Genomic DNA, 54959 nt, shown 5'->3' with positions numbered 1-54959 from the left:
AATCCTCCAATTTAAGTCGTCTTGGTAATGCTGTTACTATTCCGAACCAGCCAGCGCAACAATATTGCGCAGGCAAGTTGCCGCAGCGCTGGGGTTTTTGGTTTCGCCTCAGGGTAGTGTGAGGCCACGATCTTTACCCAATGCACGGCAATAGTCGATCCAGTCCTTATTTTCGTTCAGCAGAGCCAAATTGCCAAAGCGAACGTGCCATGTCTCGGACAATCGAACCTGCGCGGACTGGATGTGTTTGTAGGGGTTCTTAATGCCTTCCATTGCGGCCTGATCACGAGCTTCCACAACGAATAACGCCGCGCTGGCAAGCGCGGCGTCTGTGGTTGTTTGGTCCTTGTTCCGGCGTGCTCTCAGCTCGGCCAGCTCTGTAAAGATGACGCTGCACTCCGTCAGGCTGGTCGAAAGCGGTTGACGGTTCTGTGCGTCTGCGACCCCTGCAAAGCAAATCACAAGGGCCGAAATAAGAGTGGGCCGAGAAGGCATTGTTAGATCAGTCGCGCTCGACACATAGGGCAACGCCCATGCCGCCACCGATGCACAGAGTCGCCAGACCTTTTTTCGCGTCCCGCCGCTTCATTTCGAACAACAGAGTGTTCAGAACGCGGCAGCCCGAGGCGCCGATCGGGTGACCGATGGCAATGGCGCCGCCATTGACGTTCACGATGGACGGGTCCCAGCCCATGTCTTTGTTCACGGCACAGGCTTGTGCGGCAAAGGCTTCGTTGGCTTCGATCAGATCCAGATCGTCAACCGACCAGCCCGCCTTTTCCAGCGCCTTGCGCGAGGCATAGATCGGGCCGACGCCCATAATCGACGGGTCGAGACCAGCGGTAGCATAAGATGCAATCCGCGCCAGAGGCTCAATCCCGCGCTTTTCGGCATTTGCTGCCGACATCAGTAGGGTCGCAGCCGCGCCGTCATTCAGGCCCGAGGCATTGGCGGCGGTGACCGATCCGTCCTTAGCAAAAGCCGGGCGCAGTTTGGCCATGGCTTCCATGGTTGCGCCATGGCGGATGTATTCGTCTTTGTCCATCACGATGTCACCCTTGCGGGTCTTGATGGTAAAGGGGGTGATCTCATCGGCGAATTTGCCTGCCTTCTGCGCAGCTTCGGCCTTGTTCTGGCTTGCGACGGCGAATTCATCCTGCATATCGCGGCTGATCTGCCACTTTTCAGCAACGTTTTCGGCGGTTTGACCCATGTGATACCCGTTGAACGCATCCCACAGTCCATCGCGGATCATTGTGTCGATATACTTCATGTCGCCCATCTTTTGTCCGGCGCGCAGAGCGGCGGCATGGGGCGACAGGGTCATGTTCTCTTGTCCGCCAGCAGCGACGATATCAGCATCGCCCAGTTGGATATGCTGTGCGCCCAGTGCCACGGCGCGCAGGCCGGATCCGCAGACCTGGTTGATGCCCCAGGCCGCGCTTTCTTGCGGCAGACCGGCGTTGATATGTGCCTGACGCGCCGGGTTCTGACCCTGGGCTGCGGTCAGAACCTGACCCAAAATTGTCTCGCTGACTTCGCCTTTATCGATTCCGGCGCGTTCGACAACGGCTTCAAGAACGGCTGTGCCCAAATCATGGGCTGCGGTGTTCGCAAACGAACCACCAAAGCTGCCGACGCCTGTACGTGCGGCGGATGCGATAACTACATTGGTCATTATGATCAGTCCTTTACCGTCATGGTCCGGCGGAATGTCTGACGGCGCAGGTCGAGAGGTTCCCCCCGCAACAAGAGCGCCCCGTAATCCCCCGCTCAAGTATCACTGCAATAGCGCAATGCTGCATTTGCAGCAACGGGCAGCTTGTCTCAGGACCCAAGGTCCCTAGTTTTTTGGGGTTAACCCGCCGATTTCTGTTCGTTTTCCGTTTTCCAGGGCGCAGAAACCGTAGGTGCGCCGAACAGAAATCCTTGCAGACAATCGACGCCATTGGCCACCAAAAACTCAGCATCCGCCTTGGTTTCGACCGATTCGGCCGTGACCAGAATCTCAAATTCCCTTGCTACTGCGATCAGGGCACGAACCAGCGCCTGATTATCCGGGTTTTCACTGATGCCGCGGATGAACTGGCCATCAATCTTGGCGGCATCAAAAAGAAACTCGCGGAAATGGCGGAAGCAGAAATTGCTGGCCCCAAAATCATCCAGCGCAAATGCAACGCCACGTGGTTGCAACCGGTCCATGAAATCGACCACGAGTTCCGGCACGGTCATGGCCGAACTTTCGGAAATTTCAAGGATCAGCCTTTCACCGATACTGGCATCTTTTTTCATGAACCGGTCAAGAACACGCGACCAACGTCCATATCCGATCGACCGTGCGGACATATTGATCGACATGCGGATGTCCGGGGTGCGTGCCAATGTGCGCAGGCCCATTTCAAGCGCGATGCAGTCCAATTCGCGGCCAATCGGGGTGTTTTCAAGCTGAGGCATAAACTCGCGTGCCGGGATGACACGACCGGTTTCGTCCAGCACCCGGATGAAGCCCTCGTAGAAGGCGATACCATGTGGCGCGTTAGCCTGCATGACCGGTTGAAAGGCCAGTTTGCACTGTTTGTGTTTGACAGCATCCGTAGCCATCTGGATCGTTGAGTTGTCGCGCGACAGCACAGCCGCGTTTAACGGGCTGTCTGATCCTTCGGGTAAATCTGCCAGTTTCCTGTCCCGCATGATCGAAATCGCTTCCCTACCGTCGTCGGTCAGGATCCAATTTCAGGGCAAAGATGTGAATCTGCGGTTAATGGAAATGAAAATGTCAGCGGGCTGCGTCCAGAACACGTCCCAGAGATCTCGCGGCACCAATAACTGAACCCGTAAAACCCAGCACCATCATGGCCAGTCCAAACGCGATCAGCGTTGCGGTCCCGGCGGCCAGCGCTGTCAGCATTGCGAGAAGCAGGCCTATCAGACCTAAAACTGTGGAAAATGTTGTCCAACGGGTCATGATAATCTCCGGTCACTCGTAATGCACATCGTTTGGATATGTGCAGGCTGAGCCAATTTTCAAGAAAATCAGCACGTGACCGGCGGATTCAAGCTTGTTTTGCTTCGGATTTGTGCGTTTCGGTCTCAAAATGCTCAAATCCGGGCGTCCCTCGATCCCTGGGGTTGCGTGAGATATGCTTGGCTTTGATCTGCTCCGAGCTATCCCGGCTGCCGTCATGGCTGTAACCGGGTGGGGCAAAGCAATAGGCCAACCGCTGGCGCAAAGTTAGCCCCGATTGCGTGGCATCCTGCCAGATTCCGACCCATTCGTGAAAAGCGACGCGCAACGGGTTGAAGGTTCCGATATTGTGAACCAAACCATAGTCGACCTTGTCATCGACCTGCTCTGGCACAAAGGTGCCGAACATCTTGTCCCAGATGATGAACACGCCGGCATAGTTGCAATCCAGATAGCGCGCGTTGCGGCCATGATGGGCGCGGTGGTGGCTGGGGGTGTTCATAACCGCCTCGAACCAGCGGGGCATCTTGCCGATGGCCTCGGTGTGAATCCAGAACTGATAGATCAGGTTCAGACCGCCGACAAACAGAACCATTGCCGGATGAAACCCCAGCAGGATCAGCGGCGCGCGCACGACCATCATGAAGGTGAATGTATAAGTCCAGGTCTGACGCAACGCTGTGGTCAGGTTGTAATGCTGAGAGCTATGATGGTTCACATGGCTGGCCCAGACCCAACGGATGCGATGCCCGAACCGATGCACCCAATAGTAACGCAAATCGTCCAGCAAAAAGCACAGGACAATCACCGGGATCGAGGTGCCCAGGTTCAGCGGAGTAATCTGCCACAACCACATAAAGAACCCGTAGGCGATGAAACCGAGCAGAAACCCCGAGGCAATATTGCCCGCGCCCATGATCAGCGAGGTGACCGCATCCCGCGTTTCATAGCGCCCGCCCCGGCCTTTGAAAGCGATCCAGACGAACTCGGCCAGAATTGCGGCAATAAAGAACGGGACTGCCCATTGCACGGCATCGGGAAAGGAAATCTGGTCGGTCATGCGGGCTCCATCAGGTGTCGCCAGTGGGCGCGTTCGATGTCATCGAGGTGGATGCGGGTTGAGGGGGTTCCGAAATCATGAAACTGAACTTCGAATCCGTCCGGATGCTCGATCCAGTCATAATCCTGCAGGTGGCGGGCCACGGTATCCGCGCCGAACGACCACAAAAGGCCCGAACCGGTTGTGGTTCGGATCAGCGCGGAACGTTGGTCATGCGCTACGGTTACATCTGCGATCACGTCATCTGGGAAATGGCGCGACCATTGCGCGCGCGCCAGATCAAGTGTCAGGGCAAACTGCCGCGAACGGCCAGTCAGATGCAGCAGAATAGTAATTCCGCCTATCCCCCCGATGACCAGAACTAACAATATCTCCAGCGGCATGACTTCCTCCTGACCCACAAACTGCAAAGCGGAGGCTTGGCTGTCAAAGGTGGCGTCGCGTAAGCTGAAATTCGACCTGAAGCACCGGTTGGGGATCACGCTACCCGTGCAAAGAGGTCAGTTGGAAATCGTATAGGTCCCCCCGGAATCACCCTTGCCCTTGTTGCGGGTAAAGGTCACCTGGTTCCCTTCAATCGTTACTTTCTGGCAATCCTGCGGGATCTGATTTCCGCCAACAACAAGCGTTCGGCACCAAAAACGTTTGTTCCAGATCCACGCGCCCGAGAATTTGACCTTGTCGCTGGTTTGTCCGGAAATCTTCCCGTCGGGTGAAATAAGCACCCAAGTGCCTCCATCTACCAGTTTTTTACCAGCGACAGCATTCTGAAAATCTTGCTTTTTCTTGATGTCTTTGGCCTCGGCAATCAATGCCGAGCCCAAAACCAGACAGGCAGCAGTGGCCAGAGTGAATAGGTTTTTCATAAAGAAAGCCTCCTCGTTACAACAACGGGGAGGCTATCATAAATTCAGGACTTCAGGAAAACGACCTTAGCTTTCTTCCGCGACCAGTGCCGCAATGATCGCCTTGGCACTGTCTGAATTCCACTCGGCATCCCCGATCAGGCGGGCGACTTCATTGCCATCGGGGTCAAGAATGACCGTGATTGGCAGGGCAATGACACCGAACTCACGTGCCACGGCCGAGCCCGGATCTTGATGGCGCGGCAGGTTCTCGATGTTGTTTTCCTCGAAAAACTTCTTGATCCCCGCGGGTGAGTTGCGCCCGGTGGCCAATGTCAGGACTTCGAATTTTTCACCCCCGAATTCCGCCTGCAACTCGGCGATCTGAGGCATTTCCTTTCGGCACGGTGCGCACCATGTGGCCCAAAAGTTCAGCAGAACGTATTTGCCCTGATAATCCGCAAGCGTTGCGGTGCCACCATCATCTTCCAACTGAAATTCGACCAAGGTGTGCGGTTTGGGCTCTTTGTGCAGGATCAACCGCTTCAGGGTGCCTTCGCGCAGCGGACCCAGAGTTTCCGCATCTGTGGCCAAAGCCGCGTTTGCACCTAGCGCAAGGGCCATATAAAGGGGGATCAGACGAAATAGGCGCATATCAACTCCGGGTTTTCTTACATGACCGATCAATCTTCGAACCAGATGTGGGGCGGCCGCTTTGCCGCCGGTCCAGACGCGATCATGGAGGCAATCAATGCCTCGATCGGGTTCGATCAGCGGATGGCAGCCCAGGACATTGCAGGCTCGCGCGCCCATGCCGCCATGTTGGCTGCCACGGGCGTTATAACTGATAGTGATGCTGAGGCCATTCGGGAAGGGCTGCTCACCGTATTGTCAGAAATCCAGAACGGCGCGTTTCAGTTCTCGACAGCTCTGGAAGACATCCACATGAATGTCGAGGCGCGCCTGAAAGAGATCATTGGCGAACCTGCGGGCCGTTTGCACACAGGACGGTCGCGCAATGATCAGGTGGCGACCGATTTCAAATTGTGGGTGCGTGATCAGTTCGATGCCGCCGATGCCGGTCTGCTGGCCCTAATCCGCGCGCTTTTGGCGCAGGCAGAGGCCGGGGCGGACTGGGTCATGCCGGGCTTTACCCATCTGCAAACCGCCCAGCCTGTAACCTGGGGTCATCATATGATGGCTTATGTCGAAATGTTCGGGCGTGATCTGTCCCGCGTCCGCGATGCCCGCGCGCGGATGAACGAATCCCCACTGGGGGCTGCCGCGCTGGCTGGAACCTCGTTCCCTATTGATCGGGTCATGACCGCCGAGGCGCTGGGCTTTGACCGTCCCGCTGCCAATTCGCTGGACGCCGTCAGTGACCGCGATTTTGCGCTGGAATTTCTGTCAACTGCTTCGATCTGTGCAATGCACCTGTCGCGCTTTGCCGAAGAACTGGTGATCTGGTCTTCTGCCCAGTTCCGCTTTGTCACCCTGTCTGACCGTTTTTCGACTGGCTCGTCTATCATGCCGCAAAAGAAGAACCCGGATGCGGCAGAACTGATCCGTGCCAAGGTCGGGCGCATTTATGGCGCCAACACCGCGCTGATGATGGTGATGAAGGGCTTGCCGCTGGCCTATTCCAAGGACATGCAGGAAGACAAGGAACAGGTTTTTGACGCTGCCGATAACTGGATGCTGGCGCTGGCAGCGATGGAAGGCATGGTCAAGGATATGACCGCCAACCGCGAAAGCCTGGCTGCGGCTGCAGGGTCGGGTTTTTCGACCGCGACTGATCTGGCCGACTGGCTGGTGCGCGTTCTGGGCCTGCCGTTCCGCGATGCCCATCACGTCACCGGATCGCTGGTTGCGATGGCCGAGAGCAAGGGCAGCGATCTGCCGGACCTGACGCTTGCGGATATGCAAACAGTGCATGCGGAGATCACCGATGACGTCTTTTCTGTCCTTACGGTGCAAAATTCGGTAAACTCGCGCCAGTCTTACGGCGGCACGGCACCGGATCAGGTGCGGGCTCAGGTCAAGCGATGGAAGGCGTTGGTGTAATGCGAATTCTGACTGCGGCTCTGTTGATGCTGGCAGGGGTAACCCTGGCCGGATGCGGTGCGGATGGCGAACCGATCCAACCAACGATGAGCGCCAATATCGGCGTCGGCACCAGCGGCGCCTATGTCGGGGGCGGCGTTGGCCTGCAACGCGGCCCCCTGAGCGTTTTTCTCGGGCGGTAGTGTTTCCCGAGTTGCAGTTTCAGCACTCAGTTCCCATTTCAGACCGATCAATGGCGCTTGGCCGTAAACCTTGGAAAAAGAAATGAATATGAAGATTTTAGGCCTGTTCTTTGGCCTCGCCATTCTTGCGGCTTGCGACCCATCCTATAAACCGCGACCCGATCCCGAACCCCAATCCGGCGGATCTGGAATTTCGATATCCGGTTATGGGCGGGTCGGCGTTTCGCATATTGAATGACGCGACACCCCTGTTTGCGTAGAATCCATTGATCCGCCGGGGCATTCTGGTCTAAGCGCGTCTTTATGGATCACTTTCTTTACCGCGACGGCGCGCTTTACGCCGAGGATGTCCCGATCTCCGAAATCGCAGCTGCGGTTGGGACACCCTTTTACGTCTATTCGACGGCGACGCTGCTGCGTCATTTCCAGCTGTTCGATGAGGCGTTGGACGGGACCGACCACCTCGTATGTTATGCGATGAAGGCCGCCAGCAATCAGGCGATCTTGAAGACGCTGGCCGAGGCAGGCGCGGGGATGGACGTTGTTTCGGGTGGGGAATACCTGCGGGCCAAAGCTGCCGGAGTGCCCGGCGATAAGATCGTGTTTTCGGGCGTTGGCAAAACAGCCGAAGAAATTCGCACTGCTCTGACCGGTGGCATTCGTCAGTTCAACGTGGAATCCGAACCCGAGATGGAGGTGATCAACGCCGTTGCGCTTGATTTGGGCGTCGTTGCTCCGATCACCGTTAGAGTAAATCCGGATGTGGACGCCAAGACCCACGCCAAAATAGCCACCGGAAAATCCGAGAATAAATTCGGCATTCCGATCGCCCGTGCGTCAGAAGTCTATGCCCAGGCTGCCAGCCTGCCCGGGCTGGAGGTCATTGGCATCGACGTCCATATCGGCTCGCAACTGACCGAGCTGGAGCCTTTCGCATTGGCCTATCAGAAGGTTGCTGAGCTGACCGAGACGCTGCGCAATGAGGGTCACAATATTCGCCGCCTTGATCTGGGTGGGGGGCTGGGCATTCCCTATGCGCGCTCGAACGACGCGCCGCCGCTGCCTTTGGAATACGGTGCGCTGATCAAAGACACTCTGGGTCATCTGGGATGCGAAATCGAAATAGAGCCGGGCCGCCTGATTGCCGGTAATGCTGGTTTGATGGTCAGCAAAGTGATCTATGTGAAATCCGGCGAGGGCCGGGATTTCCTGATCCTCGACGGTGCCATGAACGACCTGATCCGCCCGGCCATGTACGAAGCCTATCACGATATCGTACCGGTGATCGAACCCGTGCCGGGCACGGAACAGCAACCCTATGATATCGTCGGTCCGGTTTGCGAAAGCGGCGATACATTTGCCAAGCAACGGCAGATGCCGCCATTGGGTGCTGGTGATCTGGTCGCTTTTCGCAGCGCAGGGGCCTATGGCGCGGTCATGTCCAGCGAATACAACACGCGACCCCTGATACCCGAAGTTCTGGTGCACGGAGATCAATTTGCCGTAATTCGTGAACGTCCGAGCTTTGACGAAATCATAAACCGCGATACCATACCCGAGTGGCTCTGACGCAATAGGCGCGCGGGCCGGTGAACGGAGGCCCGACTTGACCGCAAGAGAAACCTTGCCGATCCCCAGATTGTCTTTGCTGCTAACGCAGGTGGGGATGCTAAGCGAGCAGGTTTGGCGGTCTTTCTGGCCGTTTTTCTCAATTTCCATGGCGCTGTTGGCCGCGCTGATGCTCGGACTACAGGACCATGTCGGGGTGGAAACCGTTTGGGCCGCGGGGTCGGCGGCGTTGATTGGGCTGTTGGTTGCACTGATCCACGGCGCGCGGCGGTTCCGTATCCCAACACGAAACGAAGCGTTGATCCGGATGGATGAGACCCTGCCAGGGCGTCCTATCCAGGCTCTGATGGATGAACAGGCCATCGGCGCGATGGATGCTGATTCTGTGGCCTTGTGGCGGGCTCATCAGGCGCGTATGGCGGAACGTGCCGCACAGGCTGCGCCGGTAAAGCCCGATCTCCGACTGGCCGACCGCGACCCCTATGCTCTGCGGTTCATAGCTTTGCTGGCGCTGGTGATTGCGGTGCTTTTCGGCTCATTTTGGCGCATAGGATCCGTGACAGAGATGACACCGGGTGCAGCCGTTGCCGGTCAGGGACCAAGTTGGGAAGGCTGGGTCGAGCCGCCACGCTATACCGGCTTGCCAACGCTTTATCTAGCGGATCAATCCGACCCGACACTTTCGGTCCCGCAAGGCAGCCGCATCACATTGCGATTCTACGGCGAGGTCGGTGCGCACAGCTTGACCGAAACCTCGACACCGCTGGGCACGGAAGCGGTCACCGACCCTGAACAGGAATTTGTCGTCGAACGTTCGGGCCGAATGACGATAGACGGGCCTTCCGGGCGCGATTGGGCGTTGGAAGTGATCGCAGATACGTCTCCGCAGATCACCGTGTCGGACGTTGCCAGATCCGAAGCGGGCGGCCAGATGAAATTGCCCTTTGCGGCCAAAGATGATTACGGTGTGATAGCAGGCTCTGCCCTGATCGAACTGGATCTGGATGCAGTTGATCGCCGCTATGGTCTGATGGCGATTCCAGAACCGCGTGAGGTGATCGAGGTTGAGTTACCGATGCCCATTACAGGCGACCGGGCCGATTTCACCGAGAATCTGATCGAGGATTTCTCACAACATCCCTGGGCGCATCTGCCAGTAAAGATCACTTTGATGGCGCGTGATGCTGCCGATCAGCAAGGGCAGTCTGAACCCTATACAACAGCGCTTCCGGCGCGTCGGTTCTTTGATCCGCTGGCGGCTGCAATCGTTGAACAGCGGCGCGATCTGCTGTGGTCACGGGACAACGCGAAACGGGTATCTCAGATTCTGCGGGCGGTATCGTATCTGCCCGAGGACCTGTTCCGCTCGGATACGGCCTATTTACGCCTGCGGGTGACACTTCGGCGGCTTGAGACATTTACCGAATACGGGTTGAAGCCGACGCAGCAGGAAGAAATCGCGGCCTCACTATGGAAGCTGGCCGTATTGATCGAGGACGGTACGCTTGCCGACGCTCTTGAGCGGATGCGCCGGGCGCAGGAGCGCCTGACGGAGGCGATGCAGAACGGGGCAAGCGACGAAGAGATCGCTGAGCTGATGCAAGAGCTGCGCGAGGCCACCCAGGACTACCTGCAACAGTTACAGCGGTTGGCAGAGCAGAACGGTGAAGAAGGTCAGCAGGGGCAAGACGGAGAATCCTTGCAGATGACGCAGGATGATCTGCAACGGATGATGGATCGAATTCAGGATCTGATGGAGCAGGGCCGTATGGCCGAGGCGCAGCAGGCGCTGGAGGAATTCCAGCAGATGATGGAGAACATGCGCGTCACGCAAGGTCAGGGTCAAGGTCAGCAATCCGAAGGCCAACAGGCGATGGAGGGTTTGGCAGAGACATTGCGCGATCAACAGGGGCTGAGCGATCAGGCTTTCCGCGATCTGCAAGAGCAGTTCAATCCCGGTGCGCAGACTGGTGAAAACCAGGGCAATCAGGGCCGCAATGGCGGTCAGGGCCGTGGTCAGAGCCACGAAGGCCAGGGCGGACAGGGGCAGGGTGCGGACCAGGCTGATGAAGGTCAGCAGGGTCAGGGTTCGCTGGCCGATCGTCAACAGGCCCTGCGCGATGAGCTGGGCCGCCAGCAACAAAACCTGCCCGGTGCCGGTACCCCGGAAGGCGAAGCCGCCCGTGATGCGCTTGGGCGCGCTGGCCGCGCCATGAATGAGGCTGAGCAGGCTCTGCGGAATGACGAGCTGGCTGATGCTATCGACAACCAGTCCGAAGCGATGGATGCGCTGCGGGAAGGGATGCGCTCGTTAGGTGAGGCCTTGGCCCAGAACCAGCAGAATCAACCAGGTCAAGGCAGCCAGGAAGGCGATATGCAGGCCAACAACCGCGATCCACTGGGCCGCAACCCTGGGGCAAACGGGTCGATGTCAACCGATGAGAGCCTGCTGCAGGGTGAGGACGTCTATCGCCGTGCCCGCGAGTTGCTGGACGAAATTCGCCGCCGGACCGGTGAATCTGAACGTCCCGAGATTGAATTGGAATATCTCAAGCGCCTGCTTGAACGGTTCTGATCAGTTCTGAGAAGCGCCAGCCTGGGTATCCAGCCAAAGCCGGGCTTGATCCACCAAAGACACATAAGGTTTGAGAACTGCATCCGCCTGAGGAACAGCCTCACTGATTTGCGGAGCATTGCCGTAGATCAGGAACAGGATCACACCAAGTATCAAGATCAGAGCGAACCCACGCAGAAAGCCACCGGATTTGCGGGGCGCAGGCGCTGATACCTCGGGCGCATCTGCAGAGGCGTCGCCGCGGAATCCGGAATTGATCGTCTCGACATCGGGCAGGGTGTCACCTTGCCCGGAATCTTTAGCGGTTTCTGTAGCTGTCAGTTCCTTGACCGCCTGTTCGGGGTCTGGTTCCGGCTCGGAAGGTGGATCAAGAGCAAGATCAGGCTGGCTTTCAAGGCTGCTGCCTTCCTGGGCCCGCAATTCGGCTTCGCGTGCGGCTTCTTCCTTCAGAATATCGGCGACCGAAGGATCCACATTGCTGACCGGCGCACCATCCTTTGGTGGGGTTTCGGGCTCGGGCTCGGTCTGGTCGGCGGTTTTTGGCTCCGCCGGTGGAACAGCCTTATCCTCGGCAGTCGTTTCATCTGCAGGTTGCTCAACGGTTGGATCCGCCGGATGTTTGGCCTGGAACCACGTTTTCTCGCAATTCGAACACTGAACATCGCGGCCTTCCTCTGGAATGACCTCGTCTGGCACCTCGTATTGGGCACTGCAGTTGGGACAAGTAAGACGCATGCTGCCTCCGGGCCGGGGGTTGGCCTGATAATAGTTTTTTTAAGAATGATATTCCGTTAGAACCAAACAGCAAAGCGCGTTTTCGGTTTCGCGGGCCAAGTGTCACCATTTGGACCCGGTACGGGCATTGAAACCTGAACCGCGCTGGGGCAAGAAGAGCGGCACAAAAATTGGGGGCCCCCGTGATCGAGCTGGACCATGTCAGCTACACCTATGGTGGAGGTGAATTGCTGAGCGACGTATCGCTTAAGCTTCAACCGGGGTCGTTTCATTTCCTGACCGGGCCGTCCGGTGCTGGCAAAACAACCCTGCTAAAGCTCTGCTATGGCGCATTGCTGCCCACATCGGGAAGGCTGAGCGTGTTCGATCAGGATATCGCCCGCCTTAACCGCGATCAGATGGCCCTGATGCGCCGCCGGATAGGTGTGGTGCATCAGGATTGCCGGTTTCTGGATCACATGACTTTGGCCGAGAATGTCGCTTTGCCGTTGATGGTATCCGGTAAGGCGGAAATTGCCGAGCAAACAGATCTGTCAGATCTGTTAAACTGGGTCGGGCTGGGTGCGCGTCTTGACGCGCTGCCACCAGAGCTGTCAGGCGGTGAACGCCAGCGTGCGGCGCTGGCCCGTGCGGTGATGCTGTCGCCGGATGTCGTGCTGGCCGATGAGCCGACGGGCAATGTGGATTGGGAAATGTCTCAGCGCCTTTTGCGCCTGCTGGTCGAGTTGAACAAGATGGGCAAGACAGTCTTGATTGCGACCCATGATCTTAGCCTGATCCGTGCGGCGAAAAGCCAGGTGCAGGCGCGTGTTTTGCGCATCTCGCAGCGCCAAATTCAACTGGCGGGGGCGGATCTATGAACGTGGAAACCTTCCGCAACCTGTTGAAACGTGATGGTCGTACCGATCGGGTTGTTCCGCCCACTGGCTATACTGCACATCTCACACTGTTCGTGTCCGGTGCGATGGGCTTTCTTGCGGTGTTCGCGCTGGCTCTGTCATTGGCGTCGGGGCGAGTGGCAGACCGCTGGGCAAGCGAACTTGCCGGCGCTGCCACGGTGCGGATCAATGCCCCGGCCGACCAGATGGCCGCCCAGACTGAAACCGCGCTGACGGTGCTGTCGCAAACACCCGGTGTCGCCTCTGCCCGGGCGTTGACCATCGAGGAGCAGATTGCGCTGTTGTCGCCCTGGTTCGGCCCGGATTTGCCACTGGACACGCTGCCCGTGCCGCAGCTGATCGAAATTGTCGAAGGTGAGCCTGGTCTGGATGCAGCAGGATTGCGCCTGCGTCTTGGGGCCGAGGTGCCCGGAGCCGTACTGGACGACCACTCGCGCTGGCGCGAACCTTTGGTTGATGCGGCCCGCTCGCTCCGGAGGCTTGGCTGGGTCTCAATCCTTCTGATTGGCGGAGCGACCGCCGCCATGATCACATTGGCGGCCAATGCGTCGCTGGCAGCCAACGCGCAGATTATCGAGGTGCTGCGTCTTGTCGGGGCCCGGGATCGATTTATTGCCAATGCGTTTGTTCGCCGCTTCACCTACCGCGCATTTTTTGGCGCGATGGTTGGTGTGCTGTTCGGAATGACAGGTGTGTTGTTGCTGCCCGAGGCATCGTCGGACGAGGGCGGCTTTCTGACGGGCCTGGGCTTTCAGGGGGCAGGGTGGCTGTTGCCAGCCCTCATCCCGGTACTGGGTGCTGCGGTGGCCTTTCTAGCCACATGGACTGCGGCAAACCGCAAATTGAAGGAGCTTTCGTAATGGCCACTCCAATTCAATGGATCCGCTCACTGGTCTTCATGATCGTGATCTACATGTGGATGCTGGTCCTTGGCCTCGTGTTTGCTCCTTACGCCATGTTTGCAAAGCGCGGAGCGCTGCATGCATGCAAGACCTATGCGCGCACAACCATGTGGCTGGCGCGTTGGATGGTTGGTATTCGATGCGAAATTCGCGGGACTGTGCCAGTGGACGAGGTGGTCATCGGGGCCAAACACCAGTCTTTCCTCGATATCATCATGATCTTTAGCGCGATTCCTCATGGCAAGTTCATTATGAAGCGCGAATTGCTGTGGACGCCAGTCATTGGGCTTTACGCAAGCCGCCTAGGGTGCATCCCGGTCAATCGCGGCAAGAAGGGCGCCGCTGTGGCCAAGATGGTCCAGGATGTGGCGAAGGAATTTACAGAACCTGGCCAGTTGGTGATCTATCCGCAGGGCACCCGTGTCGCGCCAGGCGTTCACAAACCGTATAAGGTTGGAACTGCCGTCCTGTACGAAGGCTTGGGAATCCCTTGCGTACCTGTTGCAACAAATGCCGGAGTGTTCTGGCCCCGAAGCGGCGTGATGCGCAAACCCGGCCTTGCGATCGTCGACTTCCTTGATCCGATCGAACCCGGCGTCGAACGTGCGCGCTTTCTGGACCGATTGGAAGACGTGATCGAGACGCGCTCGAACGCTTTGATGACAGAAGTGGGGTTTGATCCTGATGCAGTTCATTGACGATATCGAAACGCTCGAGGGACATTACAGCGCACCGGGCGCCCCATCATTGCGTAAAGTAGCGCACCGGTTGACGCCTCTGTACCGGCAATGGGTCATGGCTTCGCGGCTATGCGTACTCAGTACGGTTGGGCCCGAAGGGGTCGATGGCAGCCCACGTGGCGATGATGGTCCGGTGATTCTGGAACTGGATCCAAAGACATTGGCGATGCCCGACTGGCGCGGGAACAACCGGCTGGACAGCTTGCGCAATATCGTGCGCGATCCGCGTGTGTCATTGATGTTCATGGTCCCCGGGTCGAACAATGTTGTGCGCGTCAACGGGTCGGCCCGACTGACAGCGGACCAAGACCTTCGTACCCGGTTCGAAAAACAAGGCAGGCTTCCGGCCACCGTGATCGTCATCGACATTGCAGAGGTCTACACTCAGTGTGCCCGTGCGCTGATGCGTGCGCGGACTTGGAGCAGCGGGGACGAAGCCGCCATATTGCCGACAATGGGTGAAATCCTGGCCGAAGCGTCAGACGGCGAGGAAGGTGGCACGCAATATGATGAGGCCTGGGGGCAACGCGCCGCAAAAACGATGTGGTAGCCTGTTTACTTATCAAGGTTTGGTCAAAGAATCGTCACACGGGTAAGTAAGTAGATAACCGTGAGGCAAATACAGAATACAGGAGCCGTCAATGGAGCAGCTTAGTTCAGTTTGGGATTCTTTCCTGAACCACGCCCGCTATGTGTTTACGTCTCCTTTGGATCCCACGAACCGGATTTTCTATGTCTATGTCGGCAGTTCTCTGCTGATTGCCTTCGCCATCTATGCCGTGAAGCGCAGAAACGCGTCACATGTAGACGGAGAGAGCAGCTTTCTGGGGTTTCTGTTTCCCCGCAAGGTCTGGGACCACCCTTCGGCATGGCTCGATATCCGCTATTTCTTTTTCCACAAACTGATCGGGCATTTCCTGATATTGGGTCTGCTGACCGGATCAGCCGCCTTGTCCTATCAATGGGCAAGCGGTGGGCTTGACCCCAATAACTCACCCCGGGCAGAGCCCTTGGTTGGCTGGTTGGGGGCTTTGGCTACCTTCACCTACATGCTCATTCTATTCCTGATTATGGATTTCATCGGCTACGCAGCCCATTACCTGCAGCATAAGGTCCCGCTGTTGTGGCAATTTCACAAAGTTCATCACAGCGCCGAGGTGATGCACCCGTTGTCGAATTTTCGCGAACATCCGATAGACAATATCCTCTACAATGTTGCGATTGGGTTTGGTGCCGGCGCAGTAACCGGGTTTGCGTTTCGACTGTTAGGGTACCAGCCGAACATGCCGGCATTGCTGGGCGTGCCGGTGCTGATGTTCTTGTTCAATGTCGGAGGCTATAATCTGCGACATTCCCATATCTGGTTGCGTTGGCCGGGTGTGTGGTCGAAAGTTTTTCCCTCGCCTGCGCATCACCACGTGCATCACAGTTGCCACCCGGACCATCTGGACAAAAACTTCGCCTTCATGTTTCCGTTCTGGGATGTGTTGTTCGGCACCTACATCATGCCCGAGGATAACAGGGACGTGAAATTCGGCGTGACCGAGAAGGACAAGGGTCACGAGATGGACACCTGCATGAAGCTCTATTTCCTGCCGTTCAGAGATGCGTGGCGTATTCTGAAAAAGAAACGGCGCCCATCGTCTTACCAAGCGCCCGATGCAGATGCCGCCAGTCGCCATTCGGTCAAATAGCGAGCATCTGAGGTGGTTGCCGGCCTGACGTGATCCGCTGATCGCCTGTGTCCGCCAACGCCTTGGCGGTGGTTTCGGCTGGGCATAGTGACGCAAACGCCCTCAAGCCGCGGCGGCTCCGATCTTGGCGATCTTGCTGACCCAGCGGTCCACGTGACCCGGTTTGGGATAACTTGCCCCGGCAAAATAGGTGAACCGGGTCGGCTTGAAGCCAACAAATCCCAATATCTGATCGCGTACCTGGCGGATCAGGGCCTGGCGATAGATCAGGCGCATGAACCAACCCGGCGTATCTGATGTCAGAATGACGCGCGCGGTGCGTCCGCTCAGCATCGGGGCGGGCAATCCAATCTTAGTGGTGTTTCGCGTGTCAAAGGTGCGTCCGGGGATGAACATCCGGTCGATCAGACCTTTGAGTTTTGCGGGCAATCCGCCCCACCACATTGGTGTGGTCAAGACCAGATGCTCGCTCCATTCGAAATCTTGCAATACCTGCTCAAGAACCGGTTCTAGCGGTTTGAAATCGTGATAATTGCCCTGGCCAAAATCAAAGTCGAACTGCATCTCACTCAGATGGACTAGACGTACGTCATGTCCCTTGCCTCGGGCGGCGTCGGCATAAGTTTCAGCAAAGGTCCGCGACAGGCTGCTATCGGCGGGGTGTCCGTCGAGGACGAGTATTTTCTTCGGTTGCATGGGGCTCTCCTAAAAATGACCATGGTCACTTATAGAATCAGAAAATGACCGCGGTCAATAAAAATTTGACCATGGTCAGAAAACATGCGAGCAAACCATATGCAAAAACCACCCCAGAAACGAACTCTCAAAACTCGGGCCCGGCTTTTGGCGGCTGCCGAGGCGCTCATTGAAAACAGCGGATACGAGGCGCTGAGGGTAGAAGAGGTCGTCCAGAGCGCTGGCGTCGCCAAAGGGACGTTCTTCGCGCATTTTCGCGACAAGGATGCCTTGATGGAGCTTCTGATCGCAGATCGGCTGAATGCCTGCCTCGATCAGGCCGAGGCTGGGACAGCGCCCAAATCGGTGAATGATATCATGACCGCCCTGCAGCCGGTTCACAGCTTCATGACATCCGAACGGTATGTCTTTGACTTGTTGATAAGATATTCGGGGGCGACGGCTATCGCCGATATCGGACCAATCGCATATTGCTTTGAGCGCTACTTTCGTGTGGTGATGATGTGGCTTGACGCTGCGGATGTCCGACAGGACATTCCGACCGAGCTGTTGGCCGAAGGTGTTCAGGCCTTTGCCATTCAGGCCATGTCCCTTAAGTTCTGCGCCTTGCACGCCTCGACCGGTTTTACCGACCGGTTGAGGGTCTATCTCGATGCATGGTTGACCCCGGCGACCTAGTCACCGGGGTCCTTTTTTTAGCTGTGAATTGGCCCGTCACCGCAGGCCAGGGCCGCCTCACGCACCGCTTCGGAATATGTCGGATGCGCGTGACAGGTCAGCGCCAGATCTTCGGCCGAGGCGCCGAATTCCATCGCCACGCAGACCTCGTGAATCAAATCACCCGCAGCCGGGCCAATGATATGCGCACCCAGAATGCGGTCGGTTTCCTTGTCTGCCAGAATCTTGACGAAACCATCCGAGGCAAAGTTCGCCTTGGCGCGGCCATTGCCCATGAACATGAACTTTCCGACCTTATAGGCACGGCCCTGTTCTTTGAGCGTCGCCTCGGTCTCTCCGACATTGGCGACCTCGGGCCAGGTGTAGATCACGCCCGGAATGACGCCATAGTTCACATGCCCATGCTTGCCCGCAACCTGTTCGGCGGCGGCCATGCCCTCGTCTTCGGCCTTATGCGCCAGCATCGGGCCTTCAGTCACGTCGCCGATGGCATAGACGCCCGGCACATTAGTCTGCCAATCGGCGCCTACCTTGATCTGACCGCGGGGTGTCATTTCAACACCCAAAGCGTCCAGCCCCAAACCATCCGAGAACGGTTTGCGCCCAGTAGCGACAAGGACGGTATCGGCGTCAATCACATGCTCGCTGTCATCCTTCAGCAGCTTATAAGTTACCTTGGCCTTGGTCTTGGTGGCTTCGGCCTTTTGCACCGCAGCACCCATGACAAAGTTCAGGCCCTGTTTCTTGAGGATGCGCTGGAAGGTTTTCTGAACCTCAGGGTCCATGCCCGGGGTGATTTCCTTGAGGAATTCGATAACTGTCACTTCGGCGCCCAGACGGCTGTAGACCGAGCCTAGTTCAAGTCCGATCACACCTGCGCCGATGACGACCATCTTTTTCGGAATCTTGCCCAGCGCCAGCGCGCCGGTTGAGGTCACGACGACATTTTCATCCACTTCGACACCAGGCAGCGCGGAAGGCTCGGACCCGGACGCGATGATGATGTTCTTGGCTTCATGCACCTCGTCACCCACCTTGACCTGCCCAGCGGCCGGGATTGAACCCCAGCCTTTCAGCCAGTCGATCTTGTTCTTCTTGAACAGGAATTCGATGCCCTTGGTGTTGCCGTCAATGACTTCGTCCTTATAGGCCTGCATCTGCTTCCAATCGACCGAAGGGCTTTTGCCCTTGAGGCCCATCTTGGCAAAGTTATGCTCGGCCTCGTGCAGCTGATGGCTGGCATGCAACAGCGCCTTGGACGGAATGCAGCCCACGTTGAGGCAAGTGCCGCCCAGCGTCTCACGCCCTTCGACCACGGCGGTTTTCAACCCCAGCTGCGCGCAGCGGATGGCGCAGACATAGCCGCCGGGGCCTGCTCCGATTACGATGACGTCATAGTTTGCCATTTGTCCGGTCCTTGTATTTGGTGGGGTCGGATACGCTTGTCTGCGCAATGCACCCCCATTGAATAATCTATGCGGCAGCTCGAATCAAAACACAGCTGCCAACAGCATTGCAGTGGTCGCCAGCAGCCCGATCATCCAGATCACCGTACGCCATGGTGTCCAGCCAAATGCATAGGCCGGAACATAGGAAGCGCGTGCGATCAGGTAGACCCAACTACAGGCGGCAGTAAAAGCGCTGGATTGCCCCGAGGTCGTAATGACCAAAGATGCGATAGCGAACAAAACCAACCCTTCGGAATGGTTGCTAAGCGCCCGGTGCAGACGTCCCATTGCAGCAGGCTTGTCAAACGGGGTATCACGTGGCCCCAACGCGTGCAGCACATCGACCTTACCGTGGCCAGAGATCAAATAGGCGACAAATTGAGCGACCCAAAGAAGGGCTGCCAGCGACAAGACGGTCAATTCCGTGGTCATTCAGCTTGTTTCCTCGGCACTAGGAACGGATGCGATAAATCGGTTTAAACTGGCGTCAGAAGCTTCACCTGAATATGCGCGATCCCGCCACGTTCGTGATGCATGGCCAATTCCTCGGAATCAAAGAAACTCAGGGCCTTTTCAAGATCAACCACCTCAAACATTGCAACCGCATGATCACGCTGATCGGGGTCTTTCCAGATGTGGAGGTCGCGGATACCCGCGGCCTCCCGCATTGGCTTGTCTTCGCGAAACACTTTCAGCCAGACATCAAAATCAGCAACGTCAGCCTGCCAGAGAACATGAGTTGCCATGGTCATAGATCCATCAGCAAGCGGCGTGGATCTTCCAGTGCCTCTTTCACGCGCACTAGGAAGGTCACAGCACCTTTGCCGTCCACGATCCGGTGGTCATAGGACAGAGCCAGATACATCATCGGGCGGATCTTGACCTCACCGTTGATGGCCATCGGACGGTCCTGAATCTTGTGCATACCAAGAATACCCGACTGCGGCGGGTTCAGGATCGGCGAGGACATCAGCGAGCCATAGACGCCGCCGTTCGAGATGGTGAAGGTGCCGCCCTGCATCTCTTCCATGCTCAGCTTGCCGTCACGGGCGCGCCTGCCCTTTTCGGCGATTGCCTTTTCGATCGCGGCAAATGACATCGAATCTGCATCACGGATGACCGGAACAACAAGACCGGTCGGCGTGCCTGCGGCGACACCCATATGCACAAAGTTCTTATAGACAATGTCGGTGCCATCAATCTCGGCATTCACTTCGGGCACTTCTTTCAGTGCATGACAGCAGGCCTTGGTGAAGAAGGACATAAAGCCCAGACGGACGCCGTGCTTCTTCTCGAACTGGTCCTTGTACTGGTTACGCAGGGCCATCACCTCTGTCATGTCCACCTCGTTATAGGTGGTCAGCATGGCGGCGGTGTTCTGGCTGTCTTTCAGGCGCTTGGCGATGGTCTGGCGCAGACGGGTCATGCGCACGCGTTCCTCGCGGCTGGCATCCTGTGCGGCAACGGGTGCGCGTGGTGCTTGGGCCGCTGGTGCAGGTGCCGCCGCTGCGGCCGCCGGGGCGGCGACTGCCTTGGCTACGTCTTCTTTCATGATACGACCGTCGCGACCGGTGCCGGTGACCTGATCAGCGGACAGGCCAGCCTCGGCCATGGCTTTTTGGGCCGAAGGCGCATTGGCGACGTCCTTGCCACCAACGGAATCCCCGCCGCTCGCCGGAGCGGCTACGACCGGAGCGGCGGCCGCCCCTGCTGCTGAACCCGAGATCACCGCCAGCTTGGCTGCGGCGTCTACAGTTGCGCCTTCAGGGGCAACGATTTCTGCCAAAACACCCGCCGCAGGGGCGGGAACCTCGACCGAGACCTTGTCGGTTTCCAGCTCACACAGCATCTCGTCCTGTGCGACGCTGTCACCGACCTGTTTGAACCAGGTCGAGACCGTCGCTTCGGTCACGGATTCGCCCAGCGTGGGCACCATCACATCAACGCTGCCGCCCGAGGCTGCCGGTGCTGCGGCAGGCGCAGGCGCGGCGGCTGGGGCGGCGCCTTCTCCGGCGACGATTGTCGCCAGCAGGGCATCAACACCAACGGTTTCGCCTTCGGCGGCGACAACCTCACCCATCACGCCAGCGGCTGGCGAGGGGACCTCGACCGTGACCTTGTCGGTCTCAAGCTCGCACAGCATTTCATCGACGGCGACCGCGTCACCGGGCTTCTTGAACCAGGTGGCGACGGTGGCTTCGGTAACGGATTCGCCCAGCGTGGGAACACGAACTTCAATGGACATCATTACTTTCCTTCAATGCTCAGCGCTTCGTTCACCAGCGCTTCTTGTTGGGCTTTATGTTGGCTGGCCAGACCTGTCGCAGGTGAGGCCGAGGTGGCGCGGCCGACATAGACCGGGCGGGTATTCTTGGCGCCAATCCGGGTCAGGACCCATTCGATATTGGGTTCGATAAAGGACCATGCACCCTGGTTCTTGGGCTCTTCCTGACACCAGATGATTTCGGCTCCCTTGAACCGTTCCAGTTCATTGATCAGCGAATGCGCGGGGAACGGATAGTACTGTTCGATCCGCATCAGATAGACATCGTCGATCCCGCGCGCGTCACGCTCTTCCAGCAGGTCGAAATAGACCTTGCCGGAACACATCACGACCCGTTTGATTTTGTCATCCTTGACCAGGGTTGTGTCCGAGTTACCCTTTTGCGCGTCATCCCACAGCACCCGGTGGAAGCTGGAGCCGGTGGTGAAATCCTCGGCCGTGCTGATCGCCAGCTTGTGGCGCAGCAGCGATTTCGGTGTCACCAGGATCAGAGGCTTGCGGAAGGTTCTGTGCAGCTGACGGCGCAGGATGTGGAAGTAGTTCGCAGGCGTCGTGCAGTTGGCCACGATCCAGTTGTCCTGACCACACATCTGCAGAAAACGTTCCAGACGCGAGGACGAGTGTTCAGGCCCTTGCCCTTCGAACCCGTGCGGCAGCAGGGTCACCAGACCGGACATGCGCAGCCATTTGCTTTCGCCCGAGCTGATGAACTGATCGAACATGATCTGCGCACCGTTGGCGAAATCGCCGAATTGCGCCTCCCACAGGGTCAGAGCGTTGGGTTCAGCCAGGGAAAAGCCGTATTCAAAGCCCAGAACCGCGTATTCCGACAGCATCGAGTCGATCACCTCATATTGTGATTGACCAGCCCGGATGTTGTTCAGTGGATAGTACCGCTCTTCAGTTTCCTGATTGATAAAGCCGGAATGGCGCTGGCTGAACGTACCGCGCGTTGCGTCCTGTCCCGACAGGCGAACTGGATAGCCTTCGGTCAGCAATGACCCAAAGGCCAGCGCCTCACCCGTGGCCCAGTCAAAGCCTTTGCCGGTTTCGAACATCTGCTTTTTGTGGTCCAGCAGGCGGCCGACAGTTTTATGGAGTGCAAATCCCTCGGGGGCCCGGGTTAGCGATGCGCCAACCTCGGCCAGGGTTTCTGGTGCAATCGCAGTATCGCCGCGAACATATTCGTCTTTGTTCTTATCCAGATGCGCCCAACGCCCGTCCAGCCAGTCGGCCTTGTTGGGCTTATAGTCTTTGCCGGCTTCGAACTCATCATTCAGATGGGCCTGGAAGGCGGCTTTCATATCTTCGATCTCGCCTTCGGGGATCAACCCGTCCTTGACCAGCCGTTCCGTGTATAGTGACAGCGTGGTCTTATGGGTCTTGATCTTCTTGTACATGATCGGGTTGGTGAACATGGGCTCGTCGCCCTCGTTATGCCCGAACCGGCGATAGCAGAATATATCCAGGACCACGTCCTTGTGGAACTTCTGGCGAAACTCGGTCGCAACCTTGGCTGCGTGTACCACCGCCTCGGGGTCGTCGCCATTCACGTGGAAGATCGGGGCTTCAACCATCAGTGCGATATCCGTGGGATAAGGGCTGGAGCGCGAGAAATGCGGTGCGGTTGTAAAGCCGATCTGGTTGTTCACCACGATATGCATGGTGCCGCCGGTCCTGTGACCGCGCAGGCCGGACAAGCCGAATCCTTCGGCAACGACACCCTGACCGGCAAAGGCCGCATCGCCATGCAGTAGAATGGCCATGACTCTGGTCCGGTCGGTGTCGTTCAACTGATCCTGCTTGGCGCGGACCTTGCCCAGAACAACAGGGTTCACCGCCTCAAGGTGGCTTGGGTTAGCGGTCAATGACAGGTGTACGCTGTTGCCGTCAAATTCGCGGTCGCTTGAGGCGCCTAGGTGGTATTTTACATCGCCCGAGCCATCCACGTCCTCAGGCTTGAAGCTGCCCCCCTGGAATTCGTTAAAGATGGCGCGGTATGGCTTGGCCATTACATTCGCTAGAATGTTCAGACGTCCGCGGTGTGGCATGCCGATGACAATATCGCTTAGGCCTAGGGCCCCGCCGCGTTTGATGATCTGTTCCATCGCGGGGATCAGTGCTTCGCCGCCGTCCAGACCAAAGCGCTTGGTGCCCATGTATTTCACGTGCAGGAACTTTTCGAACCCTTCGGCCTCGACCATCTTGTTCAGGATGGCCTTGCGGCCCTCTTTGGTGAACGCGATTTCCTTGCCATAGCCTTCGATCCGTTCCTTCAGCCAGGCAGCCTCTTCCGGGTTCGAAATATGCATGTATTGCAGCGCGAAGGTGCCGCAATAGGTGCGTTTCACGATCTCGACGATCTGGCGCATGCTGGCCATCTGCAGGCCCAGCACGTTGTCGATAAAGATCGGGCGATCCATATCGGCATCGGTAAACCCATAAGTCTTGGGGTCCAATTCCGGATGCGTGCTGGCAGCCCGCATGCCCAAAGGGTCCAGATCGGCGGCCAGATGACCCCGAATACGATAGGCTCGGATCAGCATCAGCGCCCGCAGACTGTCCAGAACTGCGCGCTTAATCTGGTCTTCGCTGACGGCAACACCTTTGTCGGCGGCTTTTTCCTTGATCTTCTTGCCCGCCGCCTTGGCGTCGATCTCGGCCCATTCGCCAGTCAACGCACCGGTCAGATCATCCGTCGGCATCGGCGGCCAGTCGGACCGCGCCCACGAAGGCCCCTCGGCCTCGCGCTGGACATCAGGCGAGGCGTCGCCCATGGCCTTGAAGAACTCGGCCCAGGCGGCATCCACCGCGCCGGGGTTCTTGGTATACTGGGCGTAGAGCTGCTCCAGATATTCGGCATTATGCCCCTGCATAAAGCTTGAGGCGTGGAAGGCAGAGTTGGGCGAATGTTCGGTCATTGTAGGACCTCAAATGCGATTTCGGATTTGGTAGGATTTAGTCTTGCGGATCTTCGGGGTAGTTTCCGGCCTCGAATACCCAGGTCATTCTTCGTCGAACGATGTCTATCGTATCTGCGTCGAAATAATCGGGCACTGGAATGCCTTTTCGTCGTTCGGCCATCGACTTTTCGTGCGGCAATTCAAAGCTGTCTTCCGGCAGCCCAAAGGAGCGATAAATCTCTTTCAGATCTGACTGCAGGTTTTCCTTGCGGACGAACTTGTCCACGATCAGCTTGTTGTTGATCGAGACTATCTCCCAGTTATTGCCCCAGGCCTTTGACCGGATGAACTCTTTGAACTGAGCAATTTCGGTCTGCGGGTCTTCCGAGGGCAATCCTTGCTGATGTTTCCGAAAGTGGTAGTCGGATACAGCACGATCGAAAGGATTCCGCACATTGGCGATCTTTGTATAGGAATCAAAGGTCTTTGCCCCAAGATTGGCTCGAACCTGTTTCGCAGGCATATGGTTGCGCCATGCGTATTTGCGCCAGAACTGCCATTTTGGCCGGACCAAACCTGCAGTTTTCCCACGAGCACCGACAATACCGTATTTCGATACGCGGATTTGCCCATTTTCAAGCCGCGGAAGACCGGGTTCTTCGCATAAAGGCTGAAGCGCTATCTCGGTAGAGGTTCCCGCGGTCTTCGTCGTCTTGAGATAGATGAATTTGTGCTCATGGCAAACCAAAACCATGTCAGATGGCCTTTCTGGCCACAGGGGCCGCTTGTATAGAGTTTACGCTCAGCAGGTTCATTGAGGGACCTCTGAAGGATTGGGACCGTATTGGTTGGTGCCTGGCTGGCTGGGGCGGGTCAGCCACCATAGGACCAGGAGGGGCGACACAAACAGAACGATAAATGTCGGAATGACGATCAACAGCGTGGCGCGGGTGAAGAGGATGTCCAGATTGCCACCATGCTGGAAATGCGAGGCGAGACCGATGCCAAAGACCAGTACAGCCCCGGCGCCAAAGAACAGCAGGATCGGCAGTAGCGCATACAGCCCGCTGCGCCCGGTATCATGCATCCGCCGCCAGGCGACGGCCAGATGCGGGAAGAACACGATTAGACCAACAATACCCTGCACAGGCTGCGAAGACGTGACGGACACGGATCTGGACGTCTCGGTTTCAGTCACAGCGACTTGCGTGAAGAACTGCGCGTCGATAATCCCGGCGATGATGCTCCAGATCATGATGAACAGGAAAAAGAACCAATATTCAGACCGCGAGGCGCGACCCGAGAAGGTGAAGAACTTGGCGAAGCAGGTGCGGATGGCGTCGGAGAAGGTCATATCTGGTCAATCACCCAACTATTCCATTACAGGAAAAAGATACGATAAGAGCGTTCCGCGTACCTCGATTGGCAGTGAAAACAGCGCTGTCGCTGCCAACCAATCCGCAAACATAACCAACGCGTTTCACGATCACATCCTTGGTGGAGTCTTTACTTGCTCGAAAGCGAAACTGGTACTTCTGGCTTCCGGACAATTTGAGTTCGGAAAACCCTCTTTCTTTGGCGATGTAGTGAGTCTCGCAAGCCTCGTCCCGGATGAATTGTCCCTCGCTTGTCCAGCCGATAAGAACGCTACAAACTTTTGCTTCGGCTTGCTCTGATGCAGAGAATGCTAAAGTTACTGCTAAAAGCAGAGACCAAAAATACGCCAAAGGCGAGAAGGGCGGGCGTTTTTCGCCCACCCTCTTTTCGGGCGTAGCCCTCAGAGCGTATGCCCGGAGAGCAATCACTTACCCGATCGCTTCCAACACAGCCTCACCCAGCTGCGCCGGGCTTTCGGCCACGACGATACCGGCTGCGCGCATGGCTTCGATTTTGTCCTCGGCACCGCCCTTGCCACCGGCGACAATCGCGCCCGCGTGGCCCATGCGGCGGCCCGGAGGGGCCGTGCGGCCTGCGATAAAGCCGGCGGTGGGTTTCGAGCGGCCCTTCTTGGCCTCATCCGCCAGGAACTGCGCGGCTTCTTCCTCGGCAGAACCACCGATCTCACCGATCATGATGATCGAGTGGGTCTCGTCATCGGCCAGGAACCATTCCAGCACGTCGATATGCTCGGTTCCTTTGATCGGGTCGCCGCCGATGCCGACACAAGTGGATTGGCCCAGACCCACATCGGTGGTCTGTTTGACGGCCTCATAGGTCAGCGTACCAGACCGCGACACAACACCGACCGAGCCGCGTTTGTGAATGTGGCCGGGCATGATGCCGATCTTGCAGGCGTCGGGCGTGATCACACCGGGGCAGTTCGGCCCGATCAGGCGCGAGCTTGAGCCTTCCAGAGCGCGCTTGACCTTCATCATGTCCAGAACCGGGATGCCTTCGGTGATGCAGACGATCACTTCCATCTCGGCATCAATCGCTTCGAGGATCGAGTCCGCCGCAAACGGCGGCGGCACATAGATCACCGATGCGTTGGCTTCGGTCACGTGCTTGGCCTCGTGGACCGAGTTGAACACGGGCAGGTCAAGGTGGGTCATCCCGCCTTTGCCGGGGGTCACGCCGCCGACCATCTTGGTGCCATAGGCGATGGCCTGTTCAGAGTGGAATGTGCCCTGCGAGCCGGTAAAGCCCTGACAGATCACTTTGGTATTTTCGTCGATGAGGACTGCCATTTGGCGTTCTCCTATTTTTACCATTGATGGGTCAGGTGACCCTTAAGGTATTGGTTGTAGGCTCACGCCCATTCAAACTTTGATCCGTGCGCTGAAGTAGTGTTCGCCGCCGATTACACCCACGTCCCGGATGCTGATCGGACCCAAGTCGCTTTGCAAAGCGTTAAAAGTCCCATTGACCGTTGATGGATTTTCGTTGGACACAAACACAATTGAGCAGGCAGTATCGGTCAGTTTGACCGAAAGATCTTGTTTCTGATGATAGTATGTCGTTGTTTTCGAGTTCTGGACAAATCCATTTGCCGCCGCTGCGTCTTCCAAAGCACTGCGTCCCAATTCTGCCTGACCACACAGCGCGCGGAAATACGCCGTAGCTTGTCCGGCCGAGACCGGATTGGCGCCTGGACCCGCGTTTGATGACCGCTTGATTTCTGGCGGGTTCGACGGCGACGTGCTCTCAGTTGTTGTTTGACAGGCGGCCAAGATAAGCAGTGCGCCTGCAAACAACAGTGGCTTACTGAAAAGACCCACGAATTTACCCCTTAACCGCCTTCACGATCTTCTCGGCACCGTCTTTCAGGTTGTCCGCCGCGATTACGTCCAGGCCAGAGGTGTTGATGATCTCTTTGCCCTTCTCAACGTTCGTGCCTTCCAGACGCACGACTAGCGGAACCTGCAGACCGACCTCTTTCACCGCGGCGACAACGCCCTCGGCGATGACGTCACAGCGCATGATACCGCCGAAGATGTTGACCAGAATGCCTTTGACTTGCGGGTCCGAGGTGATGATCTTGAACGCTTCGGTGACTTTCTCTTTGGTGGCGCCGCCGCCGACGTCGAGGAAGTTGGCAGGTTCGGCCCCATACAGCTTGATGATGTCCATCGTCGCCATGGCCAGACCGGCACCGTTGACCATGCACCCAATCTCACCATCCAGTGCGATATAGTTCAGGTCGTATTTGCTGGCTTCCAGTTCCTTGGGGTCTTCCTCGGTCGTGTCGCGCAGTTCTGAAACATCCGGGTGGCGATACATCGCGTTGCCGTCAAAACTGACCTTGGCGTCCAGCACCTTGAGGTCGCCGCTGTCGGAGACGATCAGCGGGTTGATCTCCAGCATTTCCATGTCCTTCTCGACGAAGGCGGCATAGAGCTGGCTCATCAGTTTGACGCATTGTTTGACCTGTGCGCCCTGCAGACCCAGCGAGAATGCGATGCGGCGGCCGTGATAGGCCTGATAACCGGTGGCTGGGTCAACCGAGAAGGACAAGATTTTCTCAGGCGTGGCTGCGGCCACCTCTTCGATATCCATGCCGCCTTCGGTCGAGCAGACGAATGAGATGCGGCTGGTCTGGCGGTCTACCAACAGGGCCAGGTACAGTTCGCGTTCGATGCCGGAACCGGCCTCGATATAGATGCGGTTGACCTGTTTGCCCGCAGGACCGGTCTGATGGGTGACCAGTGTGCGGCCTAGCATCTTTTTGGCTTCCTCCGCGGCCTCTTCAACCGACTTAGTCAGACGGACACCGCCTTTTTCTCCGGCATCGGATTCTTTGAAAGACCCCTTGCCGCGGCCGCCCGCGTGGATTTGCGCTTTGACGACCCAAAGAGGTCCGTCCAACTCACCGGCTGCGGTTTTAGCTTCCTCGGCGCGCAGGACCGCGCGACCGTCGGAAACCGGGGCGCCATAGCTGCGAAGAAGCGCTTTGGCCTGATATTCGTGAATGTTCATCGAAACTGTCCCGTCTGACTACGATTGACCGATATAGGCGTGTCTAAGGGGTAAGTTTAAAGGCTTTTTTGACGTAAAGGAGGTTTTTCACGAAGATTTTTATTATTTGTGATCACAGCTTTTCAGGGTGTGATCACAAAACTTGAGCTGGTATTGAGCGTTGATTCGGCAGGAAATTCACCCAATAGAATATGACGTTTTCAAGCTAGCGCTAACCTATCCGCGTCTGAGGCGGACGATACCCTTTTTCACAGACATCACCAGTTTGCGCAGTTTGCCCAACAAGCCTTTGTCGACCAGTGGTCGGACTTTTTTCGACGCGCCGGGCGTGAGCTGTGCGTCGGCTTCGATAAGGCTGTTGATATGACGTTCGAGATCGGGCCCTACCAAACCGGCGACAGTTCTAGCGCTGTCCAGCCGCTTGTCGTGACGGCTGTGGAATTTGTAGTGATGCAGCAGGCGCGGGGCGCTGTGCAGAAAACCGAACATCTCGGCCTGACGATAATCGAGGAAGTTGTACTCGGGTGGCAGAACTGCCAGTCGCAACGCGCTGGCAAACAGCTTTTCGCGGATCAGCGCCTGATCTGAGGTCAGGTTTTCCGAGATGATAGTCTCTTGTACATCTCGCAGGAAATCCAGCACTGCGTCCGAAGTGCGAATTCCAACCAGCCCGCCATTGAGATGGGGAAATGCGTTGGGCAGCGGAGTTTTCCAAACACGTTGCGCATGGGCCGAGTTGCGCAAAGGGTCATGGACCATCGCGATATCAAACTGCTCTAGGACGGTGAAGATATCCGACATATCTGCCAGACAGCGCACATCGGCATCCAAATAGACCGTCTTTTCGAACCGGGACCGCACAAGGCTTTCGAACTTGGGTCGGAACCAGCTTTTGTCCAGCATGTGGATTTGGTCAAACACTTCTGTTCCCGGGATGTTTTCGAGGTCGGTGAACAGGTCGACCGGTACATCCGGCATGGCGACCTTTAACGACCGAGCCGCTGCCACCGCTGTTTCGATGTAATCCTTACCGCTTGCGGCAATGACAAATCCCTGAGACGACATGGCAATCTTCCAAAAAATGACCCGGCCCACCATGGGTGAGCCGGGTTCTGTTTAACCGTATAAGACGGATCAGGCCAGAGAGCTGTCGATGCCTTTGCATGCTTCGATCAGGCCCTTCACGGCGTTGACCGAATTGTCGAAACCGGCCTGCTCTTCTTCGTTGAGCTTGATGTTGACGATACGCTCGATACCGCCTGCGCCGATCACGGTGGGGACGCCGACATACATGCCTTCGACACCCAGCTCTCCGTCACAATAAGCGGCGCAGGGCAGGACGCGTTTCTGGTCTTTCAGATAGGCTTCGGCCATTTCGATTGCCGATGTGGCAGGCGCATAGAAAGCCGAACCTGTTTTCAGCAGGCCAACGATTTCAGCCCCGCCGTCTCGGGTGCGCTGCACGATTGCGTCCAGTTTCTCTTGTGTGGTCCAGCCCATCTCGACCAGATCGGGAAGCGGGATGCCCGCAACGGTAGAATAACGAACCGAAGGAACCATGGTGTCGCCGTGGCCACCCAGAACAAAGGCAGTGACGTCGCGCATGGACACGTTGAATTCTTCCGACAAGAAGTGGGCAAAACGGCCTGAGTCCAGAACGCCCGCCATGCCGCAGACCTTGTTGTGCGGCATGCCCGAGAATTCACGCAGAGCCCAGACCATCGCGTCCAGCGGGTTGGTGATGCAGATGACAAAAGCATCGGGCGCGTTGGCGGCGATGCCTTCACCGACCGACTTCATGACTTTCAGGTTGATGCCCAGCAGGTCATCACGGCTCATGCCTGGCTTGCGTGGGACACCTGCGGTGACGATGCAAACGTCGGCGCCTGCGATGTCCTCATAGGACTGGGTGCCTTTCAGCTTGGCGTCGAACCCTTCGGAAGGGCCGGATTCTGCGATATCCAGCGCCTTGCCTTCCGGAGTGCCCTCGGCGATGTCGAACAGCACGACGTCACCGAGTTCCTTCATTGCTGCGAGGTGGGCGAGCGTGCCGCCGATCTGACCTGCGCCGATCAGCGCGATCTTGGGTCTGGCCATTTGGAAAATCTCCGGTCGGTATTGAAATCGCGGTTTTGCTAGTCCTAAAACCGGCGCTGCGCAAGCCTTCTGCGGCGCGGCATGCCACGGCATACCGTTTGCATGTCTCCTACCGATTGCGCTAAACCGCCTGTGAATCATGCATATTTACGGGACGCCGCATGTTCGAGATGGACCTGATGTTTTTTGCCGTGGCGATCCCTGCTGTGATCTTCGCCGGCATCTCGAAGGGTGGGTTCGGCTCGGGGGTGGCGTTTGCCGCGTCATCGATTCTGGCACTGATCCTGACACCGGGACAGGCGCTTGCACTGATGTTGCCAATTCTGATGGTAATCGACGTCGCTACGCTGGGCCCCTATTGGAAACGCTGGAGCTGGCCGGATTCACGCCTGCTGATCGTGGGGGCAGTGCCGGGTGTGGCTGTGGGCGCCTGGCTGTATCGCGCCACGAATGACGACCTTCTGCGCCTGCTGATCGGAGGGATTTCAGTGGGGTTCGTGATCTGGCATGTGGCCCAGAGAAAGGGCTGGATCCGCGGCTTTGCCAATCGCCTGCCGCCATTTGCGGGAATTCTTGCGGGGTTGGTCGCCGGATTCACCAGCTTTGTCAGTCATGCGGGCGGCCCACCCGCCGCCGTCTATCTGATATCGCAGCGTCTGTCTAAAACCGAGTTTCAGGCGAGCACTGTGCTGGTCTTCTGGGTCATCAATGTCGCTAAATTCATTCCGTATGCTTATCTGGGTCTGTTCACATGGCACACTGCGCTGGCCGACTTGTTGCTGGCTCCATTTGCCGTGCTTGGTGCATGGCTGGGTGTGCGCGCGCATTTCATGATATCTGAACGCCTGTTCTTTGGTATTGCCTACGTTTTGCTGATGCTGACCGGAACAAAACTGATCTGGGAGGCCCTGAGCTAGACATTGGGCGGCAGCGCTTCGGCCATATCGTCGTAGGACTGGCCCGAAGCCACAAGGCAGGTCATTCCATCCGGTAATGTCACCGTAATAGTCCAGCTTCCGCTTTGATCAGAGGCAAAGACTTCCATCACCGCACCTTGTCGGGCGATGCCAATGCTCTTACGCGTTTCGCCATAAGTCTCGGCCAGTCGAGTTATGACCTCGTCGCGGGGGGCGCAGCTTTGAGCCTGCACCTGCTGGGCGGCCAGAACCATGATACCCAGCCCAATTGTCATATTGAACAGCGTCTTGCTCATCGGTGAACCCTTTTGATTGCGATCTGCCAAGACGGTGACCGGTGCAGACCGAAATACGGTTAAAGGAACGCACGTTGCGTCGTTAATGCTGCGGTGCGGCAAGTTTGCGCTTGAACTTTCCTACAGAAAATGCCCCATTCTGCGCAACATTATTTCAAGAGGCCGAAGCCAATGGACCCCCGTCAGCGACCCTACCGTTCCGTATTGTACATTCCTGGTTCTAAAGACCGGGCGTTGGACAAGGCCCGCAACCTGCCTGTTGATGCGGTTATTTTTGACCTCGAAGATGCGGTCACGGCGGACGAAAAAAACAACGCGCGTGAAACGCTCGGGGCTGCCTTGGCTGCTGGCGGTTATGGGGCGCGGGTCAAGATCGTACGAATCAATGGCCTAGATACCGAATGGGGCCGGGCCGATGCCCAAGCCGTGCGGGACATGGACGTGGATGCGGTTCTGCTGCCCAAAGTGAATTCTGCCGCAGATGTGGACGCGTTGGCCGCAATAACCGGTGATCTGCCGATATGGGCCATGATGGAGACGCCTCGCGGGATGCTGAACGCCGCCGAAATTGCCGCGCATCCGCAGATGGCGGGCTTCGTCATGGGCACCAACGATCTGGCCAAGGAATTGCAGACACGGTTCCGCCGAGACCGCCTGCCGTTGCAGACGTCGCTGGGCCTGTGCCTGTTAGCCGCAAAAGCCGAGGGGCTGATCATCGTTGATGGCGTCTATAACGCCTTCAAGGACAGCGAAGGCCTGGCGGCCGAATGCGCGCAGGGCCGCGATATGGGCTTTGACGGCAAGACCCTGATCCATCCCGCACAGGTCGATGTCACCAACGACGCCTTCGCCCCATCGGATGAGGAAATCGATCTGGCCCGCCGCCAGATCACCGCGTTTGAAGAGACCGAAGCACAAGGGCATGGCGTCGCGGTCGTCGATGGCAAGATCGTGGAAAACCTGCACGTTGCAACCGCCCGTGAAACTCTGGCAAAAGCAGAGGCGATTTCAGCTTTGCAAGCGGGGTAAGCCAGCATGGGCTTTGTTCTTCTGATTCTTGGTGTGGTGCTCTGGTGGGCTGCACATCTGTTCAAACGCGTGATGCCGGACCAGCGCGCGGCGATGGGCAAAGGCGGTGCGGGCGCGGTGGCGCTGGCACTGCTGGCGTCAATCCTGTTGATGATCTTCGGTTATCGCATGACCGATTTCATCCCAATCTGGTCGCCGCCGACCTTTCTGATCCACGTCAACAACCTGCTGGTGCTGATCGCTATCTATATGATGAGCCCCGCAGGCCAAAAGGGTCGTCTGCTGAACAAGCTGCGTCACCCGATGCTGGGCGGCATGAAGCTCTGGGCCTTTGCGCATTTGCTGGTCAATGGTGATCTGGCCTCAATCGTCCTGTTCGGCGGCTTGCTGGCCTGGGCGGTGGTCGAAGTGATCGTGATCAACAAATCCGAGCCGGACTGGACACCGGGCGAGCCGGGCACTTACGGCAAGGATGCGATGTTCTTTGTCGCGTCGATCGTTCTGCTGGGCATTATCGGCTATATTCACGGGTTGGTCGGCCCGTCGCCGTTTGGTTCATAAAGGTTTGACAACATGGCAACACTCTATCGTCTGCTGACCGAGGAAGACACCGCAGCCTTCTGTCACAAAGTGTCGGACGCGCTGGCAAAAGGGTGGGAGCTGTATGGCGACCCGTCCTATGCCTTTGACACTGCAAACAACGTGATGCGTTGTGCGCAGGCCGTGACCAAAGAGGTTGCGACCGACTATTCCCCTGAAATGAAACTGGGACAGCAATAATGGCAAAAACCAATCCGGGCCGTTTCTTCGAGGATTATTCTGTAGGGCAAGTGCTGCACCACGCGGTGCCTCGCACCGTGACCGATGGCGAACGGGCGTTGTATCATGCGCTCTATCCGGCGCGTCATGCTCTGTATTCCTCGGATGAGTTCGCCCGGAATTGTGGCCTGCCGCAAAGCCCGATCGATGATCTGGCGGCGTTTCACGTGGTGTTTGGCAAGACTGTCCCTGATGTATCGCTGAATGCAGTGGCCAATCTGGGCTATGCTGAGGGGCGTTGGTTGAAGCCGGTTTATCCCGGCGATACGCTGCGGTCGGAATCCGAAGTGATTGGGGTCAAGCAGAACTCGAACGGAAAAACCGGTGTTGTGTGGGTGCGAACCCGTGGCCTGAACCAGCGCGATGAGGTGGTTATTGAGTATGTCCGCTGGGTGATGGTGCGCAAATCGAACCCTGACGCGCCCGCCCCGGACACGGTGGTGCCCGAGTTGAAACAGGCGCTGGAGCCTCAGGATCTGGTAGTGCCACAAGGGCTGAACTTTTCCTCCTATGAATTTGTTCAGGCCGGTGAGGCGCATCGGTGGGGCGATTACGCGATTGGTGAAAAGATTGATCATGTGGACGGCGTCACCGTGGAAGAAGCCGAGCATATGCTGGCCACGCGGCTTTGGCAGAACACTGCCAAGGTTCATTTCGATCTGACCTTCCGCCCCGAAGGCCGTCTTATCTATGGCGGGTACGTGATCTCGATGGCGCGGACCCTGTCGTTCAATGGATTGGCAAATGCGCAGATGATCGTCGGGTTGAACGGTGGCGCCCATGCCAACCCTTGCTTCTCAGGCGATACCATTAAGGCCTGGTCTGAGGTGCTGGACAAAGCCGAAACTGGCATCCCCGGCGTTGGGGCGGTCCGGTTGCGGCTGGTCGCCACGAAGGGTGGAGAGCCATTCGAGTTGAAAAATGACGATGGCCGATATCTGCCCAACGTTCTGTTGGACCTCGACTACTGGGCTTTGATGCCAGTCTGACCCCACATTCATTTGAACGCAGCCTGCAATATTCGTGCTAGGCTGCAACCATGTCTCTGCTTCGCTCTTTCGTCGCCTGTTTCTTTCTGGCCCCGACCGCCGAGGCGTGTGATCTTGCTTTGGCTCTGGCCGTTGATGTCTCGGGATCGGTGGATTCGAACGAATACCGCATACAAATGGACGGCCTGGCCGCTGGATTGCGTGACCCCATCGTCTCCGAGGCGCTGGTGCGCGGGAATGCGCGGTTGATGCTGGTCCAATGGACCGGAGCCTCTCGTCAGAAGGTGACGATCCCCTGGACACATATGGATAGCTTTGAAGCCATAGATAGCTTCGCCAGACAGGTGGCTGCGGATGCCAGAGTCTGGCGCAATTTTTCGACTGCAATCGGTGAGGCGCTTGAGACCACAATGTCCAGTTTCAGCGAGGTAACCGAATGCAAACGGCACCTGATTGATATTTCGGGTGATGGGGTTTCCAACGAAGGGGTTGAACCGTCCGAGATTCACGATGTGTTGCGTGGAAAAGGTGTCACGGTAAATGCCATCGCCATCGAGGAAAGCGAACCCGACTTGACGGCCTATTTCTTTGAGAACGTCATTGTAGGTGAGGGAGCGTTTGTCGTTTCGGCGGCCGGGTTCGAGGATTATCCGGCCCGCATCCGAAAGAAACTGTTGCGGGAAGTGACCCAGCAAACGGCCGGTCTGAAATAAGTGTGGCAGGGATTCGGAGCTGCAGGCGCTAACATCTGTTTCGTCTGATTTGATTTGTGATCACAAGAATATTTTGTGTGATCACTTTATCGCTTAATCTGTCATTTTGCGCGAATTCTGAGCTTTTTTGCAGCTGCAGCACGTGACAGTGTCGCAAAAACCAGTAAAACCTTCGGAAGCCAACCGAAAAGGAGCCGCCATGAGCGATGTAAATCGGGGCAACCGCCCGCTCTCACCGCATATCCGCATCTACCGCCCACAGATGACGTCTCTGTCGTCGATCATGGTTCGGATGACTGGATTGGCCGTGTTCGCAATCGCAGCACTTGTGGTGTGGTGGCTGTTGGCGGCGGCAACCTCTGAGGCGGCCTTTGCAGGCATAGACGGGTTTCTGCGCAGCTGGTTCGGTGATCTTGTCATGACCGGAGCGGCCTGGGGTTTGTGGTACCACACATTGGGCCGGTTGCGTCATGTCTTTTGGGATTTCGGCTACTGCCTGGATGTCGATCTATCTGAAAAGCTGGGATGGGGCATGTTCGTTGGTGCCACGATCCTGACCATCATCACCGTTCTTGTGGTTTAAGGAGACGTTCGATGCGATACCTGACTGACCGTAAACGCGCCGAGGGTCTGGGAGCGGGCAAATCCGGAACCCAAACACATTGGAACACAATGGTCCGGGCCATGATCCTGACCGTTCTGATTCCTCTCTTCATCTTCACATTTGGTGCCGGTCTGGGCGGAACCTACGAAGAGGTTCTGGCTTATTTCAGTCGCCCCTTCCCGGCGATCGTATGCGCGCTGACACTGATCGTTGCCCTGTTGCAGCTGATGTACGAAGCGCAGGAGGCCATCGAAGACTATATCCATGGTGTCGCCGAAAAAGTGACGCTGGTTGCGATGTGGGCGTTTGGCTACACGCTGATGGTTGCGGGGCTGTTCGCCCTGGTGAAACTCGCCCTGTGATGATGCGCGGTAAGGAATAAGAACAATGACAGCAGCATATGAATACGAAACCCACGAATACGACGTCGTTGTCGTAGGCGCAGGTGGTGCAGGTCTTCGCGCAACGCTGGGTATGGCGGAACAGGGTCTGCGTACGGCATGCGTGACCAAGGTGTTCCCGACCCGCTCGCACACGGTTGCCGCGCAGGGCGGCATCGCGGCGTCGCTGTCGAATATGGGTCCTGACCACTGGCAGTGGCATATGTACGACACGGTCAAGGGCTCGGACTGGCTGGGCGACACCGACGCGATGGAATACCTCGCACGTGAGGCACCCAAGGCGGTCTATGAGCTAGAGCATTACGGTGTGCCCTTCAGCCGGACCGAGGAAGGCAAGATTTATCAGCGTCCCTTTGGCGGCCACACCACCGAATTTGGTGAAGGCCCCGCGGTTCAGCGGACCTGTGCCGCTGCTGACCGGACCGGCCACGCAATCCTGCACACGCTCTATGGTCAGTCGTTGAAAAACAATGCTGAGTTCTACATCGAATATTTCGCCATCGACCTGATCATGTCCGACGACGGACAGTGTCAGGGTGTCGTCTGCTGGAAGCTGGACGATGGCACCATGCATGTCTTCAACGCCAAGATGGTGGTGCTGGCGACCGGCGGCTATGGCCGGGCGTATTTCAGCGCCACTTCGGCCCATACCTGCACCGGTGACGGTGGCGGTATGGTGGCCCGCGCGGGTCTGGCGCTGCAGGATATGGAGTTCGTTCAATTTCACCCGACCGGCATCTACGGCTCGGGCTGTCTGATCACCGAAGGGGCGCGGGGTGAGGGCGGGTACCTGACCAATTCCGAAGGCGAACGGTTCATGGAGCGCTATGCGCCTCAGTACAAAGACCTGGCACCGCGCGACTATGTCTCGCGCTCAATGACTATGGAAATCCGCGAAGGGCGCGGTGTGGGTGCAGAGGGCGACCACATCCACCTGAACCTTAGCCACTTGCCTGCCGAGGCTTTGGCCGAGCGTCTGCCGGGTATTTCCGAAAGCGCCAAGATCTTTGCCGGTGTGGACGTGACCAAAGAGCCGATCCCGGTTCTGCCGACCGTGCACTACAACATGGGCGGTATCCCGACCAACTATTGGGGTGAGGTTCTGAACCCCACCGCCAAGGACCCAACCGCCGTGGTCCCGGGCCTGATGGCTGTGGGTGAGGCTGGCTGCGCCTCGGTCCATGGGGCGAACCGTTTGGGCTCAAACTCGCTGATCGATCTGGTGGTCTTTGGCCGCGCGGCGGCGATCCGGGCCGGCAAGGTTGTGGATGCCGATAGCGCCAACCCGGTTCTGAACCAGGGGTCGGTCGACAAAGCCTTTGATCGCTTTGACACCGTCCGTAACGCCAGCGGAGCGATCCCGACCGCCGATCTGCGGCTTGAGATGCAAAAGACCATGCAGGCTGACGCGGCCGTATTCCGCACCGCCAAAACCATGGCCGAAGGTGTTGAAAAGATGACGGCGATTGCCGCCAAGATGGACGACCTGAAAGTCACCGACCGCTCGTTGGTCTGGAACAGCGATCTGATGGAAACGCTGGAACTGACCAACCTGATGCCAAGTGCGCTGGCCACCATCGTCGGTGCCGAAGCGCGTAAGGAAAGCCGTGGTGCCCATGCGCATGAGGATTTCAGCGAACGCGACGACAAAAACTGGCGCGTTCACACGGTGTCCCGCGTGGACGGTAATAAAGTGAACCTCAGCTATCGCCCGGTGATCGTCGATCCGCTGAGCACCGAAGCAGAAGGCGGAATCAGTCTGAAGAAAATCGCGCCCAAGGCGCGGACTTTCTGATGTGATTGGGCAGTCCGCGACCAACCACCGGACTGCTCAAATTCTATGGGTCAGTAATATCTGTACTTAGCCAATCGGCTATGGCGAGATGAATGTTTCAATGTACTGATTCACATCGGCTTCAGAGATTTCCTGACGCTGTGCCAATATGTCGAGAATTTTCAGGCTGACATCTGTGAACCCAAAAACACCTTCGGTTAGAATTGCCAGTCGCTTTAGTATCTGGCTGTTCAGCTCTGCAGGATCAGACAAGTCCCTGAGATAGATAATGTCCCCATCCAGCATTTGTGTCGATTCAAAGTCCGAAAGAACTCCCGACCATTTCGATACGACCAGCCTGTTCTCGATATGCGCAAAACTATGGGGCAAAAACCCCAATTTTCTGAGAAATGTGTCAACCTCGCCAAAACCTGGCTGATTCTCGTACAATGGAAAAAACGATACTTCGGTCTGTATAGCGGCGACATTTTTCAGCGTGTTTTCCGCCGAGGTAAACACCGAAAGTTCGGCACCCTGAATGTCAATTTTCAGAAAATCCACTGGACCCAAACCTGCGATATCATCCAGCCGCTGGGTTTGCATCTCCATACTGCCAATTTGCCTTGCAGCATTGCGTAGGCCACGTAAGTAAAAAAGTGTTTTTTCCCTTATTTTCAGCAAGGATGTCAAACCCGAGCCCTTGTAGATATTCAACAAGGCCGGTTTGCCGTCTCCGACTGCAAAGTTGAAATACTCTTCATTTGCACCTTTATTGCGGACGACCTCTTTCATCGTGTCTTCCTGAGGTTCAAAACCGACGACATTGCAGAGGTCGTTCTTTAGCAAATCACGGTAAGGGGCGTCATGGCGCATTGGATTGGCGCCAATATCGGCAATGCGTACAAAACTGGTCAAATCCAGAAGATCGTACAAAGCAGAAATGCGGGCGCTGAAAAGATTATCCATTTCTTAGAACCGTAAGCGCTTCGGCCAACTTGCGGCTGATCCGCTCTGGCGCGCGTTCCTGAGCGAATTCGAAGCACGCCCTACGTTTTTCAGCGAGTTCTGAATCGGACATTTCCATCACCTTCATCATCATGCGGATCAGGCCTCGTGGGTTTTGTGCCGGATACAGTAGATCATGACAGGATTCCGGGGTCGTCTGCCGGTGGGGTTCAATGTCCGGAGCGACAACTGGCAAGCCGAAGGTCATGGCAAGCATTGCGGTTCCAGAGGTGAAGGTTTGTGTAGATGGCAAAACATAGGCGTGAGCTTGGGAAAAAACACTCGGAATAGCCTCATCTTCTACGCGTTCGCCTATCACGGTTACGTTTGAAATGGCGTCCAGCCGTCGTACCAATCGCCGACTGGGCCGAAAGACTCGGCCTACCACTGACATATGAAAGTCGAAACCCCTGTTGGTTAGCTTCCGGATGGCGAAATGAAGCCGGTCCAACTCGCGGTTTCCGCGCATCGCGCCAAATGTCAAAAAATGGGTCTGATCGCGTGGTTGCATCAGGCGTGCAAGCGTGATTTCGGCGCTTTCATAAACGCCTAGATAGCTTGGGTGAGGGATCAAGCAAATCTTATTCGGTTCCGCGTCATATTGGGCGATCATATGTTGCCGCGCATTTGGGGTATGGACATGGATCATATCGACCAGCTCTGCCAACTTGCGTCGCGCTGCGTGAAATCCATCGTTGCCCTCACGCGCTGAATGCGCGGTGCGATTGTGAATGGTCCAGATGACGCGACCACCGTTTGATTTATACAGCTCAAGTCCCGACACGGCATCTTGAAACAGAGCGTTGTTCGCGGGATCTTCACCATCCTTGATCGGAAACAGCCTGTCATCCCATTGGATATGCAGGATTCCGTGTTCGGTCTGAAACTCTGGTTTCGCAATCTCTGCAAAGTTCAGCTGTTTCATTGCAGCTAGAGAAAACTCTGGCTCGCATGCGCTGTACATCATGTTTTGATAGGGGTTTTTGGTGCCGTAGGGAATATTCAATACTCGTGTCTGCATACGGCACTCAGCTTTTGCTTTCTCGGGTGCAGACTCCATGCACATAAGCTCAATGTAAAGGTGAAATCACCCATCTTTATTGACTGTTTTCAAGGCTAAATGGTTGGCTTTCGCACTTGCAGCGTGTATCTATACACGGGAATTTAGCGAGGTCGGAAATGGTACAACTCACCCTGCCAAAAAATTCTCGGATTACCACCGGAAAGACATGGCCCAAGCCAGAGGGCGCGACGAATGTGCGCAAGTTCCAGATCTATCGCTGGAATCCTGACGACGGTCAAAATCCCCGGGTGGATACCTATTTCGTCGATATGGACAGCTGCGGTCCGATGATTTTGGATGCGCTGATCAAGATCAAGAATGAGATCGACCCAACCTTGACCTTCCGCCGGTCTTGTCGCGAGGGCATTTGTGGGTCCTGTGCGATGAATATCGACGGGATCAACACGCTGGCCTGCATCTATGGCATGGATGAGATCAAGGGCGATGTGAAAATCTATCCTTTGCCCCATATGCCTGTGGTCAAGGACCTGATTCCGGACCTGACCCATTTCTATGCCCAGCACGCCAGCATCATGCCCTGGCTAGAAACCAAGACCAACCGGCCGGCGAAAGAGTGGAAGCAATCCATTGAAGACCGCAAAAAGCTGGATGGTCTTTATGAATGCGTGATGTGCGCCAGCTGCTCGACCTCGTGCCCAAGTTATTGGTGGAATGGCGATCGCTATCTTGGCCCGGCGGCTCTGCTGCATGCATATCGTTGGATCATTGACAGCCGAGATGAGGCAACTGGTGAGCGCCTGGATGAGTTGGAAGATCCGTTCAAGCTGTATCGTTGCCACACGATCATGAACTGCGCCAAAACCTGCCCGAAGGGTCTGAACCCTGCAAAGGCAATCGCCGAGATCAAAAAGATGATGGTCGAACGCACGGTGTGAGGCGGGCTTGATCCATGTGCCTGCTGTGTTGCGGCAGGTGCAATTCCCATTTGCAAGAATATGTGGTGTGAACGCCTGCAGCCTGTCCTATGTTTGGCTCAGGGAGGAGTGATTATGTCACAATGGGATCACTCCGATGAGAACCAAAACCAACTCCGCTGATGCCGCCGAAGCCCTGGAATTGCTGGAACAGGCATGGGCCTATTATACGCCAGAAACGGTAATCCCCACTTCAGAGCGGATGCCAGAGCTGTTCGAATACGCAAATGCTGCCTGATCTGCGATTGCAGGGCTTGAAAACAACCGACTGATCAGCAAAGCAGGAGAATGCCTGTTTTTCTTCTGCTTCTTGCCGCCGCCGTATTCGCCTATTTTCTGTGGCGCGCCCGTACTTCGTCACTGACGCGTGAATGCCGTTGGCGCCAGCACCGAAAAGAAGGGCAATGGGTCTGTTCGTTTTGCGGTGCTCAGACCGATGGGGCGGAAAGCCCCAAGCAGTGTTTAAAGGGATCGACCGGTGGATAGCCGATGCGGGACAGAGTCGACCCTGCCCCAACCCGTTTTCTAAGCCTTTGGAAACGCCGCCTGAAGTGCGATCTCAACCATGTCGCCAAAGCTGCTTTCTCGTTCGGACGATGGCAGAGCTTCTCCTGTCAGCAAGTGGTCGGAAACGGTCAGCACGGCAAGGGCCCGGCACTTGTGGCGCGCGGCCAGGATGTAAAGTTCGGCGGCTTCCATTTCGACGCCCAGAATGCCGTGACGCACCATCTGTTCGTTCAGATCGGGACGTTCATCGTAGAACACATCCGAGGAATAAATCCCGCCAACATGAGTTGGTGTTCCTTTGTTTGCCGCAGCCTCAAAGGCGGCCTGCAACAGGCTCCAATCCGCGCAAGGTGCAAAGTTGAGCTCTTTCATGATCCCCCGAGACGGCGTGCTGAGCGTGGTCGAAGTCATCGCCAAAATGACATCACGAATGTTCACACTGTCCTGCATCCCGCCACATGACCCAATACGGATCAAAGTTCTGGCGCCAAAATCGCGGATCAATTCATTCACGTAAATTGACAGCGAGGGCATTCCCATACCGCTGCCTTGAATCGTGACCGGATTACCTTTCCAGGTTCCGGTGAAGCCCAACATGCCACGCACGTCATTCACCAGTTTGGCGTTATCCAGAAAAGTTTCTGCCGCCCATTTTGCCCGGTAAGGATCACCGGGTAAAAGAACTGTTTCAGCGATTTCGCCTTTTTCAGCGCCTATATGAATCGTCATTTCGTTATCAATTCCATTCAGATTTCCATATCCGAAATATCCGCTCCGGCTTTCAAAGCTTCGTGTACCCAATGCGGCTTGCGACCGCGCCCCGACCAGGTTTGATCGTGGTTGGATGGATTTCGGTATTTTGCTTTTGTTTTCGAAATCTTAAGAGATTTCGAGGACCCATCAGAAAGTTCGGAAAGGGAAAACCCAAATTCCGCTGCGGCTTTCTGAGCAGCTTTCAAAGCCTCTTTCCTATCACGTCTTTCGGCTGCTTTCAGCGCCACATCTACATTGGCACGCAATTCCAACAGTTCATTGCGCGTCATCTTTTCGAGATTCATTCCCATTTACATTCCCCTGATGTTACCGAATTACAATGTCCCCGAAGAGTCACCGTAGTTCTAAAAGCATCCATTATCTATCCCTTTTGAGAAGGCGATAGATACGGGGAAAATGGGTGGCAAATCGGCGGTTATTCAGCGGCCAGGTTTTGCGGATCAACCAAGGAAACTATGTCGCCCATGATTGCATTCAACTCGAAGTTTTTTGGCGTGTAGATTTTGGCCACACCCATCGCTTTGAGTTTTTCAGCATCGTCATCAGGGATAATGCCACCGACAACAACAGGAACATCGTTCAGGCCCGCCTCGCGCAGACGGTTCAGAACGTCCTGAACCAACGGAATGTGACTGCCGGACAGAATCGACAGGCCGATCACATGGGCTTTGTCCTCGATTGCGGCGGCCACAATTTCCTCGGGTGTCAGACGGATGCCGTCATAGCTGATGTCCATGCCGCAATCGCGGGCGCGGAAGGCGATCTGTTCGGCGCCATTTGAATGACCGTCCAGGCCGGGCTTGCCGACCAGGAATTTCAGGCGACGTCCAAGCTTGTCGCTGACCGCGTCGACCGCCGCACGCAACTCCTCCAGCCCTTCGGTTTTGTTTGAGACCGAGCCGGAAACGCCTGTGGGTCCGCGATATGTGCCATAGACCTTGCGCATCTCCTCGGCCCATTCGCCGGTGGTGACCCCGGCCTTGGCGGCGACGATTGACGGCTCCATTACATTTGCGCCGGATTGTGCAGCCTTGCGCAAAGCTGCCAGGGCCGCAGCAACCGCCGCGTTGTCCCGTTCGGTGCGCCAATCGTTCAGGCGGTTGATCTGTTCCTGTTCTGCCGCCGGGTCGACGACCATGATGCCGCCATCTTCGGTTTCCAACGGCGAAGGCTCACCCTCGGTCCATTTATTCACGCCGACAACGATGGTTTCGTTGCGCTCGATCCGGTTCAGACGTTCTGCGTTCGAATCCACCAGGCGTGACTTCATGTATTCGATAGAAGCGACAGCGCCGCCCATCGAATCCAGGTTTGCCAGCTCCGCACGCGCGCCTTCTTTCAACTCTTCAACCTTGGCATCAACAGCCGGGTTGCCATCAAACAGATCGCCATATTCCAACAGGTCGGTCTCATAGGCCAGAATCTGCTGCATCCGCATCGACCATTGCTGATCCCAGGGCCGCGGCAATCCCAACGCCTCGTTCCAGGCGGGCAATTGCACCGCACGGGCGCGGGCCCTTTTCGACAGTGTTACGGCCAGCATCTCAATCAGGATGCGGTAGACATTGTTTTCAGGCTGCTGCTCGGTCAGACCCAGCGAGTTTACCTGAACGCCATAGCGAAAGCGGCGGAATTTGGGATCCTCAACGCCATAGCGTTGTTGCAAAATCTCATCCCAAAGGTCGACAAAAGCCCGCATTTTGCACATTTCGGTAACAAACCGTATACCGGCGTTCACAAAGAACGAAATCCGGCCACACAGCGCCGGAAAATCCTCGGCCGGTACCCGTGGGCGCAACTCATCCAGAACTGCAATCGCTGTTGCCAAGGCGTAGGACAGTTCCTGCTCGGGCGTCGCGCCGGCCTCTTGCAGGTGATAGGAGCAGACGTTCATCGGGTTCCATTTCGGCACATTGGAATAGCAATACTCGGCCACATCCGCGATCATCTTCAGCGATGGTTTCGGCGGGCAAACATAAGTGCCACGGCTCAGATATTCCTTGATCAGATCGTTCTGAACCGTGCCCTGCAGTTTAGAGACATCGGCGCCCTGTTCCTCGGCAACCGCTATATAGAGCGCCAGCAACCAAGGAGCCGTGGCGTTTATCGTCATCGACGTGTTCATCTGTTCCAACGGGATCTGGTCGAACAAAACCCGCATGTCGCCCAGATGGCTGATCGGTACACCCACTTTACCAACCTCGCCGCGTGCCAGCGTGTGATCGCTGTCATAGCCGGTTTGCGTCGGCAGATCGAAGGCCACTGACAGACCCGTCTGACCCTTGGCCAGATTCCCGCGATACAGCGCGTTGGACGCTTTGGCGGTGGAATGACCGGCATAGGTTCGGATGAGCCAGGGGCGATCTTTCTGCGTCTGCGTCATAACTGGGCCTCGTATTGCGGGTGGGCAAGAAAATTACGTTCATGGGTTCTAAAGCGCAATTTTCGGGACATGTCAATTCGCTGCGTCGCGGCATTTCTGGTTGTGCCGATTGTGGGATGCAGCGATTGGTGGCAGGGTGCATTTATGACACAGACCGTGGAACTTCCGCTTTGGCTGTTTTTGTTGATCCTGGTATTCGCCGCGGTCACACTGGCCTCGCATTTTCTGTTTCCGTCAGTGCGGTGGTTTTTTCGCCGTAGGTTGGAGCGCGCGGTCAAACGCCTGAACACGCGCCTGCAGCGCCCGATACAGCCGTTCAAGCTGGCCCGACGCCACGATATGATTCAACGCCTGATCTATGATCCTCAGGTAGGGCAGGCCGTGCAGCAGCACGCACGTGAAGAAGGCATTCCCGAAGCGGTCGCCTTTGAGCAGGCCCAGCGGTATGCGCGCGAGATCGTGCCTTCTTTTTCCGCCGTTGCCTATTTCAGTATCGCCATCCGGTTGGCGCGGATTCTGAGCAACGCCTTTTATGATGTACGGCTTAGTTATCAGGATGAAGATGCCCTGAAAGATATTGATCCAAATGCGACAGTTGTTTTTGTGATGAACCACCGCAGCAACATGGATTATGTGCTGGTCACCTATCTGGCGGCCCAGCAATCGGCTTTGTCTTATGCTGTTGGCGAATGGGCGCGTGTTTGGCCGCTCAGTCGGTTGATTCGTGCGATGGGGGCCTATTTTATTCGCCGCAAGTCCGGCAGCGAACTCTATCGTCAGGTATTGGCCTGCTATGTCCGGCATGCCACCGATGCCGGTGTTACACAGGCCATGTTCCCTGAAGGCGGGCTGAGCCTGACGGGGGCCATGGCACGCCCCAAGCTGGGGCTTTTGAAATACATAATCGATGGTGCCAGGGTGGATGGGGCGGATGTGGTGTTTGTTCCCGTTGCGCTAAACTATGACCGGGTTCTTGAAGATACGATCCTGACCAAGGCCGCACTTGGCAATCAAAGGCAATTTCGTGCCCGAATCGGGGTTATAACTGGGTGGATGTTGAAACAGATAGGCAGGCGTCTGACCGGTCGCTACCAGCGGTTTGGATTTGCTGGAGTGCGATATGGTCACCCTATCTCATTGAAGGAATTCCGCACCGCCCATGACGATGTGATGACTGATCTCGCGCGCGAACTCATGCAACGGATCAAAGAAGCGATTCCGCAGGCGCCTGTTCCTGCAGCGTGCTGGCTGGTTCGCACCAAAGGAGAAATGCCCGAAGACGAGCTTAAAAGCTTGATCACCGGGTTTTTGCAACGTGACGGAACTTTGGGTGATCAGGATGAGTCCGCGGTTTCAGCTGCCTTGGATCAGCTGGTCGAACGCAGAATTCTGAAACGAGAAGGTGGGAAAATATCTCAATCCGGGCAAAGGGTTGATCTGCTCGACTACTATGCAGCCTCAGCCCCGATTGGCGACGGCTGGCCTGATGCTGCGGCAGCGAAAGAAGTTTCTGCAGGCGCTGGGTCATAAAATTACAAAAATGATGCAAAATCTATTGCATTATTTCCTTCAGGCCAATATCTCATCATCCAACGCAAGCGCTTCTGCATCGCGGCAAACAGGAATGAGAAATAAGGAGGCCAACATGGCTCTGGACACCGACAGCGGTATCGCAACTTACGACGCGCCGGAAAAAGACCTCTATGAAATGGGTGAAATCCCTCCGATGGGGTTTGTGCCTAAGAAAATGTATGCATGGGCAATCCGTAAGGAACGCCACGGGGAACCGGATACTGCGATGGTCCAGGAAGTCGTGGACGTACCAGAGCTGGACAGCCACGAGGTGTTGGTTCTGGTGATGGCGGCGGGCGTTAACTATAACGGCGTCTGGGCATCCCTGGGCAAGCCGATCTCGCCCTTTGACGGCCACAAAGCCCCGTATCATATCGCCGGTTCTGACGCTTCGGGGATCGTATGGGCCGTGGGTTCGAAAGTAACGCGATGGAAAGTGGGCGACGAGGTTGTCATTCACTGCAATCAGGACGATGGCGACGACGAACATTGTAATGGTGGCGATCCGATGTATTCGGACAGCCAGCGAATCTGGGGTTATGAAACGCCGGATGGGTCTTTTGCACAGTTCACCAATGTTCAAGCCCAGCAGTTGATGCCGCGCCCCAAGCACCTGACCTGGGAAGAAAGCGCTTGCTATACTCTGACGCTGGCGACCGCGTATCGGATGCTGTTCGGGCACGAGCCGCATGACCTGAAGCCGGGCCAGAACGTTCTGGTCTGGGGTGCCTCGGGCGGCCTTGGCTCTTATGCGATCCAGCTGATCAATACCGCAGGCGCCAACGCAATCGGCGTGATCTCGGACGAAAGCAAGCGTGACTTTGTCATGGGTCTGGGCGCCAAGGGCGTGCTGAATCGCAAAGACTTTAACTGCTGGGGTCAGTTGCCCACAGTAAACACACCGGAATATGCGGACTGGTTCAAAGAGGCGCGCAAATTCGGCAAGGCGATCTGGGAAATCACCGGCAAAGGCAAGAATGTCGACATGGTGTTTGAACATCCCGGCGAAAGCACATTTCCGGTGTCGACCTTTGTCGTGAAAAAAGGTGGTATGGTTGTGATCTGCGCCGGTACCACCGGCTATAACCTGACTTTCGACGTTCGCTATATGTGGATGCATCAGAAACGTCTGCAAGGTTCGCATTTTGCGCATCTCAAGCAGGCTGCTGCCGCGAACCAACTGATGGTCGAACGCCGTCTGGATCCCTGCATGTCCGAAGTGTTTGCCTGGGGTGAATTGCCCGACGCGCATATGAAGATGATGCGGAATGAGCATAAACCAGGCAACATGTCGGTTCTGGTTCAGGCGCCGCAGACGGGCTTGCGCACGCTTGAAGAGGTTCTAGACGCAAAAGGCTGAGCCCCCCAAAAAAAAATAGAATATTAGCACCCGCGAATCGCATCGAGCGAGCGCGGGTGTATCTATTTCGAGGCATAAGGAAATAATTACAGTGGGTTACAGAATCGTGACCCGCTAGTTTTGGGGAGTAGAAACCAGTGAATAGGCTTAAAATCATCTCACATGTTATGGTTGTGTTAACCCTTCGTTAACCGTTTCGGAGAGACTTTAGATGGCGCATAATGAGTGGATACTGGACGTTTTGTCGGACCTCAACGCCTTCGCTGTTGAAAACGGTTTGACCGCACTTGCCGAGCAGCTTGATGATACCAAGTTGATCGCAGCGGCCGAGATTGCGTCCATGCAAGATAAGGCACAGGCGCCCGCGAATGGGAACACAACTCGACATGAGTCAGGTCCTAGAGGACTTGGAAAGCACCAACACGCTTGACGAGTTGGGCGATGTAGCCGTTCGATTGCGCGACCGGCTGCAGGTTGAACATCTTATCTATCATTGGGTTGATGGTGCCGGGGATCAATACGGCTATACAACTTACCCGGACGCTTGGGCCGAGCGATACCGGGAGCGGAATTATCACCGCATAGATCCAGTGATCCTGGGGTGTTTCCAACGGTTCCACCCGGTTGACTGGAAATTTCTGGACTGGTCTGGAAAAGTGGCGAAAGCCTTTTTGCAGGATGCGCTTGAACATGGGGTTGGCAATCAGGGTTATTCGATCCCCATCCGGGGGCCGAACGGCCAGTTTGCCTTATTCACAGTGAATCACTCATGTGATGATGAGAAATGGAAGTCCTTCATCAAGGCCCATGGCCGCGAGCTGATTTTGATCGCGCATTACTTTAACCGAAAGGCTCTGGAGTTCGAAACCGACAGGCAGCCGGATACGACCCGAGGCCTGTCGCCTCGTGAGACGGATGCCATGACCTTGCTGGCGCTTGGATACAGCCGGGCACAAGTCGCGCACTCACTGTCAATCTCGGAACATACGCTGCGTGTCTATATTGAAAGTGCGCGTGCCAAGCTTGGGGCGCAGAACACAACACATGCCATCGCAACAGCACTCAGCCGTGGATTAATAGTGGTTTAACAAGCGCGCGCGCCAAAAACGGGAAATTAACCACGACTTTGTACCCCCTTCGTTCCTGCACAGGACGACAAGGGGAAAAGTCATGTTGCGCTATTTGTTTGCCGACGAACTACATAAGTTTCCGAATTTGGCCCAAGGGATGTTCCGGGATCGAGCGGATCAGTTCAAAACACGTCTGGGCTGGGATGTTCACGTGGACGAAAAAGGAGAAGAGCGGGATCAGTATGATGACCTGAATCCGCTCTATGTCATCTGGGAAGAAGAGGATGGCAGCCATGGGGGGTCGATGCGGGTATTGCCGACGACAGGACCTGTCATGGTGAATGAGGTGTTTGGGCACCTGACAGGGGGTAAGCCGGTCCACAGCCCGCTGATCTGGGAAGTAACGCGGTTCTGCCTGTCACGAACGGCCAGTGCCCATACTGCCGGTGCCATCATGCTGAGTGGCGGCGAAATCATGGAAGGGTTCGGGCTGACCCATATTGCTGGCGTCTTTGATGCGCGCATGATTCGGATCTACCGTCTGATCGGATCGTCTCCAGTCGTTCTGGGGTCACAAGGGAAAGGGCGTGATCAGATTTCGGTTGGGCTCTGGCCCTATTCGCCCGAGGATTGCAATCGGGTGGCTGAACGGGCGGGCATCCCACGTGAGCTGTCCAGGATGTGGTTCAAAGCCGCGTTTGGCACTGTCCGGCAACACCGGTTTGCCCTGTCCGCCTGACGGGGTCTGAAAGCCAATTCCATATCTGGCGATAGCTGGCGTGGCCCTGTAGGGTCGCGCCATGTCTATACCCACAGTAACCTTTTCTGACGATCAAGCCGCCGCCTATGACAGCATTTCCGAGATGCTGAAATCTGCTGGTGTAGACCTGGATGATGATGCCCTGCTGAAAATGCCCGGCAATGGCGAATCCGGGGTGATGGCCGTGATCGGCAAGGCGGGTTCAGGGAAAACGCTACTGCTGGCAGAGCTTTACAAAGCATTGGCTGACGCGGGTCTTCAGATTGTTTCCGGTGATTTCGAAAGCCGCAAAGCGCGCGAGAAACGCAGCTTGGCCATTCTTGCGCCAACGAACAAGGCCGCCAGTGTTTTGCGCCTGCGGGGTGTGCCTGCGACCACGATCCACCGCATCCTCTATACGCCGGTATATGACCCGGAATATGAACGCATTGCCGAATGGCTGGCGGGCAACGATGAACGCCCCGAGGTTGAAGGGTTGACTGACGAAGCCCTGGACCGGGCGGCCGCTTTTTATCAGAACAACAAGTCGATCCCCGGCGCGCTGGCTGCTGCGGGCCTTCGTGGGTCCGACTTTATCACCGGCTGGAAGCGTCGGGAGGAGCCGCTGGACATAGGCTTTGTAGATGAGGCCTCGATGCTGGATGACAGGCAGTTCGAAGACCTGAAAGAGATCTTTCCGACCCTGTTACTTTTTGGCGATCCGGCGCAGCTCGCCCCGGTCAATCAGTCCGGCAGCATGGTATTTGAGACGCTGCCCGAGCCGCGAAAGCAGGTATTGCACAGGGTCCACAGGCAGACGGCAGACAACCCGATCCTGGACCTCGCGCATGCGCTGGCCGACCCTCAGATGGGGTTTGAGGATTTTGAACGGCTCGTCGAACAGACCGCCCGACAGGATGACCGTGTTGTTTGGGGGCAGCGTGTTGAAGTTGACCTGATGGCCCGCAGCCCGGTTCTGGTCTGGCGAAATGCCACCCGAATTCGCTTGATTCAGGCCTTCCGCAATGTTCACGCGGCACCCGACACCGAGCTTCTGGCGGGAGAGCCGCTGATTTGCGATGGAATCGAACTGCCGCTGAAGCACCGCAAGAAAAGGCTGGATCTTGAGGCGCGCGGGCTAATCAAGGGTGCTCAGGTCATCTATCTGGGGCCAGGACGAAAACCGGGGTTTTCGCGCCTGCATGTGATGGGGGCCGAGGATCCTCAGGTCAGTGCAGCGTCGATTGTCAAAATCGAAATGCCTGATGAGGAAGAACCGTTTATTCCATTTGCAGCGCGTATGGGGGCAACCTTTTTGCATGGCGCAGCAGTGACCATTCACAAGGCGCAGGGGTCGCAGTGGGACACGGTACAGGTGTTTGCGCCGGATATATATGCGGCTGCTCGGATGGGGCGAACCGAGGCTGGGCAACCTTTGTGGAAACGTCTGGCTTATGTTGCGATCACGCGGGCGCAAGAAAGGTTGATTTGGGTGGTGCGCAACAGGCTGGCCAAGCCCACTTATCCGCTGCGCGTGGATGATTTGCGCGCGGCTCCGGCGGCGACGCTGACCCTGGAGGCGGAAGAGATATGAAATCCATCATCATCACAGGCGCCAGTTCAGGCATCGGACGGGCAACTGGCGAGTTGTTTTTGGCCGAGGGCTGGGCGGTTGGGCTGCTGGCGCGCAGCGCGGATGTGCTGAACGAATTGGCTGAAAGGCACAAGAATGCGATCCCCTTGGTGACCGATGTTACCGATCCCACCGCTGTTTCGGGTGCTTTCGAGACATTCCAGAATGAGGCGGGACGTCTTGACGTATTATTCAATAATGCCGGAATCTTTGCCCCCGGCGGCACGATAGACGAAATCCAGTTGGAGGATTGGTACCAGAGCGTCAGCGTGAACCTGAACGGGATGTTCCTAAGCGCGCGCGAAGCCTTTCGCATTATGCGGCATCAGGCCCCGCAAGGGGGAAGGATCATCAATAACGGTTCGATCGCCGCGCATGTACCGCGTCCGAATTCGGTCCATTACACCGCTACGAAACACGCGATAACAGGCCTGACACGCAGCCTATCACTGGACGGGCGCGCCTTTGGTATCGCATGTGGTCAAATCGATATTGGCAACGCGCGAACACAGATGGTGCAAAACCTGGTTGAAAACGCCATCGCGGGAGGGCAGCAGCCCGACCCGACGATGGCTGTTGACGATGCCGCACGTTCTGTACTGCACATGGCGTCTTTGCCTGCAGAGGCAAACGTCCAGTTCATGACCGTCATGGCCACTACGATGCCCTATATCGGGCGTGGATAGGGCTTTAGTTCTCGCGCAATAGTCGGAAGGCTGTGGACGCTCCCCAACCCGCCGCGATGGCAATGACCAAAGACATCAGGCCATACCAGACCGGCTGCTGACGGGACATGTTGTAGAGGAACCGTTCCAGCCCGACCTTCCGCACGTCGATTGTGGTCTCGAACTGGGAAACAACCTCTCGGCCGCGGGTCAGGTATATGCGCGCGAAATAGGCGCCTTCGGTCAAATCGGCTGGCATGTCGATTGAGGTTCGGAACAATGTCTGCTCGTCCACCGCAACCGTATTTTCGCGGATAGAATACAGGCCCTCATCCTCACGGATGCGAACGACGGCCTCGGCAAAATTCTGCGCGCCCCGGATATTCATCGCGGCACCCACTGACCGAATGGCCCGTTCAATCGAGATCCTGTACCGCAAGTCTTCTGTATCTGACAGGATTTCTGTAAGCGGAGCGCTGGTGGCAACCGCATAAAAACTGGGCGCAAGGTCGACCAGGACGCTGTCGGTGTTGACCCAGATACCCAGCCTGCGTTCTTTTCGCCGGACCGTCACTGGGCTCGAGGGGCCTGCAACGGCTACGATAACTTGAAGCGGTGGGCCGGAAGGGATCGGCGTTTCACGTTTCACGGCACCGAAAATAAGAATTTCCGAGCCATCGAAATTCGCCGTGATGGCAACCCGGTCTTGGCTTAGGCCAAGCACGACCTGTTCCTCCTCGGCGATGGCCGGGGTGACACAGAGGGCGAGTAGCAGGATCAACCGTCTCAGCATGATCAGTGCCCCCCTGCAACGCCGAGCGAATAGAGCTCGGAGGGTTCCAGAAGCAGATCCAGCGCCAGTTTGCCACAAACCACCAAGACCAGTGCAGCCAGCAATACGCGCAGCTGCTCGGCAGGCATTCGTGCGCCGATCACCGTTCCGATCTGCGCCCCGATCACGCCGCCGACCAGCAACAACACAGCCAGAACAATGTCGACTGTGTAGTTGGTTGTCGCGTGCAGCATCGTGGTGAACGCTGTTACGAAAATAATCTGGAATAGGGAGGTGCCGACAACGACTTTGGTGGGCATTCCCAGCAGGTAAATCATGGCAGGAACCATGATAAAGCCGCCTCCGACACCCATGATCGCAGAAAGGATACCTACGCTAAGCCCGACCAGGACGGGGGGGATGACCGAGATATAGAGGCCCGATGTACGGAACCGCATTTTGAACGGCATCGCGTGAATCCAGCCGCGCTGACGACGTGCAACAGGGGCGGCGGTGCCCTTTTTGGATTTACGCAGCGCGTTCAGGCTTTCGATGAACATCAAGCTGCCGACGACGCCCAGAAAGACCACGTAACACAGGGTTACGAGCAAATCGACTTGTCCGAGGCTTTTGAGATAGTTGAAGATCACCACCCCGAACGCAGCTCCGATCAGTCCCCCGACCAGCAATACCGTGCCCATCTTCAGGTCGACCGTCTTTCGGCGGAAATGGGCCAGAACACCAGAAAATGACGAGGCGACAATCTGGTTCGCTTCGGTGGCTACGGCAACTGCTGGTGGGATGCCAATGAAAAACAACAGCGGGGTCATCAGAAACCCGCCGCCGACCCCGAACATCCCTGACAGGATGCCGACCATGCCGCCCAACCCCAGCAGCAGAAAGGCGTTTACGGAAACTTCAGCGATAGGAAGGTAAATTTGCATGAGGTACTAGTAATTAGGGCCAGCTGCGTCGCGCAATGTGACACATTCGACTTCTGGAATTTGTGAAAGGGTTCGTATCTGACGCGCAGAATCACGCCCTTGGCGAGGCAGGGTAAAGCAGGGCTGGCGGCTTGGACCAGTCTGAAACTGTGCATCCGCAAAAGGCGTTTTGACAGGGAGTATCCCCTTAGACCAAGCGCAAGACCTAGCATCCGGCACCCCGGCGAGAAACTCTCTCAAATCAGCTGTCACTGGAAACACATCCATGCCCCTTTAGAGCCGTTGCGGCATGTAAAATCAACTCTACATGCCGCCATGCAGCGAACAGGACTGACGTGTGTTTCAAACTGGACCTATTACCGCTCTTTTACATAGGGTTCGCCACCGGCTTTCGGTGGAACGGCCTTGCCGACAAAGCCGGCCAAAATGACGACGGTCAGGATATATGGCAGCGCATCCATGACCTGCACAGGAATCACCACGCCACCCAGGTCAATATTTTGGAACCGCAACGCAACGGCTTGCAACAGTCCGAACAGCAGGCAAGCCCACATCGCGTGCCATGGCCGCCATTTTGCAAAGATCAGCGCCGCCAGCGCGATGAACCCGCGACCGGCAGTCATTTCCTTGACGAATCCAGCTTGCAGGGCCGTGGCCAGATAGGCACCGGCAATGCCGCACAGCACGCCACAGATCGCTACAGCCGCAAAACGCAGCCCAACGACAGAAACCCCGGCCGTATCCACAGCGGCTGGGTTTTCACCCACCGCGCGCAGGCGCAGGCCAAAGCGGGTGCGGTACAAAACCCACCAGGTTGTCGGGACCAGAAGGAAAGACACATAGACCAGGATCGAATGGCCGGACAGCAGCTCGGAATAGATTGGCCCAAGAAATGGGACATCACTCACCGCATCCGCAAAAGGGAAGGTGATCGGTTCAAAGCGCCCTCCGCCGAACAGCGAGGGGGTACGCCCGCCCTGTTTGAACCAGCTTTGCGCGATCAGGACCGTCAGCCCAGAGGCCAGAAAGTTGATGGCGACGCCTGAAATCAGCTGGTTGCCCCGAAAGGTGATCGAGGCCACCCCATGCAGGGCGGACAGAACAAGAGAGGCCGCGATCCCGGCCAGCAATCCCAGCCAGACCGATCCGGTCACGGCGGCGACGGCGGCAGAAAAGAACGCCGCGATCAGCATCTTGCCCTCAAGCCCGATGTCGAAAATACCGGCGCGTTCGGAGTACAGAC

Annotated in this window: 61 protein-coding genes (1 of these 61 running past the window's edge); 29 read left to right on the top strand and 32 right to left on the bottom strand. The window is 56.7% G+C overall.

Features of this window, described 5'->3' with window-relative positions; genetic code table 11:
* Positions 1–108: 108 nt before the first annotated feature.
* From AC2FH2_RS06210 to AC2FH2_RS06175, 8 genes are all read right to left on the bottom strand, one after another.
* Positions 109–495 (bottom strand): hypothetical protein, encoded by a 387-nt coding sequence (locus AC2FH2_RS06210; RefSeq protein ID WP_496823153.1) that lies wholly within the window; start codon positions 493–495, stop codon positions 109–111.
* A gap of 7 nt (positions 496–502) precedes the next feature.
* Positions 503–1678, bottom strand: coding sequence for an acetyl-CoA C-acetyltransferase (locus AC2FH2_RS06205; protein WP_496823152.1), 1176 nt, complete (start codon positions 1676–1678; stop codon positions 503–505).
* A gap of 179 nt (positions 1679–1857) precedes the next feature.
* Positions 1858–2691: an EAL domain-containing protein gene (locus tag AC2FH2_RS06200; protein ID WP_271948473.1), complete on the bottom strand. Its 834-nt coding sequence runs from the start codon at positions 2689–2691 to the stop codon at positions 1858–1860.
* Between the two features lie 85 nt (positions 2692–2776).
* On the bottom strand, positions 2777–2965 hold the full coding sequence (locus AC2FH2_RS06195; RefSeq protein WP_142635428.1) for a hypothetical protein: 189 nt from the start codon (positions 2963–2965) through the stop codon (positions 2777–2779).
* A gap of 88 nt (positions 2966–3053) precedes the next feature.
* A complete protein-coding gene (locus AC2FH2_RS06190; RefSeq protein ID WP_142635430.1) occupies positions 3054–4025 on the bottom strand; it encodes a sterol desaturase family protein in 972 nt (323 codons plus the stop codon).
* Positions 4022–4408, bottom strand: coding sequence for a hypothetical protein (locus tag AC2FH2_RS06185; protein WP_281995234.1), 387 nt, complete (start codon positions 4406–4408; stop codon positions 4022–4024). The genes AC2FH2_RS06190 and AC2FH2_RS06185 overlap by 4 nt, the downstream gene beginning before the upstream one ends.
* A 117-nt stretch (positions 4409–4525) precedes the next feature.
* The gene (locus AC2FH2_RS06180) at positions 4526–4891 is read right to left on the bottom strand and encodes a dihydrodipicolinate reductase (protein WP_496712172.1); all 366 of its coding nucleotides are present in this window, start codon (positions 4889–4891) and stop codon (positions 4526–4528) included.
* A gap of 66 nt (positions 4892–4957) precedes the next feature.
* Positions 4958–5524, bottom strand: coding sequence for a TlpA disulfide reductase family protein (locus AC2FH2_RS06175; protein WP_496712170.1), 567 nt, complete (start codon positions 5522–5524; stop codon positions 4958–4960).
* Between the two features lie 21 nt (positions 5525–5545).
* Between AC2FH2_RS06175 and argH the strand changes: the two genes are divergently transcribed.
* From argH to AC2FH2_RS06150, 5 genes are all read left to right on the top strand, one after another.
* The gene (gene argH, locus AC2FH2_RS06170; protein WP_496823151.1) at positions 5546–6934 is read left to right on the top strand and encodes an argininosuccinate lyase; all 1389 of its coding nucleotides are present in this window, start codon (positions 5546–5548) and stop codon (positions 6932–6934) included.
* Positions 6934–7116 carry an argininosuccinate lyase gene (locus AC2FH2_RS06165; protein ID WP_142635440.1) on the top strand — a complete coding sequence of 61 codons (183 nt, stop codon included), beginning with the start codon at positions 6934–6936 and terminating at the stop codon, positions 7114–7116. Before argH ends, AC2FH2_RS06165 begins: the two co-directional genes overlap by 1 nt.
* 82 nt (positions 7117–7198) lie before the next feature.
* Positions 7199–7354 (top strand): hypothetical protein, encoded by a 156-nt coding sequence (locus AC2FH2_RS06160; RefSeq protein ID WP_185956656.1) that lies wholly within the window; start codon positions 7199–7201, stop codon positions 7352–7354.
* A gap of 65 nt (positions 7355–7419) precedes the next feature.
* On the top strand, positions 7420–8685 hold the full coding sequence (lysA, locus tag AC2FH2_RS06155; RefSeq protein WP_496823150.1) for a diaminopimelate decarboxylase: 1266 nt from the start codon (positions 7420–7422) through the stop codon (positions 8683–8685).
* A 37-nt stretch (positions 8686–8722) separates the two neighbouring features.
* Positions 8723–11260, top strand: a complete 2538-nt coding sequence (locus AC2FH2_RS06150; protein ID WP_496823149.1) for a TIGR02302 family protein — start codon at positions 8723–8725, stop codon at positions 11258–11260.
* On the opposite strand, the gene AC2FH2_RS06145 is transcribed toward AC2FH2_RS06150, so the two are convergent.
* Positions 11261–11995, bottom strand: a complete 735-nt coding sequence (locus AC2FH2_RS06145; protein ID WP_496823148.1) for a zinc-ribbon domain-containing protein — start codon at positions 11993–11995, stop codon at positions 11261–11263. It abuts the gene before it with no gap.
* A gap of 182 nt (positions 11996–12177) precedes the next feature.
* On the opposite strand from AC2FH2_RS06145, the gene AC2FH2_RS06140 reads away from it, so the two are divergent.
* The 5 genes from AC2FH2_RS06140 to AC2FH2_RS06120 all read left to right on the top strand — a co-directional run bounded on the left by AC2FH2_RS06140 (position 12178) and on the right by AC2FH2_RS06120 (position 16230).
* Positions 12178–12855, top strand: a complete 678-nt coding sequence (locus AC2FH2_RS06140) for a cell division ATP-binding protein FtsE (protein WP_142635446.1) — start codon at positions 12178–12180, stop codon at positions 12853–12855.
* Positions 12852–13754: a cell division protein FtsX gene (locus tag AC2FH2_RS06135; RefSeq protein ID WP_496823147.1), complete on the top strand. Its 903-nt coding sequence runs from the start codon at positions 12852–12854 to the stop codon at positions 13752–13754. Before AC2FH2_RS06140 ends, AC2FH2_RS06135 begins: the two co-directional genes overlap by 4 nt.
* Positions 13754–14494, top strand: coding sequence for a lysophospholipid acyltransferase family protein (locus AC2FH2_RS06130; protein ID WP_496693568.1), 741 nt, complete (start codon positions 13754–13756; stop codon positions 14492–14494). Before AC2FH2_RS06135 ends, AC2FH2_RS06130 begins: the two co-directional genes overlap by 1 nt.
* On the top strand, positions 14481–15086 hold the full coding sequence (locus tag AC2FH2_RS06125) for a pyridoxamine 5'-phosphate oxidase family protein (RefSeq protein WP_281995226.1): 606 nt from the start codon (positions 14481–14483) through the stop codon (positions 15084–15086). Before AC2FH2_RS06130 ends, AC2FH2_RS06125 begins: the two co-directional genes overlap by 14 nt.
* Positions 15087–15177: 91 nt before the next feature.
* Positions 15178–16230 carry a sterol desaturase family protein gene (locus AC2FH2_RS06120; protein WP_496823146.1) on the top strand — a complete coding sequence of 351 codons (1053 nt, stop codon included), beginning with the start codon at positions 15178–15180 and terminating at the stop codon, positions 16228–16230.
* 102 nt (positions 16231–16332) lie between these two features.
* On the opposite strand, the gene AC2FH2_RS06115 is transcribed toward AC2FH2_RS06120, so the two are convergent.
* Positions 16333–16926: an NAD(P)H-dependent oxidoreductase gene (locus AC2FH2_RS06115; RefSeq protein ID WP_142635456.1), complete on the bottom strand. Its 594-nt coding sequence runs from the start codon at positions 16924–16926 to the stop codon at positions 16333–16335.
* A 99-nt stretch (positions 16927–17025) separates the two neighbouring features.
* Here AC2FH2_RS06115 and AC2FH2_RS06110 point away from each other — a divergent pair, with 99 nt between their 5' ends.
* Complete coding sequence (locus AC2FH2_RS06110; protein WP_142635458.1) at positions 17026–17604, top strand: TetR/AcrR family transcriptional regulator; 579 nt, start codon at positions 17026–17028, stop codon at positions 17602–17604.
* 17 nt (positions 17605–17621) lie between these two features.
* Here AC2FH2_RS06110 and lpdA read toward each other — a convergent pair whose 3' ends face one another.
* From lpdA to mdh, 13 genes are all read right to left on the bottom strand, one after another.
* The gene (gene lpdA / locus AC2FH2_RS06105) at positions 17622–19010 is read right to left on the bottom strand and encodes a dihydrolipoyl dehydrogenase (RefSeq protein ID WP_496688997.1); all 1389 of its coding nucleotides are present in this window, start codon (positions 19008–19010) and stop codon (positions 17622–17624) included.
* A gap of 84 nt (positions 19011–19094) precedes the next feature.
* Positions 19095–19484 carry an MAPEG family protein gene (locus AC2FH2_RS06100; protein WP_496691803.1) on the bottom strand — a complete coding sequence of 130 codons (390 nt, stop codon included), beginning with the start codon at positions 19482–19484 and terminating at the stop codon, positions 19095–19097.
* A gap of 44 nt (positions 19485–19528) precedes the next feature.
* Positions 19529–19804, bottom strand: coding sequence for a hypothetical protein (locus AC2FH2_RS06095; protein WP_281972553.1), 276 nt, complete (start codon positions 19802–19804; stop codon positions 19529–19531).
* Positions 19801–21297 (bottom strand): 2-oxoglutarate dehydrogenase complex dihydrolipoyllysine-residue succinyltransferase, encoded by a 1497-nt coding sequence (gene odhB / locus AC2FH2_RS06090; RefSeq protein ID WP_496823145.1) that lies wholly within the window; start codon positions 21295–21297, stop codon positions 19801–19803. Before odhB ends, AC2FH2_RS06095 begins: the two co-directional genes overlap by 4 nt.
* A gap of 2 nt (positions 21298–21299) precedes the next feature.
* Positions 21300–24257 (bottom strand): 2-oxoglutarate dehydrogenase E1 component, encoded by a 2958-nt coding sequence (locus tag AC2FH2_RS06085; RefSeq protein ID WP_271948442.1) that lies wholly within the window; start codon positions 24255–24257, stop codon positions 21300–21302.
* Between the two features lie 37 nt (positions 24258–24294).
* On the bottom strand, positions 24295–24993 hold the full coding sequence (locus AC2FH2_RS06080) for a sulfotransferase family 2 domain-containing protein (protein ID WP_496751742.1): 699 nt from the start codon (positions 24991–24993) through the stop codon (positions 24295–24297).
* Positions 24994–25050: 57 nt separating this feature from the next.
* The gene (locus tag AC2FH2_RS06075; protein WP_142635955.1) at positions 25051–25593 is read right to left on the bottom strand and encodes a DUF805 domain-containing protein; all 543 of its coding nucleotides are present in this window, start codon (positions 25591–25593) and stop codon (positions 25051–25053) included.
* A 10-nt stretch (positions 25594–25603) separates the two neighbouring features.
* Complete coding sequence (locus AC2FH2_RS06070; protein ID WP_282021640.1) at positions 25604–25996, bottom strand: hypothetical protein; 393 nt, start codon at positions 25994–25996, stop codon at positions 25604–25606.
* A 48-nt stretch (positions 25997–26044) separates the two neighbouring features.
* The gene (gene sucD, locus AC2FH2_RS06065) at positions 26045–26926 is read right to left on the bottom strand and encodes a succinate--CoA ligase subunit alpha (RefSeq protein ID WP_142635472.1); all 882 of its coding nucleotides are present in this window, start codon (positions 26924–26926) and stop codon (positions 26045–26047) included.
* 72 nt (positions 26927–26998) lie between these two features.
* The gene (locus AC2FH2_RS06060; RefSeq protein ID WP_496823144.1) at positions 26999–27247 is read right to left on the bottom strand and encodes a hypothetical protein; all 249 of its coding nucleotides are present in this window, start codon (positions 27245–27247) and stop codon (positions 26999–27001) included.
* A 214-nt stretch (positions 27248–27461) separates the two neighbouring features.
* Positions 27462–28655 (bottom strand): ADP-forming succinate--CoA ligase subunit beta, encoded by a 1194-nt coding sequence (gene sucC / locus AC2FH2_RS06055; RefSeq protein WP_496785918.1) that lies wholly within the window; start codon positions 28653–28655, stop codon positions 27462–27464.
* A gap of 216 nt (positions 28656–28871) precedes the next feature.
* Positions 28872–29720, bottom strand: coding sequence for a putative nucleotide-diphospho-sugar transferase (locus tag AC2FH2_RS06050; RefSeq protein WP_185956640.1), 849 nt, complete (start codon positions 29718–29720; stop codon positions 28872–28874).
* A gap of 69 nt (positions 29721–29789) precedes the next feature.
* Positions 29790–30752, bottom strand: a complete 963-nt coding sequence (gene mdh / locus AC2FH2_RS06045; RefSeq protein ID WP_142635480.1) for a malate dehydrogenase — start codon at positions 30750–30752, stop codon at positions 29790–29792.
* A gap of 161 nt (positions 30753–30913) precedes the next feature.
* Here mdh and AC2FH2_RS06040 point away from each other — a divergent pair, with 161 nt between their 5' ends.
* Positions 30914–31669, top strand: a complete 756-nt coding sequence (locus tag AC2FH2_RS06040; protein WP_271948427.1) for a sulfite exporter TauE/SafE family protein — start codon at positions 30914–30916, stop codon at positions 31667–31669.
* Here AC2FH2_RS06040 and AC2FH2_RS06035 read toward each other — a convergent pair.
* A complete protein-coding gene (locus AC2FH2_RS06035) occupies positions 31666–31965 on the bottom strand; it encodes a hypothetical protein (RefSeq protein WP_496823143.1) in 300 nt (99 codons plus the stop codon). The genes AC2FH2_RS06040 and AC2FH2_RS06035 overlap by 4 nt on opposite strands.
* A 171-nt stretch (positions 31966–32136) precedes the next feature.
* Between AC2FH2_RS06035 and AC2FH2_RS06030 the strand changes: the two genes are divergently transcribed.
* From AC2FH2_RS06030 to sdhA, 8 genes are all read left to right on the top strand, one after another.
* Complete coding sequence (locus AC2FH2_RS06030) at positions 32137–32994, top strand: HpcH/HpaI aldolase/citrate lyase family protein (protein ID WP_496823142.1); 858 nt, start codon at positions 32137–32139, stop codon at positions 32992–32994.
* Between the two features lie 6 nt (positions 32995–33000).
* Positions 33001–33555 (top strand): NnrU family protein, encoded by a 555-nt coding sequence (locus AC2FH2_RS06025; protein ID WP_496823141.1) that lies wholly within the window; start codon positions 33001–33003, stop codon positions 33553–33555.
* A 12-nt stretch (positions 33556–33567) separates the two neighbouring features.
* A complete protein-coding gene (locus AC2FH2_RS06020; RefSeq protein ID WP_142635490.1) occupies positions 33568–33774 on the top strand; it encodes a DUF1737 domain-containing protein in 207 nt (68 codons plus the stop codon).
* Positions 33774–34802: a MaoC family dehydratase gene (locus tag AC2FH2_RS06015; RefSeq protein ID WP_496688975.1), complete on the top strand. Its 1029-nt coding sequence runs from the start codon at positions 33774–33776 to the stop codon at positions 34800–34802. Before AC2FH2_RS06020 ends, AC2FH2_RS06015 begins: the two co-directional genes overlap by 1 nt.
* Positions 34803–34852: 50 nt before the next feature.
* On the top strand, positions 34853–35515 hold the full coding sequence (locus AC2FH2_RS06010) for a DUF1194 domain-containing protein (RefSeq protein ID WP_142635494.1): 663 nt from the start codon (positions 34853–34855) through the stop codon (positions 35513–35515).
* A 199-nt stretch (positions 35516–35714) separates the two neighbouring features.
* Positions 35715–36098, top strand: coding sequence for a succinate dehydrogenase, cytochrome b556 subunit (gene sdhC, locus AC2FH2_RS06005; RefSeq protein WP_142635496.1), 384 nt, complete (start codon positions 35715–35717; stop codon positions 36096–36098).
* 11 nt (positions 36099–36109) lie between these two features.
* Positions 36110–36481 (top strand): succinate dehydrogenase, hydrophobic membrane anchor protein, encoded by a 372-nt coding sequence (locus AC2FH2_RS06000; protein ID WP_142635498.1) that lies wholly within the window; start codon positions 36110–36112, stop codon positions 36479–36481.
* A 25-nt stretch (positions 36482–36506) separates the two neighbouring features.
* Positions 36507–38315, top strand: coding sequence for a succinate dehydrogenase flavoprotein subunit (sdhA, locus tag AC2FH2_RS05995; RefSeq protein WP_142635500.1), 1809 nt, complete (start codon positions 36507–36509; stop codon positions 38313–38315).
* 78 nt (positions 38316–38393) lie between these two features.
* Here sdhA and AC2FH2_RS05990 read toward each other — a convergent pair whose 3' ends face one another.
* Both AC2FH2_RS05990 and AC2FH2_RS05985 read right to left on the bottom strand, forming a co-directional pair.
* A complete protein-coding gene (locus AC2FH2_RS05990; protein WP_271948418.1) occupies positions 38394–39260 on the bottom strand; it encodes an FkbM family methyltransferase in 867 nt (288 codons plus the stop codon).
* The gene (locus tag AC2FH2_RS05985; RefSeq protein WP_496823140.1) at positions 39253–40224 is read right to left on the bottom strand and encodes a glycosyltransferase family 4 protein; all 972 of its coding nucleotides are present in this window, start codon (positions 40222–40224) and stop codon (positions 39253–39255) included. Before AC2FH2_RS05985 ends, AC2FH2_RS05990 begins: the two co-directional genes overlap by 8 nt.
* Positions 40225–40478: 254 nt before the next feature.
* Between AC2FH2_RS05985 and AC2FH2_RS05980 the strand changes: the two genes are divergently transcribed.
* The 3 genes from AC2FH2_RS05980 to AC2FH2_RS05970 all read left to right on the top strand — a co-directional run bounded on the left by AC2FH2_RS05980 (position 40479) and on the right by AC2FH2_RS05970 (position 41783).
* Positions 40479–41258, top strand: coding sequence for a succinate dehydrogenase iron-sulfur subunit (locus AC2FH2_RS05980; RefSeq protein WP_142635506.1), 780 nt, complete (start codon positions 40479–40481; stop codon positions 41256–41258).
* Positions 41259–41394: 136 nt separating this feature from the next.
* Positions 41395–41535 (top strand): hypothetical protein, encoded by a 141-nt coding sequence (locus AC2FH2_RS05975; RefSeq protein WP_185956642.1) that lies wholly within the window; start codon positions 41395–41397, stop codon positions 41533–41535.
* A 50-nt stretch (positions 41536–41585) separates the two neighbouring features.
* Complete coding sequence (locus AC2FH2_RS05970; RefSeq protein ID WP_142635508.1) at positions 41586–41783, top strand: hypothetical protein; 198 nt, start codon at positions 41586–41588, stop codon at positions 41781–41783.
* Positions 41784–41822: 39 nt separating this feature from the next.
* Here the strand turns inward: AC2FH2_RS05970 and deoD are convergent, their stop codons facing one another.
* The 3 genes from deoD to AC2FH2_RS05955 form a co-directional block, all read right to left on the bottom strand.
* A complete protein-coding gene (gene deoD / locus AC2FH2_RS05965) occupies positions 41823–42533 on the bottom strand; it encodes a purine-nucleoside phosphorylase (protein ID WP_281972538.1) in 711 nt (236 codons plus the stop codon).
* Positions 42534–42550: 17 nt separating this feature from the next.
* Positions 42551–42868 (bottom strand): H-NS histone family protein, encoded by a 318-nt coding sequence (locus AC2FH2_RS05960; RefSeq protein ID WP_281995213.1) that lies wholly within the window; start codon positions 42866–42868, stop codon positions 42551–42553.
* A 125-nt stretch (positions 42869–42993) separates the two neighbouring features.
* A complete protein-coding gene (locus AC2FH2_RS05955) occupies positions 42994–44976 on the bottom strand; it encodes a protein meaA (protein ID WP_496689159.1) in 1983 nt (660 codons plus the stop codon).
* A 129-nt stretch (positions 44977–45105) separates the two neighbouring features.
* Here AC2FH2_RS05955 and AC2FH2_RS05950 point away from each other — a divergent pair, with 129 nt between their 5' ends.
* The 6 genes from AC2FH2_RS05950 (at position 45106) to AC2FH2_RS05925 (ending at position 52021) form a co-directional block, all read left to right on the top strand.
* A complete protein-coding gene (locus tag AC2FH2_RS05950) occupies positions 45106–46491 on the top strand; it encodes a 1-acyl-sn-glycerol-3-phosphate acyltransferase (protein ID WP_142635515.1) in 1386 nt (461 codons plus the stop codon).
* Positions 46492–46606: 115 nt separating this feature from the next.
* Positions 46607–47893: a crotonyl-CoA carboxylase/reductase gene (gene ccrA / locus AC2FH2_RS05945; RefSeq protein WP_142635517.1), complete on the top strand. Its 1287-nt coding sequence runs from the start codon at positions 46607–46609 to the stop codon at positions 47891–47893.
* Between the two features lie 368 nt (positions 47894–48261).
* Entirely contained in the window at positions 48262–48981 is a 720-nt protein-coding gene (locus AC2FH2_RS05940; protein WP_496823139.1) for a helix-turn-helix transcriptional regulator, read from the top strand.
* 82 nt (positions 48982–49063) lie between these two features.
* Entirely contained in the window at positions 49064–49702 is a 639-nt protein-coding gene (locus tag AC2FH2_RS05935) for an acyl-homoserine-lactone synthase (RefSeq protein WP_142635523.1), read from the top strand.
* A 61-nt stretch (positions 49703–49763) separates the two neighbouring features.
* Positions 49764–51296, top strand: a complete 1533-nt coding sequence (locus AC2FH2_RS05930; protein ID WP_142635525.1) for an ATP-dependent DNA helicase — start codon at positions 49764–49766, stop codon at positions 51294–51296.
* Entirely contained in the window at positions 51293–52021 is a 729-nt protein-coding gene (locus tag AC2FH2_RS05925; RefSeq protein ID WP_496709190.1) for an SDR family oxidoreductase, read from the top strand. The genes AC2FH2_RS05930 and AC2FH2_RS05925 overlap by 4 nt, the downstream gene beginning before the upstream one ends.
* 4 nt (positions 52022–52025) lie before the next feature.
* Here the strand turns inward: AC2FH2_RS05925 and AC2FH2_RS05920 are convergent, their stop codons facing one another.
* From AC2FH2_RS05920 to AC2FH2_RS05910, 3 genes are all read right to left on the bottom strand, one after another.
* A complete protein-coding gene (locus tag AC2FH2_RS05920; protein ID WP_142635529.1) occupies positions 52026–52793 on the bottom strand; it encodes a TIGR02186 family protein in 768 nt (255 codons plus the stop codon).
* A gap of 2 nt (positions 52794–52795) precedes the next feature.
* Positions 52796–53716: a sulfite exporter TauE/SafE family protein gene (locus AC2FH2_RS05915; RefSeq protein ID WP_142635531.1), complete on the bottom strand. Its 921-nt coding sequence runs from the start codon at positions 53714–53716 to the stop codon at positions 52796–52798.
* Positions 53717–54072: 356 nt separating this feature from the next.
* Positions 54073–54959: the 3' portion of an ABC transporter permease gene (locus AC2FH2_RS05910; protein ID WP_142635533.1), read on the bottom strand. The gene runs 82 nt beyond the window's last position; only the last 887 of its 969 coding nucleotides appear in the window; its start codon lies off the right edge, out of view — the gene reads right to left on this strand; it ends in the stop codon at positions 54073–54075.

The organism is Ruegeria sp. YTSA105, from assembly GCF_059610225.1.
The sequence above is the reverse complement of the archived record's forward strand: the minus strand, read 5'-3'. Positions and strand labels throughout refer to the sequence as shown.

Excerpts from the sequence above, each read along its gene's own strand:
- lpdA (WP_496688997.1), bottom strand. The coding sequence starts at position 19,010 with ATGGCAAACTATGACGTCATCGTAATCGGAGCAGGCCCCGGCGGCTAT.
- AC2FH2_RS06010 (WP_142635494.1), top strand. The coding sequence starts at position 34,853 with ATGTCTCTGCTTCGCTCTTTCGTCGCCTGTTTCTTTCTGGCCCCGACC.
- sdhC (WP_142635496.1), top strand. The coding sequence starts at position 35,715 with ATGAGCGATGTAAATCGGGGCAACCGCCCGCTCTCACCGCATATCCGC.
- AC2FH2_RS06205 (WP_496823152.1), bottom strand. The coding sequence starts at position 1,678 with ATGACCAATGTAGTTATCGCATCCGCCGCACGTACAGGCGTCGGCAGC.
- sucD (WP_142635472.1), bottom strand. The coding sequence starts at position 26,926 with ATGGCAGTCCTCATCGACGAAAATACCAAAGTGATCTGTCAGGGCTTT.
- AC2FH2_RS06015 (WP_496688975.1), top strand. The coding sequence starts at position 33,774 with ATGGCAAAAACCAATCCGGGCCGTTTCTTCGAGGATTATTCTGTAGGG.
- AC2FH2_RS05950 (WP_142635515.1), top strand. The coding sequence starts at position 45,106 with ATGACACAGACCGTGGAACTTCCGCTTTGGCTGTTTTTGTTGATCCTG.
- AC2FH2_RS05915 (WP_142635531.1), bottom strand. The coding sequence starts at position 53,716 with ATGCAAATTTACCTTCCTATCGCTGAAGTTTCCGTAAACGCCTTTCTG.
- mdh (WP_142635480.1), bottom strand. The coding sequence starts at position 30,752 with ATGGCCAGACCCAAGATCGCGCTGATCGGCGCAGGTCAGATCGGCGGC.
- AC2FH2_RS05985 (WP_496823140.1), bottom strand. The coding sequence starts at position 40,224 with ATGAAACAGCTGAACTTTGCAGAGATTGCGAAACCAGAGTTTCAGACC.
- AC2FH2_RS06200 (WP_271948473.1), bottom strand. The coding sequence starts at position 2,691 with ATGCGGGACAGGAAACTGGCAGATTTACCCGAAGGATCAGACAGCCCG.
- AC2FH2_RS06030 (WP_496823142.1), top strand. The coding sequence starts at position 32,137 with ATGGACCCCCGTCAGCGACCCTACCGTTCCGTATTGTACATTCCTGGT.
- AC2FH2_RS06075 (WP_142635955.1), bottom strand. The coding sequence starts at position 25,593 with ATGACCTTCTCCGACGCCATCCGCACCTGCTTCGCCAAGTTCTTCACC.
- AC2FH2_RS06160 (WP_185956656.1), top strand. The coding sequence starts at position 7,199 with ATGAATATGAAGATTTTAGGCCTGTTCTTTGGCCTCGCCATTCTTGCG.
- AC2FH2_RS05980 (WP_142635506.1), top strand. The coding sequence starts at position 40,479 with ATGGTACAACTCACCCTGCCAAAAAATTCTCGGATTACCACCGGAAAG.
- argH (WP_496823151.1), top strand. The coding sequence starts at position 5,546 with ATGACCGATCAATCTTCGAACCAGATGTGGGGCGGCCGCTTTGCCGCC.
- AC2FH2_RS05920 (WP_142635529.1), bottom strand. The coding sequence starts at position 52,793 with ATGCTGAGACGGTTGATCCTGCTACTCGCCCTCTGTGTCACCCCGGCC.
- AC2FH2_RS05960 (WP_281995213.1), bottom strand. The coding sequence starts at position 42,868 with ATGGGAATGAATCTCGAAAAGATGACGCGCAATGAACTGTTGGAATTG.
- AC2FH2_RS06025 (WP_496823141.1), top strand. The coding sequence starts at position 33,001 with ATGGGCTTTGTTCTTCTGATTCTTGGTGTGGTGCTCTGGTGGGCTGCA.
- AC2FH2_RS06185 (WP_281995234.1), bottom strand. The coding sequence starts at position 4,408 with ATGCCGCTGGAGATATTGTTAGTTCTGGTCATCGGGGGGATAGGCGGA.
- sucC (WP_496785918.1), bottom strand. The coding sequence starts at position 28,655 with ATGAACATTCACGAATATCAGGCCAAAGCGCTTCTTCGCAGCTATGGC.
- AC2FH2_RS05940 (WP_496823139.1), top strand. The coding sequence starts at position 48,262 with ATGGGAACACAACTCGACATGAGTCAGGTCCTAGAGGACTTGGAAAGC.
- AC2FH2_RS06095 (WP_281972553.1), bottom strand. The coding sequence starts at position 19,804 with ATGACCATGGCAACTCATGTTCTCTGGCAGGCTGACGTTGCTGATTTT.
- lysA (WP_496823150.1), top strand. The coding sequence starts at position 7,420 with ATGGATCACTTTCTTTACCGCGACGGCGCGCTTTACGCCGAGGATGTC.
- AC2FH2_RS06000 (WP_142635498.1), top strand. The coding sequence starts at position 36,110 with ATGCGATACCTGACTGACCGTAAACGCGCCGAGGGTCTGGGAGCGGGC.
- AC2FH2_RS06035 (WP_496823143.1), bottom strand. The coding sequence starts at position 31,965 with ATGAGCAAGACGCTGTTCAATATGACAATTGGGCTGGGTATCATGGTT.
- AC2FH2_RS06050 (WP_185956640.1), bottom strand. The coding sequence starts at position 29,720 with ATGTCGTCTCAGGGATTTGTCATTGCCGCAAGCGGTAAGGATTACATC.
- AC2FH2_RS06190 (WP_142635430.1), bottom strand. The coding sequence starts at position 4,025 with ATGACCGACCAGATTTCCTTTCCCGATGCCGTGCAATGGGCAGTCCCG.
- AC2FH2_RS05975 (WP_185956642.1), top strand. The coding sequence starts at position 41,395 with ATGAGAACCAAAACCAACTCCGCTGATGCCGCCGAAGCCCTGGAATTG.
- AC2FH2_RS06120 (WP_496823146.1), top strand. The coding sequence starts at position 15,178 with ATGGAGCAGCTTAGTTCAGTTTGGGATTCTTTCCTGAACCACGCCCGC.
- AC2FH2_RS05990 (WP_271948418.1), bottom strand. The coding sequence starts at position 39,260 with ATGGATAATCTTTTCAGCGCCCGCATTTCTGCTTTGTACGATCTTCTG.
- AC2FH2_RS05935 (WP_142635523.1), top strand. The coding sequence starts at position 49,064 with ATGTTGCGCTATTTGTTTGCCGACGAACTACATAAGTTTCCGAATTTG.
- AC2FH2_RS06165 (WP_142635440.1), top strand. The coding sequence starts at position 6,934 with ATGCGAATTCTGACTGCGGCTCTGTTGATGCTGGCAGGGGTAACCCTG.
- odhB (WP_496823145.1), bottom strand. The coding sequence starts at position 21,297 with ATGTCCATTGAAGTTCGTGTTCCCACGCTGGGCGAATCCGTTACCGAA.
- AC2FH2_RS06180 (WP_496712172.1), bottom strand. The coding sequence starts at position 4,891 with ATGAAAAACCTATTCACTCTGGCCACTGCTGCCTGTCTGGTTTTGGGC.
- AC2FH2_RS06115 (WP_142635456.1), bottom strand. The coding sequence starts at position 16,926 with ATGCAACCGAAGAAAATACTCGTCCTCGACGGACACCCCGCCGATAGC.
- AC2FH2_RS06110 (WP_142635458.1), top strand. The coding sequence starts at position 17,026 with ATGCAAAAACCACCCCAGAAACGAACTCTCAAAACTCGGGCCCGGCTT.
- AC2FH2_RS06080 (WP_496751742.1), bottom strand. The coding sequence starts at position 24,993 with ATGGTTTTGGTTTGCCATGAGCACAAATTCATCTATCTCAAGACGACG.
- AC2FH2_RS06040 (WP_271948427.1), top strand. The coding sequence starts at position 30,914 with ATGTTCGAGATGGACCTGATGTTTTTTGCCGTGGCGATCCCTGCTGTG.
- AC2FH2_RS06145 (WP_496823148.1), bottom strand. The coding sequence starts at position 11,995 with ATGCGTCTTACTTGTCCCAACTGCAGTGCCCAATACGAGGTGCCAGAC.
- AC2FH2_RS06085 (WP_271948442.1), bottom strand. The coding sequence starts at position 24,257 with ATGACCGAACATTCGCCCAACTCTGCCTTCCACGCCTCAAGCTTTATG.
- ccrA (WP_142635517.1), top strand. The coding sequence starts at position 46,607 with ATGGCTCTGGACACCGACAGCGGTATCGCAACTTACGACGCGCCGGAA.
- AC2FH2_RS06100 (WP_496691803.1), bottom strand. The coding sequence starts at position 19,484 with ATGACCACGGAATTGACCGTCTTGTCGCTGGCAGCCCTTCTTTGGGTC.
- AC2FH2_RS06130 (WP_496693568.1), top strand. The coding sequence starts at position 13,754 with ATGGCCACTCCAATTCAATGGATCCGCTCACTGGTCTTCATGATCGTG.
- deoD (WP_281972538.1), bottom strand. The coding sequence starts at position 42,533 with ATGACGATTCATATAGGCGCTGAAAAAGGCGAAATCGCTGAAACAGTT.
- AC2FH2_RS06210 (WP_496823153.1), bottom strand. The coding sequence starts at position 495 with ATGCCTTCTCGGCCCACTCTTATTTCGGCCCTTGTGATTTGCTTTGCA.
- AC2FH2_RS06175 (WP_496712170.1), bottom strand. The coding sequence starts at position 5,524 with ATGCGCCTATTTCGTCTGATCCCCCTTTATATGGCCCTTGCGCTAGGT.
- sdhA (WP_142635500.1), top strand. The coding sequence starts at position 36,507 with ATGACAGCAGCATATGAATACGAAACCCACGAATACGACGTCGTTGTC.
- AC2FH2_RS06020 (WP_142635490.1), top strand. The coding sequence starts at position 33,568 with ATGGCAACACTCTATCGTCTGCTGACCGAGGAAGACACCGCAGCCTTC.
- AC2FH2_RS06135 (WP_496823147.1), top strand. The coding sequence starts at position 12,852 with ATGAACGTGGAAACCTTCCGCAACCTGTTGAAACGTGATGGTCGTACC.
- AC2FH2_RS05925 (WP_496709190.1), top strand. The coding sequence starts at position 51,293 with ATGAAATCCATCATCATCACAGGCGCCAGTTCAGGCATCGGACGGGCA.
- AC2FH2_RS06125 (WP_281995226.1), top strand. The coding sequence starts at position 14,481 with ATGCAGTTCATTGACGATATCGAAACGCTCGAGGGACATTACAGCGCA.
- AC2FH2_RS06195 (WP_142635428.1), bottom strand. The coding sequence starts at position 2,965 with ATGACCCGTTGGACAACATTTTCCACAGTTTTAGGTCTGATAGGCCTG.
- AC2FH2_RS05930 (WP_142635525.1), top strand. The coding sequence starts at position 49,764 with ATGTCTATACCCACAGTAACCTTTTCTGACGATCAAGCCGCCGCCTAT.
- AC2FH2_RS05970 (WP_142635508.1), top strand. The coding sequence starts at position 41,586 with ATGCCTGTTTTTCTTCTGCTTCTTGCCGCCGCCGTATTCGCCTATTTT.